Here is a 56813-nt window from a genome sequence, read left to right as displayed (position 1 = left end):
GACGCACGCCAAGGACCACCATGGTCGTCGCGGCCTTCTGCGCATGGTGAGCCGCCGTCGCAAGCTGTTGGACTACCTGAAGTCCAAGGACGCCGAACGTTACACCGCGCTGATCGCCAAGCTGGGTCTGCGCAAGTAAAACCGAATCGCATGAAAGAACGCCTGGGTTAGTCCGCTAGCTCAGGCGTTTTTTACTTCGCGAATCGTTTCTGGAGTGCCGAACAGAGCGAAGCTGTGTCATTCCAACGAAGTTCCGCCGAGCTTCTCTGGAATGGCATCGTGTTCTGAAAAGCGCTCCGTCCCTGCGGCGACCCGTGACCATCACCCGTCGATCCGCCGATAAAAACAGGAGCTAAACATGAGCCTCTTCAACAAAGTCACCAAGTCCTTCCAGTGGGGCGGCAAGACCGTCGTCATGGAAACTGGCGAGATCGCTCGCCAGGCTACCGGCGCCGTCACTGTAGACATCGAAGGCACCGTCGTTCTCGCAACTGTGGTTGCATCGAAATCGGCCAAGCCTGGCCAGGACTTCTTCCCCCTGACCGTCGATTACATCGAGAAAACCTACGCAGCCGGCAAGATCCCCGGCAGCTTCTTCAAGCGGGAAGCCAAGCCCAGCGAGCACGAAACGCTCACTTCGCGCCTGATCGATCGCCCCATTCGTCCGCTGTTTCCCGAAGGGTTCCTGAACGAAGTGCACGTGGTGATCCACACGCTCTCGCTCAACCCCGAAGTCGACGCCGACATCGCTGCCATGGTCGCTGTGAGCGCCGCTCTGTCGGTCTCCGGTATCCCTTTCAGCGGCCCCATCGGCGCCGCACGTGTGGGCTATATCAATGGCCAGTACGTGCTCAACCCCGGCCAGACCGCGCGCAAGGATTCGCAGATGGATCTGGTCGTCGCCGGAACTGAAGCGGCCGTGCTCATGGTCGAATCCGAAGCCCTGCAACTGAGCGAAGAAGTGATGCTCGGCGGTGTGGTGTTCGGCCACGAACAAGCCAACATCGCGATCAACGCGATCCATGAGCTCGTGCGCGACGCCGGTAAGCCCGTGTGGGACTGGCAGCCGCCTGCTGAAGACGAAGGCTTCGTCGCCAAGGTCAAGGGCCTGGCTGAAGAAAAACTCCGCGCCGTCTACCAGATCCGCAGCAAGCAAGCCCGCACGCAAGCACTGCGCGAGGCCAACGCCAGTGTCATGGACGCACTCAAGCAAAGCGGTGAGCCTTTCGATGCCGGCAAGGTCAACGACCTGCTGTTCAGCATCGAATCGAAGATCGTGCGCGGCCAGATCCTCGCTGGCGAACCCCGCATCGACGGTCGCGATACGCGAACCGTGCGCCCGATCGAGATCCGCAACAGCGTGCTGCCGCGCACGCACGGTTCTGCGCTGTTCACCCGTGGCGAGACCCAGGCGCTGGTCGTGACCACTCTTGGAACCGAGCGTGACGCGCAGCGCATCGACGCCCTGGCTGGCGAATACGAAGACCGCTTCCTGTTCCACTACAACATGCCTCCCTTCGCAACTGGCGAAGTTGGTCGCATGGGCTCGACAAAGCGCCGCGAAATCGGCCATGGCCGACTTGCGAAGCGCGCACTGGTTGCGTGCCTCCCCAGCAAGGAAGAGTTCCCCTACACGGTTCGGGTCGTTTCGGAGATTACCGAGTCCAACGGTTCTTCATCGATGGCTTCAGTCTGCGGCGGCTGCCTCTCGATGATGGATGCAGGCGTGCCCATGAAGGCGCACGTGGCCGGCATTGCCATGGGCCTGATCAAGGAAGACAACCGATTTGCCGTGCTGACCGATATCCTGGGCGATGAAGATCACCTGGGTGACATGGACTTCAAGGTTGCCGGCACGACCAACGGCATCACCGCACTTCAGATGGACATCAAGATCCAGGGCATCACCAAGGAAATCATGCAGGTCGCTTTGGCGCAAGCCAAGGAAGCCCGCATGCACATCCTCGGCAAGATGCAGGAAGCGATGGGCGAGGCCAAGGCGGAGGTGTCCAGCTTTGCGCCGCGCCTCTTCACGATGAAGATTAATCCCGAAAAGATCCGCGACGTGATCGGCAAGGGCGGCTCCGTGATCCGCGCGCTGACCGAAGAGACCGGCACCCAAATCAATATCGACGAAGACGGCACGATCACCATCGCGTCGACGGATCCGGCGAAGGCCGAAGAGGCCAAGAAGCGCATCGAGCAGATCACTGCCGAGGTCGAAATCGGCAAGGTCTACGAAGGACCGGTCACGAAGATCCTGGACTTCGGCGCGTTGATCAACCTCCTGCCCGGCAAGGACGGCCTGCTGCACATCAGCCAGATCGCGCACGAGCGCGTGGAGAAGGTGACCGACTATTTGAGCGAAGGCCAGATCGTGAAGGTCAAGGTTCTCGAGACCGACGAAAAGGGCCGGGTCAAGCTGTCAATGAAGGCGCTGGCCGAGCGTCCGGCCGGCATGGAGTTCAGCGAGCGTCCCCCGCGTGAAGACCGTGGTGATCGCGGCGACCGCGGTGACCGCCGCGAGCGTTCGGATCGTGGCGATCGTCCGCCACGTGCAGATCGCGCGCCGCGCTTCGAGAACAACGAGCGTGCTGGCGAACAGGCTGAGCCAGTGGCCGAACAGGCCCCCGTGCAAGAGGCGAATCGCGGCGACAACCAAGCCTGATGAGGTGCGATGGCGGCACGAGCCGCTGTCGTGCTTCCTGATCATGCGCAGCCGGACGTTGGCTCGCACTCGTCGGAAAGACCATGAAAGCCATTGAGATCACATCGTTCGGAACCCCAGAGGTGCTTCGCATGGTGGAGCGTCCGGCGCCCGTAGCGGGCGAGGGCGAACTACTCATTCGCGTGGCCGCAAGCGGCGTGAATCGTCCGGACGTGCTGCAGCGAATGGGCCACTATCCGGTGCCTCCAGGTGCATCGGATCTGCCCGGGCTTGAAGTCGCCGGCGAAATCGTGGCCGGCGACCCAAGCGCTCTCGCAGACGCAGGCTTGAAGGTCGGCGATCACGTTTGCGCGCTGATCGCTGGCGGTGGCTATGCCGAGCTGTGCGTCGCTCCCGTGGCGCAATGCCTGCCCGTTCCCCGGGGCTGGACCGACATCGAAGCCGCCACCCTGCCGGAGACATTCTTCACCGTCTGGAGCAATGTGTTCGAGCGCGGCCGTCTGCAGAAGGGCGAAACCTTGCTGATTCAAGGCGGCTCGAGCGGCATTGGCGTCACGGCGATTCAACTTGGCAAGGCGCTGGGCGCCACGGTGATCGTGACGGCAGGCAGCGATGAGAAGTGCGATGCTTGCAGAAAGCTCGGCGCTGATCACGCGATCAACTACAAGACTGCAGACTTCGTTGAAGAGGCTAAGCGTCTCACGGGCGGCAAGGGCGTCGACGTGGTTCTCGATATGGTTGCCGGCAACTATGTGACGCGAGAAATCGAATGCCTGGCCGAAGACGGTCGCTTGGTCATCATTGCGGTGCAGGGGGGTGTAAATAGCGAGTTCAACGCCGGCCTGGTTTTGCGCAAGCGCCTCACCATCACTGGATCGACTCTTCGTCCCCGGCCAATCGCATTCAAGGGAGCGATTGCCAAAGCGCTGCGAGAGAAGGTGTGGCCTCTGCTTGAGGATGGCGCGGTCAAGCCGGTGATCCACAGTAGCTTCGCCGCCGATGGCGAGCCAAGCGGTGCCGCACAGGCGCACACTCTGATGGAATCCAACCAGCACATCGGCAAGATCGTGCTGACCTGGTGAGCAAGAGAGAAATGAAAAAGAGAAAGCTGATCGCGGGCAACTGGAAGATGAACGGCAGCCTTGCGGCCAACGAGGCGCTCGTGAAGGCATTGGTGCAGGGTCTCCATGCACCTGCATGCGATGTTGCAGTATGTGTGCCAGCGCCGTATCTGGCACAGGTTCAGTCGCTCGTTACCGGTTCGCCCTTGGCGTTGGGTGCGCAGGATGTGTCGGCGCAACCGCAGGGAGCCTTCACCGGCGAGCAGTCGGTTGCGATGTTGAAGGAATTCGGCGTCCGCTACGTCATCGTTGGACACTCGGAACGTCGTCAATATCACAGCGAGACGGATGAGTTGGTTGCTGCAAAAACGGCCATCGCGCTGGCGAATGGAGTCACTCCCGTCGTCTGCGTCGGTGAAACGCTTGCACAGCGCGAAGCAGGAGAGACCGAAGAAGTCGTCAAGCGTCAATTGGCCGCGGTGATTCATGTGAATGGCCATTGCATCAGCGAAATCGTGGTGGCTTACGAGCCCGTCTGGGCCATTGGCACAGGCAAGACAGCCACGCCGGAGCAGGCGCAGGCAGTGCATGCGCTGCTGCGCGCGCAACTCCACCATGCGGCGAGCGAACACGCGAGCGATATCCGGATCCTCTACGGAGGAAGCATGAACGCGGGCAACGCAGCCGAGTTGCTCGCGCAGCCCGACATCGACGGCGGCTTGATCGGCGGCGCGTCGCTCAAAGCCCCCGATTTTCTGCAGATCATCGCCGCCGCGTGATCGACGTGCGCCCAAACAATTAGGAGTTAAAACGAATGAATGTGGTCCTTAATATCTTGGTAGGCGTGCAGATGCTTACGGCCTTGGCGATGATTGGCCTGATCCTGGTCCAGCACGGCAAGGGCGCGGACATGGGCGCCGCGTTTGGCAGCGGAAGCGCTGGCAGCTTGTTCGGTGCGAGCGGCAGCGCGAACTTCCTGTCTCGGACGACCGCGGTGCTGGCGGTCGTATTCTTTGCATGCACGTTGCTGCTCGCGTATTTCGGTCATGCGCGCCCGGCGGGCGGCGGCAGCCTGCTCGAGCGCGCTGCGGTCGCACCCGCGCCAGCACCGGCTCCGGCTGCTCCCGCGTCGCCTGCGGAGATCCCGTCGGGCAGCGCGCCTGCTGCACCAGCGACCGGCGCCCCGCCAACGGCGCCAGCTGCACCTGCTTCAGGCGCCGCTCAGATCCCGAGCAAATAAAGCTGTTGTGATCTCTGTGCCGTTGGCTGAAAACGGTACTTTTTCAGGGTAAACTCTAAAGCTGTTCCGGAAAGCCAAAGCCTTTGGGTTCCTCATGCCATTCGGACAGACAAAACCGCGGTCGTGGTGAAATTGGTAGACACGCTATCTTGAGGGGGTAGTGGCGAAAGCTGTGCGAGTTCGAGTCTCGCCGACCGCACCAAATCTCACTGGCAAGGATCCTGCTCCTTGCCAGTGGCAAGCGGTGATAGAGCCCTGATGAACCTCGATTCCTACCTCCCCGTCCTGTTGTTCATTCTGGTCGGTGTCGGTGTCGGCGTCGCACCTCAGGTTCTGGGCTACATCCTCGGCCCGAACCGGCCTGATGCTCAAAAAAATTCCCCCTACGAATGCGGCTTTGAAGCTTTCGAAGACGCCCGGATGAAGTTCGACGTACGGTACTACCTCGTCGCCATTCTCTTCATCCTTTTTGATCTCGAAATTGCATTTCTCTTTCCATGGGCTATTGCGCTCAAGGAAATTGGTGCGGTCGGCTTCTGGGCGATGATGATATTTCTCTCCATCCTCGTCGTGGGATTCGCCTACGAGTGGAAAAAGGGTGCGCTCGACTGGGAATGACAAGGAATCCCGAAAATGGCCATTGAAGGCGTCATGAAGGAAGGCTTCGTCACCACGACATACGATTCCGTGGTGAACTGGGCCAAGACTGGATCTCTATGGCCCATGACCTTTGGTCTGGCCTGCTGTGCTGTTGAGATGATGCATGCGGGAGCTGCCCGCTATGACATCGACCGCTTTGGCATGTTGTTTCGCCCCAGCCCGCGCCAGTCCGACCTGATGATCGTGGCTGGTACGCTGTGCAACAAGATGGCGCCTGCGTTGCGGAAGGTCTACGACCAGATGCCGGAGCCGCGTTGGGTTCTCTCGATGGGTTCGTGCGCCAATGGCGGCGGCTACTACCACTACAGCTATTCGGTTGTGCGTGGATGTGACCGCATCGTGCCGGTAGATGTCTATGTTCCTGGTTGCCCGCCGACTGCCGAGGCTCTCTTGTACGGGGTGATTCAACTCCAGCAAAAGATTCGTCGTACCAACACCATTGCGCGCGCCTGAAGCGAAAGACGATGACTGATTTCGCCATCTCTCCCGAAGCGCTTCGCACCCAGATTTCCGAAACCCTTGGCTCCAAAGCAAAGAGCGTCACGCTCGCGCTTGGCGAGGTGACGGCCGTTGTGGATGCTGCTGATTACCTGGCTGTTGCGACTCTGCTTCGCGATGCACCCGGCTGTCGGTTCGAGCAACTCATGGATCTTTGCGGCATGGACTATTCCGGCTATCGCGATGGCGAATGGCAGGGCGAGCGTTTCTGCGTGGTATCCCATTTGCTTTCGGTCAGTCTCAATCAACGCGTCCGCCTCAAAGTGTTCGTGCCGAATGAAGACTTGCCTGTGGTCGATTCCCTGACGAGCGTCTGGAATGCTGCGGGTTGGTTCGAGCGCGAAGCCTTTGATCTTTACGGAATCGTCTTTGAAGGTCACGACGACCTGCGTCGACTTCTGACTGACTACGGTTTCATCGGGCATCCTTTCCGCAAGGATTTCCCTGTCTCCGGTCACGTCGAGATGCGCTACGACCCCGAGCAGAAGCGCGTGATCTATCAGCCGGTTTCGATCGAGCCGCGCGAAATCACGCCCAGGGTTATTCGCGAAGACAACTACGGCGGATTGCACTGATGGCCGAAATCAAGAACTACACGCTCAACTTCGGGCCCCAGCACCCCGCAGCGCACGGGGTATTGCGACTCGTGCTGGAGTTGGATGGCGAAGTCATTCAGCGCGCAGATCCGCATATCGGGCTTCTTCATCGCGCCACCGAAAAGCTCGCGGAGTCGCGCACGTTCATCCAGTCGTTGCCCTATATGGATCGTCTCGACTACGTGTCGATGATGAGCAACGAGCATGCGTACTGCCTTGCCATCGAGCGCCTGATGGGCCTCGAGGTGCCCATCCGCGCGCAATACATCCGCGTCATGTTCGCCGAGATCACGCGCCTGCTGAATCACTTGCTGTGGTTGGGCGCGCACGGGCTCGACTGCGGCGCGATGAACATGCTCATCTACTGCTTTCGCGAGCGGGAAGATTTGTTCGATTTGTACGAAGCTGTGTCGGGTGCACGCATGCATGCGGCTTACTTTCGTCCAGGCGGCGTCTATCGCGATTTGCCAGACTCGATGCCGCAGTACAAGGCGAGCAAGATCAAAAACGCGAAGGCCATCGAGCGGCTCAACGAAAACCGCCGCGGTTCGATGCTGGACTTCGTTGACGACTTCTGCAAGCGTTTTCCGAAGATGGTCGACGAGTACGAGACGCTGCTCACCGACAACCGGATCTGGAAGCAGCGCACCGTGGGTATCGGCGTGGTGTCGCCTGAGCGGGCTCTGAACCTCGGCTTTACGGGCCCGATGCTGCGCGGCTCCGGCATCGAATGGGACCTGCGCAAAAAGCAGCCCTACGACGTCTATGACCGAATGGAATTCGACGTGCCGGTCGGCAAGACCGGTGACTGCTACGACCGCTATCTTGTGCGGGTCGAAGAGATGCGCCAAGCCAACCGCATCATTCAGCAATGCTCGGCATGGCTGCGTGCGAACCCGGGCCCGGTGATCACCGACAACCACAAGGTTGCCGCGCCAGCGCGCGAATCGATGAAGGCGAACATGGAGGAGTTGATCCACCATTTCAAACTCTTCACCGAAGGCTTCCACGTTCCCGAAGGTGAGGCGTATGCCGCCGTCGAGCACCCGAAGGGCGAGTTCGGGATCTATCTCGTCAGTGACGGCGCGAACAAGCCGTATCGCCTCAAGATCCGTGCGCCGGGCTTCCCCCACCTCGCGGCTCTGGACGAAATGTCTCGTGGACACATGATTGCCGACGCGGTCGCCGTGATAGGCACGATGGACATCGTGTTCGGCGAAATCGACAGGTGAGTGCATTCATGACTTCCGACACCACTCAGATTCACCAGGCCCCGCTGTCCGCCGCGACGCTGGATCGCTTTGCGCGCGAGGTTGCCAAATACCCGCCCGCAGGCAAGCAGTCTGCCGTGATGGCCTGTCTTGCGATCGTGCAAGAGGATGAGGGCTACATCAGCGAAGCGCGCGAACGTGAGATCGCTGCCTATCTCGGCATGGCGCCCATCGCCGTGCACGAAGTGACGACGTTCTACAACATGTACAACCACCGGCCGGTGGGCAAGTTCAAGCTCAACGTCTGCACCAATCTCCCGTGCCAGTTGCGTGACGGCGCCGTCGCGCTTGCGCATCTCGAGAAGAAGCTCGGCATCCAGATGGGCGAGACAACCGCCGATGGCATGTTCACCCTGCAGCAAAGCGAATGCCTGGGGGCATGCGCAGATTCGCCGGTCATGCTCGTCAACGATCGCACCATGTGCAGCTTCATGAGCAACGAAAAGCTGGATCAACTGATCGACGGCCTGCGCAGCTCCACCACAAAGGGAACGCAATGATGTCGCCCGAACAAGTGCTGTCGCAGTTTCAGGCGACAGGCGTTCAGACCTGCTTTCATGATCGTCACATCGAGCCGCAGATCTACGCGGGCCTGAACGGCACCAACTGGCGGCTGGCGGACTACGAGGCGCGAGGCGGCTACAAGGCGCTGCGCAAAATCCTGAGCGAAGGCATGACGCCCGATCAGGTGATTGCCGAGGTGAAGGCGTCAGGTTTGCGCGGCCGCGGTGGTGCCGGTTTTCCGACGGGACTCAAGTGGAGCTTCATGCCCCGGCAGTTCCCGGGGCAGAAATATTTGGTCTGCAATTCCGATGAGGGTGAGCCAGGTACGTGCAAGGACCGCGACATCCTTCAGTACAACCCGCACATCGTCATCGAAGGCATGGCCATTGCCGCCTACGCCATGGGCATCAGCGTGGGTTACAACTACATCCACGGCGAGATCTTCCAGACCTATGAACGGTTCGAGGAGGCCCTCGAAGAAGCGCGTGCCGCCGGCTATCTCGGCGATGGCATCATGGGCAGCAGCTACAACTTCCAGCTCCATGCCGCTCACGGTTTTGGCGCCTATATCTGTGGTGAGGAAACCGCGCTCCTCGAGTCACTCGAAGGCAAGAAGGGGCAGCCGCGCTTCAAGCCGCCGTTCCCGGCGAGCTTCGGACTCTATGGCAAGCCGACGACGATCAACAACACCGAAACCTTCGCGGCGGTGCCCTGGATCATCAACAACGGCGGCCCCGCGTATCTGGAATGCGGCAAGCCCAACAATGGTGGCACCAAGATCTATTCAGTCAGCGGCGACGTCGAACTGCCCGGTAACTACGAAGTGCCGATGGGTACGCCGTTCGCAAAGTTGCTCGAATTGGCCGGCGGTGTGCGCAAGGGGCGTCAGCTCAAGGCGGTGATTCCTGGCGGTTCGTCGGCACCGGTGCTGCCTGCTTCGATCATGATGGAGTGCACGATGGACTACGACTCCATCGCGAAGGCAGGGTCGATGCTGGGCTCCGGTGCGGTCATCGTGATGGACGACAGCCGTTCGATGGTGGAATCCCTCAAGCGCCTGTCTTACTTCTATATGCATGAGTCCTGTGGGCAGTGCACGCCGTGTCGCGAGGGCACTGGCTGGCTCTGGCGCGTGGTCGACCGGATTCACAACGGCCACGGCAAGGCTTCGGACATGGACCTGCTGAATTCTGTCGCCGACAACATCCAGGGCCGCACAATTTGCGCGCTGGGCGATGCCGCCGCAATGCCCGTGCGGGCCATGATCAAGCACTTTCGCCATGAGTTCGAGGCCCTGATCCCGGGGTATGTCCCGAAGGCGCCTGTCAAGGCCTGAGCGCAAGAAGAACGCAACATATATGGTTGAAATCGAACTGGACGGCAAGAAGGTCGAAGTGACCGAAGGCAGCATGGTGATGCATGCGGCCGACAAGGCGGGCACATACATCCCGCACTTCTGCTATCACAAGAAGCTCAGCATTGCGGCCAACTGCCGGATGTGCCTAGTCGACGTCGAAAAGGCGCCGAAGCCGATGCCGGCCTGCGCCACGCCCGTGACGCAGGGGATGATCGTCCGCACAAAGAGCGACAAGGCCATCAAGGCTCAGCAGTCGGTGATGGAGTTCCTCCTCATCAACCACCCGCTGGATTGCCCGATCTGCGACCAGGGCGGCGAGTGTCAGCTCCAGGATCTGGCGGTGGGCTATGGTGGTTCTTCCTCGCGCTACGAGGAAGAAAAGCGCGTCGTGTTCCACAAGGATGTTGGTCCGCTCATCAGCATGGAAGAGATGACCCGCTGCATCCATTGCACGCGCTGCGTCCGCTTCGGCCAGGAAGTCGCCGGCGTGATGGAACTCGGCATGTCGAACCGCGGCGAACACGCGGAGATCGAGACCTTCCTTGGTGACTCGGTGGATTCTGAACTCTCGGGCAACATGATCGACATCTGCCCGGTTGGCGCGCTCACGAGCAAGCCCTTCCGGTACAGCGCACGTACATGGGAGCTCTCGCGCCGCAAATCCGTGAGCCCGCACGATTCCACCGGCGCCAACCTGATCGTTCAGGTCAAGAACAACCGGGTGATGCGCGTTGTCCCGCTCGAAAACGAGGACGTGAACGAATGCTGGATCGCCGACCGCGATCGGTTCTCGTATGAAGCGCTGAACGGCTCCGAGCGGCTCACGCAGCCCATGCTCAAGCAAGGCGGCCAATGGCAACAGGTTGACTGGCAGACTGCGCTGGAATACGTGGCCAATGGGTTGAAGCAGATCAAGGCCGATCATGGTGCGCAGAGCATCGGAACCCTGGTCAGCCCGCACAGCACACTCGAAGAGTTGCACCTGGCCAAGTTGCTGACGCAGGGGCTGGGCAGCGATAACATCGACTATCGCCTGCGCAATGCCGACTTCACGGCATTTGAAGGCGTACGCTGGCTCGGAACCTCGATCGCCTCGTTGTCGCTGCTGCAAGGCGTACTGGTGGTCGGCTCCAACCTGCGCAAGGACCACCCTCTGTTTGCACAGCGCATTCGACAGGCCGTGCGCAAAGGCGGTGCACTGAGTGCGGTCACGTCGTCGGACCTGTTCGCAGACGCCGACGCGTGGGCCATGCCCGTCGCCAACGTCATTCGCGTTGCCGCCAGCGGTTGGGTAGACGCGCTGACAGGAATTGCTGCCGCGATCGCCGAAAGCACGGGCGCAGCCGCGCCGGCCGGTACGAGCGGCGCCGCCAGCGATGCCGCCAAGTCCATTGCCGCCTCGTTGCTCAGTGGCGAGCGCAAGGCCGTTCTTCTTGGCAATGCAGTGGCACACCACGCGCAGGCAAGCACGTTGCTCGCGTTGGCGAACTGGATCGGCTCTCAGACTGGCGCAAGCGTCGGTTTCCTGACGGAGGCAGCCAACACAGTGGGCGCGCAACTGATTGGCGCCATGCCCAAGGCGGGAGGCCTGAATGCAGGCCAGATGCTGGCCGGTGGACTCAAGGCTGCGTTGTTGCTGAACACCGAGCCGGTATTCGACTCGGCCGCAGGTGCTGCAGCCGACGAGGGGCTTGCGCGCGCACAAATGGTTGTGACGCTGAGCCCCTTCAAGGCCAACCTCGAATTCAGCGACGTCCTTCTGCCGATCGCGCCGTTTACAGAAACGCCTGGTACTTTCGTGAATGCCGAGGGCCGGATTCAGAGCTTCCACGCAGTCGTGAAGCCATTGGGCGAAGCACGGCCGGCCTGGAAGGTGTTGCGCGTGCTGGCCAACCTTCTGGGCCTTCCGGGTTTCGCATTCGAATCCACAAACGAGGTGATGGCCGACATCGGTTTGTCGGGCCAGGTGCCCGCGGACAAGCTGAGCAACGCGACCTCCGCGCCAACGACGACGCCGGGCGAAGCGGCTGAGGCAGCCCCTGTCGTTGCAAGCATCTACCAGCTCGACTCCATTGTTCGCCGCGCGCCATCGCTGCAACTCACCGCCGATGCGCGCCTTGCGAAAGCGTCGACCGCTGAGGAGGCGCTCGCATGATCGACACGCTTCACGGTTTTGGCCTTGGGCTCGTGTCCGCAGGATGGTGGACGGGCCTTGCCTGGCCCGTGGTCTGGACTCTGATCAAGATCATCGTCGTCGTGGTGCCGCTCATGGGGGCGGTTGCCTATCTGACGCTGTGGGAGCGAAAGGCCATCGGCTTTACGCAAATCCGCATCGGCCCGAACCGTACGGGTCCGCTGGGCCTGCTGCAGCCGATTGCCGATGCGCTCAAGCTGCTCACGAAGGAAATCATTCTCCCGACGGTGGCAAACAAGGGCCTGTTCCTGCTCGGCCCGATCATGACGATCATGCCGGCGCTGGCGGCCTGGGCGGTCATTCCCTTCGGCCCTGAGGTTGCTCTTGCCAACATCAATGCCGGACTTCTGTTCGTCATGGCGATCACCTCGCTGGAAGTCTACGGCGTGATCATTGCGGGTTGGGCCTCGAATTCGAAGTACGCCTTTTTGGGTGCGCTCCGCGCGTCGGCGCAAATGGTTAGCTACGAAATCGCGATGGGCTTCTGCTTCGTGGTCGTGCTCATGGTGTCTGCGAGCCTCAACATGACCGACATCGTGACGGGGCAGGGCAGGGGGCATTTTGCTTCCATGGGCATCGGGTTCTTGTCGTGGAACTGGCTGTCCTTGCTCCCGATTTTTGTTGTGTACTTCATTTCGGGTCTGGCAGAGACCAATCGCCACCCTTTCGACGTCGTTGAAGGCGAATCCGAAATCGTTGCCGGCCACATGATCGAGTACTCGGGCATGAGCTTTGCCATGTTCTTCCTGGCCGAATACGCCAACATGTGGCTCGTCTCGATCCTGTGCGCGGTCCTGTTCCTGGGCGGCTGGCTGCCCCCGTTCGACTTCCTGTCGTTTATTCCAGGCTGGATCTGGCTCGGCATCAAGACCTTCTGCGTGGTCACCATGTTCCTTTGGGTTCGTTCGACGTTCCCGCGCTTCCGCTATGACCAGATCATGCGGCTCGGTTGGAAGATTTTCATTCCCGTCACTCTGGTGTGGCTGGTGGTGGTCGGCGCGTGGATGCAGACCCCATTCAACATCTGGAAGTAATCGCCATGTCTGCGCAAAATACCAGCGCGCTTGCGCGCTCATCATCGAATGCGGCCCAGCCGTTCTCGCTCAAGGACTTCTTGCGCAGCTTCATGCTGTTCGAGTTGTTCAAGGGCCTTGCGATCACTGGCAAGTACGCTTTCAGCCGCAAGATCACGGTGCAGTTCCCGGAAGAAAAGACGCCCCTGTCTCCGCGTTTCCGTGGGCTGCATGCGCTTCGTCGCTATGAAAACGGCGAAGAACGCTGCATTGCCTGCAAGCTTTGCGAAGCGGTTTGCCCCGCATTGGCGATCACCATCGAATCCGACGTACGCGACGATGGCTCCCGCCGCACGACGCGTTACGACATCGACCTGACGAAGTGCATCTTCTGTGGCTTCTGCGAAGAAAGCTGCCCTGTCGACTCGATCGTCGAGACCCACATCCTCGAATACCACGGCGAAAAGCGCGGCGACCTGTACTTCACCAAGGACATGTTGTTGGCTGTGGGCGACCGCTACGAAAAAGAAATTGCTGCCAACAAGGCAGCCGACGCCAAATACCGCTAAGCGGTCTGGCCCGAACCTCGCAACGAATTCGATCCATGGACGTCAAGACCGGTCTGTTCTATCTATTTGCCGCGGTGCTGCTGTTTGCATCGTTCCGCGTCATCACCGCACGCAATCCCGTGTATGCCGCGCTGTACCTGGTGCTGGCCTTTTTCCAGGCATCGGCGATCTGGCTCCTGCTGCGAGCCGAGTTCCTTGCGATCACGCTCGTGCTTGTCTATGTGGGGGCGGTGATGGTGCTGTTCCTGTTCGTGGTCATGATGCTGGACATCAACGTCGACGGTCTTCGCGAGGGATTCTGGAAGCATTTCCCGCTTGCTGCGGGCGCGGGGGCGCTCATTGCGCTGGAGATGGCGGCGGTGCTTATGGGCGGTTTCCGCCTGAGTGCCCCAAAAAGCCCGATGGCCACGGGGCCCGACACTTCCAACACGCTCGAGCTTGGCAAACTTCTGTATAGCAGCTACCTCTATCCGCTGGAGATCGCTGCCGTGATCCTGCTTGTCGCCATCGTTGCGGCCATCGCGCTCACGCTGCGAGCCCGCAAGGACAGCAAGTATGTGAACCCCGCCGACCAGGTCCGAGTGAAGGCACGTGATCGGGTTCGCATCGTCCAGATGCCGGTCACTCGCGCGGCGCAACCTGTTGCCGAAGAACCTGCGGCCGCAGCGGAGACCAAGGCATGACCCTCACGCTCGGACATTTCCTCTCGCTGGGCGCAATGCTATTTGCGCTTTCCGTGATCGGCATCTTCCTGAATCGGAAGAACCTGATCGTTCTCTTGATGTGCATCGAGCTCATGCTGCTTGCCGTCAACATGAACTTCGTCGCCTTCTCGTATTTCCTCGGCGACATGCACGGTCAGATCTTCGTGTTCTTCATCCTGACGGTTGCCGCGGCGGAATCGGCAATCGGGCTGGCGCTGCTGGTTTTGTTGTTCCGCAACAAGTCGAACATCAACGTCGACGAGCTCAACGCGCTCAAGGGTTAAGGGTCTTCTCATGAGCGCAACACTTTCTGCATCCACTCTCCTTGTCGTTCCGCTGGCGCCTCTGGTGGGCGCCCTCGTGGCCGGCCTGTTCGGTACCCAATTCGGTGGCAATCACATCGGTCGCCGCGTCACGCACTCCTTGACGATTCTCGGCGTGCTGGTCTCCTTCATCATTTCGGCCATGACGCTCAACAGCGTGGTGTCCGACGGCGCGCATTTCAACGCGACGATCTATGAATGGATGACGGTCGGCGGCCTGAAGATGGAGATTGGCTTCCTCGTGGACGGCCTCACCGCCATGATGATGTGCGTCGTGACGTTCGTGTCGCTGATGGTGCACGTCTACACGATCGGCTACATGCAGGATGACGACGGCTACAACCGTTTCTTCTCCTACATCTCGCTTTTCACGTTTTCGATGCTGATGCTCGTGATGAGCAACAACATGCTGCAGCTGTTCTTCGGCTGGGAGGCCGTGGGCTTGGTGTCCTACCTGCTGATCGGCTTCTGGTTCAACAGACCGACGGCGATCTTCGCGAACATGAAGGCCTTCCTCGTCAATCGGGTCGGCGACTTCGGCTTTATTCTCGGGATCGGCCTTATCGCTGCGTATACCGGCTCCTTGAACTACGGAGACGCGTTTGCGCAAGCGGACCAGCTGGCCAAGATTACCTTCCCCGGCACCGAGTGGATGCTGATCACGGTGATCTGCATCTGCCTGTTCATTGGTGCCATGGGCAAGAGCGCGCAGTTTCCGTTGCACGTCTGGTTGCCCGATTCGATGGAAGGTCCGACACCCATCTCGGCGCTGATCCACGCCGCAACCATGGTGACGGCCGGTATCTTCATGGTGGCGCGGATGTCGCCCCTGTTCGAGCTGAGCGACACGGCCCTGAGCTTCGTGCTCGTGATCGGGGGAATCACCGCGCTTTTCATGGGCTTCCTCGGCGTCATCCAGAACGACATCAAACGGGTCGTGGCTTATTCGACGCTGTCGCAGCTCGGCTACATGACCGTCGCGCTCGGTGCGTCCGCCTATTCTGCGGCCGTGTTCCACCTGATGACGCACGCGTTCTTCAAGGCGCTGTTGTTCCTCGGCGCGGGCTCCGTGATCATCGGCATGCACCATAACCAGGACATCCGCTGGATGGGTGGTGTGCGCAAGTACATGCCCATCACCTGGATTACCTCACTGGTGGGTTCTCTCGCTTTGATCGGAACGCCGTTCTTTGCGGGCTTCTATTCGAAGGACACGATCATCGAAGCGGTCCACGAAAGCCATCTCTGGGGCTCGGGCTTCGCGTACTTCTCGGTGCTGGCCGGCGTGTTCATCACGGCGTTCTATTCATTCCGCATGTACTTCCTCGTCTTCCACGGCAAGGAACGTTTCGACCAGAACCCTGACGCGCATCACGACGATGGACATGGTCACCATGACGATCACCACGAGCCACACGAGTCGCCATGGGTCGTCTGGGTTCCGCTGGTGCTGCTGGCGATCCCTTCCGTCGTGATTGGATTCATGACGATTCAGCCGATGCTTTTCGGCGACTTCTTCAAGGGCGCGATCTTCATTGACGAAGGCAAGCACCAGGCCATGAAGGAACTGGCCGAGGCGTTCCATGGCCCCATGGAGATGGGCCTGCACGGGTTCACCGCCTTGCCGTTCTGGCTCGCGCTCTCAGCCGTGGTGCTGACCTGGTACATGTACCTGATCAATCCGGCCGTGCCTGCTGCGATCAAACGTTCGTTCGGACCCATTTACCGGTTGCTCGAGAACAAGTACTACATGGACTGGTTCAACGAGAACGTCATCGCCCGCGGGACGCGCGCATTGGGCGTCGGCCTCTGGAAGGGCGGCGACCAGGGGATCATCGATGGGGCCATCGTGAACGGTTCCTGGAAGCTGGTGGGTCGCGTCGCAGGCGCAGTGCGCTGGATCCAGTCGGGCTACATCTATCACTATGCATTCGGAATGCTGCTGGGCATCTTTGTCCTCATGTCGTATTTCGTCTGGTTCAAACGGTAACCGGCTCACGCTGGAGAAAAACAAAAATGGGTCTGTTGAGCCTTGCCATCTGGATGCCGATTGCCTTCGGCGTAGTGTTGCTGGCTTTCGGTCGGGACAGTCAGGCGACTGTCGTGCGCTGGATTGCGCTGGTCGGTTCGGYTGCGAGTTTCCTTGTCACTCTGCCGCTCTATTCCAATTTCAAGACCGGAACTGCGGAGATGCAGTTCGTGGAGAAGGCAAGTTGGATCGAGCGCTTCAACGTCAACTATCACGTCGGCCTCGACGGCATTTCGTTCTGGCTCGTGCTGTTGACGGCGTTCATCACGGTCATCGTGGTGATTTCAGCCTGGGAAGTGATCACTGAACGCGTGAACCAGTACATGGGTGCGTTCCTGATCCTGTCCGGTCTCATGATCGGCACCTTTTCCGCGCTCGACGGCATCCTGTTCTACGTCTTCTTCGAAGCCACGCTGATCCCGATGTATCTGATCATCGGCATCTGGGGCGGTCCGAACAAGATCTATGCGGCTTTCAAGTTCTTCATCTACACGCTGCTCGGCTCGCTGTTGATGCTGGTCGCGTTGATCTATCTGTACAACACGTCGGGCGGGAGCTTCGACATCCTGACCTGGCACAAGCTGCCACTCGGCGCGAGCGCCCAGACATTCCTGTTCTTTGCGTTCTTTGCTGCGTTCGCGGTCAAGGTTCCAATGTGGCCAGTCCATACGTGGTTGCCTGACGTGCACGTCGAAGCGCCTACCGGCGGCTCCGCGGTGCTGGCTGCGATCATGCTGAAACTGGGTGCCTACGGCTTCCTTCGTTTTTCGATGCCCATCGCACCGGACGCTTCGCACGAATGGGCCTGGTTGATGATCGCGCTGTCCTTGATTGCCGTGATCTATGTGGGCCTGGTTGCGCTGGTCCAGCAGGACATGAAGAAGCTGGTCGCGTACTCGTCGGTGGCTCATATGGGTTTCGTGACATTGGGCTTCTTCATCTTCAACGAGATCGGCGTGGCCGGCGGCATCGTGCAGATGATCTCGCACGGGTTTGTTTCGGGTGCGATGTTCCTTTGCATCGGCGTGCTCTATGACCGCGTTCATTCGCGCCAGATTGCCGACTACGGCGGCGTGGTGAACACGATGCCCAAGTTCGCCGCCTTTGCACTTCTTTTTGCGATGGCCAACTGCGGGCTTCCGGGTACGGCTGGATTCGTTGGCGAATGGATGGTGATCCTCGGCGCCGTCAAGGCGAACTTCTGGCTCGGCCTGGGCGCGGCAACGGCCCTGATCTTTGGCGCGGCCTACACGCTCTGGATGTACAAGCGCGTTTACCTGGGCGTCCCTGGCAACGACCACGTCAAGGAACTCAGCGATATTGGCGCGCGAGAATTTCTCATGCTGGCGCTGCTCGCTATCGCAGTGCTGTGGATGGGTATCTATCCGAAGCCTTTCACCGATGTCATGGACTCGTCAGTGACCGAATTGCTCCGGCACGTGGCCATTTCAAAGCTGCCCTAATTCCACGCTGAACAAGAGAACGAGATGATTGACAAACTCAGCTGGATGACGATCTACCCCGAGGTGGTGCTGCTGATCATGGCGTGCGTCATCGCGCTGCTGGATCTGTCAACCACCAGCCCGCGGCGTACCGCGACTTATATCTTGACGCTGCTCACGCTGGCAGTGGTCGCCGTGCTCACTGGCTTCAACGCGGCCGAAGGCAAGACGATCTATGGCTTTGCCGGCATGGTTGTCAGTGATCCGATGGGTAACTGGCTCAAGTGTTTCTCGACCTTGGCATTGATGGTCACACTCGTATACGGCCGGCCTTATTCAGCCGACCGCGGCATGCTCCGCGGCGGCGAGTTGTTCACCATCAGCATGTTCGCGTTGCTGGGCATGTTCGTGATGATTTCCGGCAGCAATTTTCTGTTGCTCTATCTCGGCCTCGAACTGTTGACGCTATCGAGCTACGCCCTGGTGGCCTTGCGCCGCGACAACGCGATCGCAAGCGAAGCGGCCATGAAATATTTCGTGCTTGGCGCGATGGCAAGTGGCTTCTTGCTCTACGGCCTGTCGATGATGTATGGCGCGACCGGTTCGCTCGACATCAACGAAGTGTTCAAGGCCATCGCGAGCCGGAAGGTGAACCATCAGGTGCTGGTCTTCGGCTTGGTCTTCATCGTCGCCGGGCTTGCCTTCAAGATCGGTGCGGCCCCTTTCCACATGTGGGTGCCCGACGTCTACCAGGGCGCTCCGACTTCCGTCACTCTGTTGATCGGCGCCGCTCCGGAGCTTGCCGCTTTTGCGATCATCATGCGTTTGCTGGTGGAAGGACTGCTTCCGCTCGCGATCGATTGGCAGCAGATGCTCGCATTGCTCTCGATTGCGTCACTGTTGGTCGGCAACCTCGCTGCGATCGCGCAGACGAATCTCAAGCGAATGCTTGCCTATTCGACCATTGGACAGATGGGCTTCATGCTGCTCGGCCTGGTCGCGGGTGTTGTCAACGGAAATACGTACAACGCGCAATTCGCATACAGCGCGTCGATGTTCTACATGATCACCTACGTGCTCACGACGCTCGCGAGCTTCGGCATCATCCTGCTGCTGGCGCGTGAGGGGTTCGAGAGCGAAGAGATCACGGACTTGGCGGGCTTGAACCAGCGCAGCCCCCTGTACGCAGGCGTGATGGCGGTCGCGATGTTCTCCCTGGCGGGGGTGCCTCCGCTGGTTGGCTTCTATGCCAAGCTTGCTGTATTGCAGGCGCTGATCGCTTCGGGTCAGGCGATGTACATCGCGCTCGCTGTGTTCGCCGTGGTGATGTCCTTGATTGGAGCCTTCTACTATCTGCGCGTGGTCAAGGTGATGTACTTCGACGCACCTTTGACGGCGACCACGGTTTCCGCACCCTTCGACGTACGTACGGTGCTAACGCTCAACGGCGCCTTGATCCTGCTGCTCGGCATCTTGCCCGGTGGGCTCATGACGCTGTGCGCACGCGCGATCGTGGCCACGCTGGCGACCTGATCGAGCGCTGTGTCGCAAAGCGCGTCGGTCTGGCTGGTCTTGCTGGTGGCGTTGTCGGCGGCCAACCTCCCGTTCCTCACTGAGCGCGTGCTCGGGTTGGTGCCACTGACCCGCCGCGTGAAGTCGCTGGCCATCAGGCTCGGCGAGCTGGTGGTACTCTATTTCGTCGCAGGCGGGGTCGGACTCCTGTTCGAGCGTCGCGTGGGCCAGATTGCGCCGCAAGGCTGGGAGTTCTATGCCGTTACCGGCGCACTCTTCATCGTGCTGGCATTTCCAGGCTTCACGTGGCGCTATCTCATGAAGCACCGCTGAAGGATCTCGCATGACCAAGACGACCTCGACGCAAGCCGACGCACATCTTCGGGAAGAATGCACGGCAAGCGAGCTGCTCTTTCAAGGCAACTTCCTGCGCGCCAAGCGCGACACGGTTCGGCTTCCGGACGGTCACACGGCAACACGCGAATATGTGGTGCATCCTGGCGCGGTCGTGGTGGTTCCGCTTTTGGACGACGGGCGATTGGTCCTCGAGCGGCAATACCGCTATCCCGTGGCTCACGTGATGACCGAGTTTCCTGCCGGCAAGCTCGATGCAGGGGAGGATCCGCTTGTTTGCGGGCAGCGTGAGCTGCTGGAGGAAACCGGTTATACCGCGCGTGAATGGGCCCGAGCCGGGGTCATGCACCTTGCGGTCGCCTACTCCACCGAGATCATCCATATCTACTTTGCCCGCGGGCTGTCGCTCGGAGCGAGACAACTCGACCACGGCGAATTTCTCGACGTGATCACCGCCACGCCAGAAGAGGTACTGGAGTGGTGCCGCGACGGCACCGTGACAGACGCAAAATCGCAGACGTGCGCGCTTTGGATGGAAAACGTCCTCTCCGGCGCATGGTCGCTCGACTGGCAAAGCTTTGCTCCCGCGGACGCCGGCGGATAATCTGCCGATGAAGGTCCTTAACCTCCAATGCACGCACGGACATGGCTTCGAAGGGTGGTTCGCCTCGCAGGAAGCCTTTGACGCGCAGCTCGCGGCTGGTCTCGTCGAATGCCCCGTTTGCGGCAGCACGGCAATCACCAAGCTGCTGACTGCGCCTCGGCTGAACCTGGGTAGCTCCAAGCCGCCTGCCGAGGTGCAAGCTGCGCAGCCCGCGACCGGAGAATCTCCGGAAGGGCGATTGTTGCGGGCAATGCGTGAGGTCATCGCGCAGACCGAGGACGTCGGCGATCGGTTTGCGGAGGAGGCTCGCAAGATGCACTACGGCGAGGTCGAAGAGCGCGGCATTCGCGGCCAGACCACGCGCGAGCAGGCCCAAACTCTCGTTGAAGAGGGGATTCCCGTCTTTTCATTGCCGCTGCCGCCGGCACTCAAGGAAACACTGCAGTAACGCTGCGGTGCCGGCGCGGGATTAGGCTGCGAACTGCAGTGCCGCCAAGCGCGCATAGACGCCGTTCTGCGCAACGAGCGCCGAATGCGTTCCTTGTTCGATGATGCCGCCGTGGTCCAGCACGACGATTCGATCTGCCTTTTGCACCGTTGCCAGCCGATGCGCGATCACGATCGTGGTGCGGCCCGTCATTGCGGATTCAAGTGCGGCCTGGACCATGCGTTCGCTCTCGGCGTCAAGCGCACTCGTCGCCTCATCGAGCAGGAGCAACGGCGGGTTCTTGAGCATGGCGCGTGCGATGGCGATGCGCTGGCGCTGGCCGCCCGACAGGCGCACGCCGCGCTCGCCCAGGAAGGTGTCATACCCCTCTGGCAGTGCACGAAGAAAGCCGTCGGCGAATGCAGCCTTTGCTGCAGCGTGGACCTCTTCGACGCTTGCTTCGGGCCGGCCGTAGCGGATGTTTTCGAGTGCGCTGGTCGAGAAGATCACCGCGTCCTGTGGTACCAGGCCGATGCGATTGCGTAGCTCGCCAAGCGAAAGGGCCGAAAGCGATGCACCGTCCAACACGATGCGCCCCGCCTGCGGATCGTAATAACGCAGCAGGAGCTGGAAGACTGTGCTCTTGCCCGCGCCGCTCGAGCCGACGAGCGCCACAGTTTCGCCGGGGGCCACACTCAGGCTGAAGTCGCGCAAGGCAGGGGCGTCGGGCCGGGAGGGGTAGTGAAAGCTCACGCTCTCGAAGCTGACGGCGCTGCCGGCGACCGGAACGATTGCCTGAGCGGGATGGGCAGGCGAGAGGATCACCGGCTTCGCGTGGAGCAGTTCCATGAGGCGTTCCGTCGCGCCGGCTGCACGCAGCAAGTCACCGTAGACCTCCCCGAGCACGGCAGCGGCACTCGCGAGGATGATCACGTACACCACAGTCTGCCCGAGGTGGCCTGCCGTGATCTCCCCGTGAAGGACCGCTTGCGTGCCCTGGTACAGACCCCACAGCAAAGCGGCCGAGGTGGCGATGATGATGAAAGCCACGAGGACGGAGCGCGCCTTGGTACGGCGCACCGCGGTGTGGAAGGCGCTGTCGGTCGATGCGTCGAAACGAGCGGCTTCGCGCGCTTCCGCCGTGTAGCTCTGGACGACAGGAATGGCATTGAGCACTTCGGCGGCGATCGCGCTCGAGTCCGCGACGCGATCCTGGCTAGCGCGCGACAGCTTGCGAACGCGCCGCCCGAACCACATGCTGGGCAGCACCACCAGCACCAGGACGCCGAGCACCTGCACCATGACGTAAGGATTCGTCCAGATCAGGATGGCGAGAGCGCCGATCCCCATCACCGCATTGCGCAGTCCCATGCTCAGCGAAGAGCCCACCACGGTCTGCACGAGGGTGGTGTCGGCGGTCAGCCGCGAAAGCACTTCGCCGGTCTGGGTGGTTTCGAAAAAGGCCGGGCTTTGCCGGAGCACGTGCGAATAGACCGCATTGCGCAGGTCCGCGGTCACGCGTTCGCCGAGCCAACTGACGGTATAGAAACGCGCTGCGGAAAAGAGGCCGAGGGCAACGGCGACGGCGAAAAGCGCAACGAAGTGGTTGCGCAGGGCCATCGTCTGGGCACCCTTGTCGCTGGAAACCAGGCCGCCATCGATGAGGCTTCGCAAGGCCAGGGGAAAGACCAGGGTGGTCGCCGCCGCGAGGACGAGAAAAACGCCGGCAAAGCCGATCTGGACGCGATACGGGCGGAGGAACGGAGCCAGCCCGGACAGCGATTTGGGAGAGCCTTTGGCTGCTGGCGCGGGGGAAGCGGATGAGGCCATCGCGAGATTCTATCTAACGCTGCCCCTGCAAAGGTCGCCTTGACAGTAATTGTCGCGGCAACTAATATTCAGACATGTCCGATTCCAAGAGTCACGAAACCAAGTCCCAGGTTTCCCCGGCTGGAAAACCGCTACCGGTCAAAGCCTTCTACAAGGCCGAGAACTACCGGTCGGAAGAGAGCATTGGCTACCTCATGCGCCGCATCATGACGGCGGTCGGCCAAGCTGTCGAAGTCCGCATGTGTGAGCCCGGCAGCCCGACCTATCCGCAGTGGGTGCCGTTGCACAAGCTGCATATGGGGCACGCAACGACGGTGGCTGAGTTGGCGCGCGAGTGCGAGCTCGACACGGGCGCCATGACCCGGCTGCTCGACCGCCTCGAAGCAAAGGGTCTTTGCCGACGCGTACGCTCGATCGCCGACCGGCGTGTGGTCAACATCGAACTCACTGATGAAGGCCGTGCCGCCGCCGAACAAGTACCGCATTTGCTGAGCCGCGTGCAGAACGAGCATCTTGCCGGCTTCACGAATGAGGAATGGGAACAGCTCAAGAGCTATTTGCGCCGCATCCTTGATAACGCACAGGCCCTGTCGGCCCGTGGAGAAAAAAATGATTCATCTTCTTCCTGAGGGCGCTCTGCGTCGAACGACCGCCGTGGCGGCAGCCGTGACCGCAGTCGCCGCAGTCGCGCTTGCCGGCTGTGCCGACATGGGCAGCATGTCGTCGCCCGCCAAGATGCGCGATGCGGATTCCCTCGGCCTGACGGCGCCCGCTTCGACGCAGACGGCCGCCGCAGTCGCTTCGCCCAAGATCGACAGTCAGTGGTGGCTCGCCTTCGGTGACCCGCAACTGAACGCGCTGGTCGACCAGGCACTCGAGGGCAATCCCAACCTGCAAGTGGCTCGTTCGCGTCTCGCGCGCGCACAGGCCGCAGTCTCGGTCGCCGAATCGACGGACAAGCCGCGCGTAGACGGCGCGCTGGACCTCACCCGGCAGAAGTTCTCGGGCAACTACATCTATCCGGCGCCGCTGGGCGGCTCAGTGCAGCCCTCCGGCAACTTGCAGCTCAACGCAGGCTGGGAAATTGACTTCTTCGGCAAGAACCGTACGGCGCTCGAAAGCGCGATCGGCTCTGCCAACGCCGCCGCTGCAGACGCGGATGCCGCGCGCGTGCTGCTTGCCAGCAACGTTGCGCGTGGCTACATCCAATGGGCCCGCCTGCATGATCGCCTGGCGGTAGCCGAGCGTACGCTTGCCCAGCGGGAAGAGCTCTTCAAGCTGGTTCGCGACCGAGTATCGGCCGGGCTCGATACGCGGCTCCAGTTGAAGCAGAGTGAAGCCAGCATCCCCGAGGCGCGCCAGGAGATTGAGGCGCTGAACGAGCAGATTGCGATTTCCCAGCATGCGCTGGACGCGCTCGTCGCCAAGCCGAGCGCGACACAGGCGCTCGCTGCGCCCAGCCTCGAAGGTCTGAAGCCGATTGCGCTGCAGTCGGCCATCCCCGCCGATCTGCTCGGCCTGCGCGCCGACATTGCCGCCGCACGCTTCCGCGTGGAATCGGCGAGCAGCGACGTGAAGAATGCCAAGACCCAGTTCTATCCCAACGTCAATCTCGTGGCGTTCGCGGGTTTCCAGAGCATCGGCTTCGGCAATCTGCTCAAGGCGGACAGCCAGCAGTGGGGCGTCGGGCCCGCGATTCGCCTGCCGATCTTCGAAGGTGGCCGGTTGCGCGCGAACCTGCGAGGGAAGGCGGCCGACCTGGACAGCGCGATCGACACCTACAACTCGGCCGTCCTTGACGCCGTCCGCGACGTCGCCGACCAGATCACCAGCGTGCAATCCGTCGCGCGCCAGCGGGTGCAGCAGCGCGAAGGCCAGGATGCTGCGGAAGCGGCCTACGACATCGCCGTGCAGCGCTACAGCGCGGGCCTCGGCAACTATCTCGATGTGCTGTCCGCCGAAGTCACCGTGCTGGGGCAGCGCCGCGAAAACGTTGACCTCGCCGCTCGCGCATATGACACCCAGGTCGGACTGATCCGCGCACTCGGCGGCGGTTGGCAGCCGGACGCCCGGACTGCCGTCGCCGACTCCAAAACCGCACACCCCTGAACACGTTCTGAACCCGAAAGACATCGCCATGGAAAACAACAATGCCGCCAATCCCGCAGCACCGGCCGAGTCCGCTGCTGACGCGCCGGCTCCGAACAACAAGCGCCGCCGCGCATTGACCGCGCTCGCAACCGTCGTCGTGCTTGCAGGCGCTGGATGGGGTGTGTACGAGTGGTTGGTCGCCAGCCACTACGAGTCCACCGACAACGCTTATGTGCAGGGCAACGTGATCCAGATCACACCGCAGATCGCCGGCACGGTGATGGCGATCAATGCCGACGACACCGACTTCGTCAAGGCCGGGCAGCCGTTGGTTCAGCTCGATCCGTCCGACGCAAAGGTGGCGCTTGACCAGGCGGAAGCCGCGCTTGCCCAAGCGGTGCGGCAGGCGCGCACGCTGTATGTCAACAACGCATCGCTGGCCGCGCAAGTCTCGCTTCGCCAGGCCGATATCGTCAGGGCGCAGAGCGATATCGCACGCGCGCAGGACGACCTGAAGCGTCGCCAGGCGCTGGCCGGCAACGGCGCAGTGTCGAAAGAAGAGCTCAACCACTCCGAAACCGCGCTCGCCAATGCGAAGAGCGCGCTGGCGGCTGCACAAGCCAATCTGCTCGCGGCGCGCGAACAGCTGGCGAGCAACCAGTCGCTGACCGAAGGTACGAAGGTCGAGCAGCATCCCAGCGTGCAGGCCGCCGCTGCCAAGGTGCGCGAAGCCTATCTCGCGACCCAGCGCGTCGGGATGCCGGCGCCAGTGGATGGCTACGTCGCCAAGCGGACGGTGCAACTCGGCCAGCGCGTGACGGCCGGCACGCCCATGATGTCGATCGTTCCGCTCAACCAGCTCTGGGTCGATGCCAACTTCAAGGAAGTGCAGTTGCGCAACATCCGTATCGGCCAGCCCGTCAAGCTGACGGCTGACCTCTACGGAAAGAAGGTCGAGTACGACGGGCACGTGGCCGGTCTCGGCGTCGGCACCGGTGCAGCCTTTGCGCTGCTGCCGGCGCAGAATGCCACGGGCAACTGGATCAAGGTCGTGCAGCGCGTGCCCGTTCGCATCGGGCTCGATGCCGAGCAGCTCAAGGCCAACCCCCTGCGCGTGGGGCTCTCGATGGACGCCGAAATCGACGTGAGGGACAAGAACGGCAAGATGCTGGCCGATGCACCTCGCGAAGCCGCGGCAAGCCAGACGGAGGTCTACAGTAGGCTGGAACACGGCGCTGACGCCGAAGTGCAGCGCATCATCGCCGCGAACCTCGGCCGCGAGTTGCCCGGCAAGACGCCGACGCAGAGCGGCGGCACCAACTCCAGCATCCCGGCGGGCACGCAGGGACAGCCCGGCTGATCGATCGGGCTCGCGCGATGTCCAACGCCCCCGCTTCCCAGCCCTTGCCCCCACTCGAGGGCTCTGCCCGCCTGTGGGGCACCATCGCGCTGTCTGCCGCGACCTTCATGAACGTGCTGGACACGTCGATCGCGAACGTTTCGCTGCCCGCGATCGCTGGCGACCTGGGTGTCAGTTCGACGCAAGGTACCTGGGTCATCACGAGCTTCGCGGTGGCCAACGCCATCGCGGTTCCGCTCACCGGCTGGCTGACGCAGCGCTTTGGCCAAGTGCGCCTGTTCATGGCGAGCGTGCTGCTTTTCATCATCAGCTCATGGCTGTGCGGCCTCGCGCCCAACATGACCATGCTGATCGCGTTCCGCGCCATTCAAGGCTTTGTCGCGGGGCCCATGATTCCGCTGTCGCAGACCTTGCTCCTGTCGAGCTATCCGCGCGCCAAGGCCGGCCTCGCGATGGCAATGTGGTCAATGACCACGCTCGTCGCGCCCGTCATGGGTCCCCTGCTCGGCGGATGGATCACTGACAACATCTCGTGGCCATGGATCTTCTACATCAACATCCCCGTGGGCCTGCTGGCTGCGGGCATCACGTGGACCATCTATCGCAAGCGCGAAAGTGGCACGCGCAAGGTGCCCATCGACAGCATTGGGCTTGCACTGCTGGTTCTATGGGTCGGGTCGCTCCAGCTCATGCTGGACAAGGGCAAGGAACTGGACTGGTTCCATTCGGGCCAGATCGTGGCGCTCGCCATCGTGGCGACGGTTGGCTTCGCTTTCTTCCTCGTGTGGGAACTCACCGACAAACATCCCGTGGTCGACCTGTCACTGTTCAAGCGGCGCAACTTCTGGTCAGGGGCATTCGCGACGGCCGTGGCGTACGGATTGTTCTTCGGCAACGTGGTGCTGCTGCCGCTGTGGCTGCAGCAGTTCATGGGTTATACGGCCACGCAGGCCGGGATGATCATGGCGCCTGTGGGGATGCTGGCGATCTTCTTCTCGCCAATCGTCGGCCTCACCGTCGCGAAGGTCGATCCGCGCCGCTACGCGACCTTCTCGTTCCTCGTGTTCGCGCTGGTGTTGTGGATGCGTTCGAACTTCAACACCCAGGCCGACTTCTGGACGATCATGATCCCGACGATCATCCAGGGCGTTGCGATGGCGTTCTTCTTCATTCCGCTGGTCACGATCACCTTGTCAGGCCTGACACCCGACCGAATCCCCGCAGCCTCGGGCCTGTCGAACTTCCTCCGGATCACCGCCGGCGCCATTGGCACTTCGACCGCGACCACGCTGTGGGAGAACCGCGCGGCCTTGCATCACGCGCAACTGGTTGAATCCGTCACTCAAGGCAACTCGGCCGCAAGCAGCGCAATCGCGGGTCTCGGCAGCAGCGGCTTCAGCCCCGAACAGGTCCTCGGCCAACTCAACCGCCTGGTCGACCAGCAAGCCTTCATGCTCGCGTCCTCCGACGTCTTCTACGGCTCGGCCATCCTTTTCCTCCTGCTGATCCCGCTGGTCTGGCTGGCCAAGCCCGCCCGAGGCCCCGGCGCCTCCGACGCCGCCGCTGGAGCGCACTAGCCTGTTGCTCGCCCCCAGGCTACGCGCACTTTGTGTCGCTTCGCCTACCCCCTACCGGGGGCAACACCAGCGGCCTGGCAAAGCCAGTTCCGCGGTGTTCACCAACAACGGGCCACGCTCCGCTGGCCGCGGTTCACCAGATGGCGTGGTTGTGGTTCAGGCGCGACGCTATTCCAGAGCCGCCGCGGAACCGGCTTCGCCGGGCCGCTGGCGGCGCCCCCGGTAGGGGGTAGGCGAAGCGACACAAAGTGCGCGAAGCCTGGGGGGAGCCGGGGTTACCCCGGTAGGCAAGTTTCGTTACGGCTGCAAACAATGCGGTCGGCGCGGCTCATGGTGAGAACGCGCGGACTGATCGCATGAACGAAACTTTTTTTGAGTACGAGGGTGAACGCGCGAGATGACGGACATCATTCTCGAAACGCGCCAGCTCACCAAGGAATTCAAGGGCTTTACCGCGGTCAGCAAGGTTGACCTGTCGGTGGTGCGCGGTTCCATCCACGCGCTAATTGGGCCCAATGGCGCAGGCAAGACGACCTGCTTCAATCTGCTGACGAAGTTCCTGGAGCCGACTTCCGGAACGATCCTGTTCAACGGACAGGACATCACCAGCGAACGCCCCGCCGAAATTGCGCGGCGCGGCATCATTCGCTCGTTTCAGATCTCTGCGGTGTTTCCGCACCTGACCTTGCTCGAGAACGTGCGCCTGGGGCTGCAACGGGCGCTGGGCACTTCGTACCACTTCTGGAAGAGCGAAAAATCCCTGACGCCGCTCAACGCGCGGGCGCGGCAGCTCCTGGCCGAAGTGGGTCTCGAGGACCTGGCCGACGAACTGACGGTGAACCTTCCCTACGGCCGCAAACGCGCGCTCGAAATCGCGACCACGCTCGCCATGGAGCCGGAACTGATGCTGCTGGACGAGCCGACCCAGGGCATGGGCCACGAAGATGTGCATCGCGTGGCCGAACTCATCAAGCGCGTCTCCGCCGGCCGCACGATCCTGATGGTGGAGCACAACATGAGCGTGGTGTCGACCATCGCCGACACGATCACGGTCCTGCAGCGCGGCGCTGTGCTGGCCGAAGGGCCGTACGCCGAGGTTTCGCGCAACCCACAGGTGATGGAAGCCTACATGGGCACCACCGACGGTCAACTGCAGGGAGCCCACTGATGGCAGCCCCCGCACTCGAAATCAGTGGTCTGCAGGCTTGGTATGGCGAATCGCACGTGCTGCATGGCGTCGACATGACCGTGCAGCAGGGAGAAGTGGTCACGCTGCTCGGACGCAATGGGGCAGGGCGCACCACGACGATGCGCGCCATCCTGGGGCTCACCGGTGCGCGCAAGGGCAGCATCAAGGTGAACGGCACCGAGACCATCGACATGGCGACGCACAAGATCGCGCACTATGGCATCGGCTACTGCCCGGAGGAACGCGGCATCTTCGCGAGCCTCTCGTGCGAGGAAAACCTGCTGCTGCCTCCGGTGCTGAAAGGTGCCGGACCAGGCATGTCGGTGGACGAGATCTACGCCATGTTCCCCAATCTTGCCGAGCGCCGAAACAGCCAGGGCACGCGGCTTTCGGGTGGTGAACAGCAGATGCTGGCAGTCGGGCGCATTTTGCGCACGGGCGCCAAGCTGCTGCTGCTCGACGAAATCTCCGAGGGGCTCGCCCCGGTCATCGTGCAGGCGCTCGCCCGCATGATCCATACCTTGCGCGGCAAGGGCTACACGGTGGTCATGGTCGAGCAGAACTTCCGCTTTGCAGCGCCGCTTGCGGACCGGTTCTACGTCATGGAACACGGTCGCATCGTGGAGAAATTCGGCGCGTCCGAACTCGAAGCAAAGATGCCGGTGCTCAACGAGCTGCTCGGCGTCTGATCCCTATCAACCTTTCAATTCGATTGGAGTCCTGTATGAAGAACGCACTCTCTGCTCTCTCGCTGGCCGTTGCTGCGCTGGCAATGGCTTCCGGTCCCGCGCACGCGCAGGAGAAGGTGAAGATCGGCTTCGTCACCGACATGTCGAGCCTGTATGCGGACATCGAAGGAAAGAACGGTGCGCTGGCGATCCAGATGGCGATCGATGACTTCGGCGGCAAGGCGCTCGGGCAGCCAATCGAGCTGCTCACGGCGGACCACCAGAACAAGGCCGACATCGCAGCCTCGAAGGCGCGCGAATGGATCGACACCGACGGCGTGACCATGGTCTTCGGCGGCACCAACTCTGGCACGGCGCTCGCGACGGCCAAGGTGGCGGAGGAAAAGAAGCGCGTGTACTTCAACAACGGCGCCGCTGCCTCCGCACTCACGAACGAGCAGTGCAGCCCCTACACGGTGCACTACGCGTATGACACGGCGGCGCTCGCCAAGGGCACCGGCGGCGCAGTGGTCGATCGCGGCGGCAAGACCTGGTTCTTCCTGACCGCCGACTACGCTTTCGGCCACGCACTTGAAGCCGACACGACCGCCGTCATCAAGGCCAAAGGCGGCTCGGTGCTGGGTTCGGTGCGGCATCCGCTCAATGCCTCGGACTTCTCTTCCTTCCTGCTGCAGGCGCAGAACTCCAAGGCGCAGATCCTGGGTCTTGCCAATGCGGGCGGCGACACCATCAACTCGATCAAGGCAGCCAAGGAATTCGGCATCACGAAGTCGATGAAGCTCGCGGGCTTGCTGATCTTTTTGAGTGACATCCACAGCTTGGGTCTGAAGAACACCGAAGGCCTGCTGAATACCACCAGTTGGTATTGGGACCTCAACGACGACACGCGCAAGTTTGCGAAGCGCTTCTTCGACAAGACCAAGCGCATGCCGACGGACGTGCAGGCTGCGGACTACTCCGCCACGATGACCTACCTCAAGGCCGTTGAGGCCGCGAAGACGACCAATTCGGACAAGGTCATGGCGCAGCTCAAGAGCATGAAGATCGATGATTTCTACGGCAAGGGCCAGATCCGCGCCGATGGCCGCTATGTACACGACATGTACCTGGTCGAAGTCAAATCGCCCGCCGAATCGAAGCAACCCTGGGACTACCTCAAGGTTGTTGCCAAGCTGCCGGGTGATCAGGTCTTCACGACCAAGGCGGATTCCAAATGCGCGTTGTGGAAATAGAGCTCGCCCCCAGGCTGCGCGCACTGCGTGTCGCTTCGCCTACCCCCTGTCGGGGGCAACACCAGCGGCCTGGCGAAGCCAGTTCCGCGGTGTTTCTGGTGTTCGGGCGGTAGGCCTCGGGCGGCCAGGCGCGGCGGCCCTCACGACATTCCGTTTTCTCTCAATCATCTGCAACCATGAATAAAACCATTGCGCTTTCTACTGTTTCCATTGCCGTCGCTCTCGCAGCTGGCGCAGCCCACGCCGAGGACAAGGTCAAGATCGGGTTCATTACCGACATGTCCAGTCTCTATGCAGACGTCGAAGGCAAGGGCGGTGCGACGGCGATCCAGATGGCGATCGACGATTTCGGTGGCAAGGTCAACGGCTTGCCGATCGAACTGGTGACGGCCGACCACCAGAACAAGGCGGACATTGCAGCGTCGAAGGCGCGCGAGTGGATCGACACCGACAACCTCACGATGCTGTTCGGTGGAACGAACTCAGGCACCGGGCTCGCGATGGCGAAGGTGGCTCAGGAGAAGAAGCGCGTCTTCGTGGTCAACGGCGCCGGCGCATCGCAGCTCACCAATGAGCAATGCAGCCCCTACACCGTGCATTACGCTTATGACACCGTGGCGCTCGCCAAGGGCACCGGCGGTGCGGTGGTGGCGAACGGCGGCAAGAGCTGGTTCTTCCTGACCGCCGACTACGCGTTCGGTGCGGCGCTCGAAGCGGACACGGCCAAGGTAGTCAAGGAGAAGGGCGGCACGGTGGTCGGCAGCGTCAGGCATCCGCTCAACGCGTCTGACTTCTCGTCGTTCCTGCTGCAGGCGCAAAACTCAAAGGCTCAGATTCTTGGCCTGGCGAACGCGGGCGGCGACACCATCAACGCGATCAAGGCCGCCAAGGAATTCGGCGTCACCAAGACCATGAAGATGGCGGGCCTGCTGGTGTTCATCAACGACATTCACAGCCTGGGCCTGAAGAACACCGAAGGGCTGCTGCTCACCACGAGCTGGGACTGGAACCTGAACGAGCAGACCCGCGCCTTCGGCAAGCGGTTCTTCGACAAGACCAAGCGCATGCCGAACGATATCCAGGCCGCCGACTACTCGGCCACCATGACTTACCTGAAGGCCGTGCAGAACGCCAAGAGCACCGATGCCGACAAGGTCATGGCCGAACTCAAGAAGATGCCGATCAACGACTTCTACGCCAAGGGCCAGATTCGCGCCGACGGCCGCTTCGTGCATGACATGTACCTGATGCAGGTGAAGTCCCCGGCTGAATCGACGCAACCGTGGGACTATTACAAGGTGGTTGCCAAGCTCCCGGGCGAAGAGGTCTTCACGACCAAGGCCGAGAGCAAGTGCAATCTCTGGAAGTAACCAGCCCCTGGCATTGACCCCTGTGCGACTGTTGAACCGTTCATGACCATTTCGCTTCCCGGCTTGCTGAGCCAGCTCCTCCTTGGGCTGGTCAACGGGTCGTTCTATGCCATCCTGAGCCTCGGGCTCGCGGTGATCTTCGGCCTGCTCAACGTGATCAACTTCGCCCATGGCGCGCTGTTCATGATGGGCGCAGTGTCGACGTGGATGGCGATGAACTACTTCAACGTCAACTACTGGGTCATGCTGGTGCTGGCGCCGTTGATCGTCGGCGTCTTCGGCGTGCTCATCGAGCGGCTTCTGCTGCGCTGGATCTACAAGCTCGACCATCTGTACGGCCTGCTGCTCACGCTCGGGCTGACGCTGCTGATCGAAGGCGTGTTCCGCTCGATCTACGGTGTTTCTGGGCTTGCCTACGACACGCCCGATGCCCTGGCGAGCGCGACCGATCTCGGCTTCATGATCCTGCCCAACTACCGCGCATGGGTGGTGCTGGCGTCGCTGGTCGTGTGTTTCTCGACCTGGTTTGTGATCGAGAAGACTCGCCTCGGTGCGTACCTGCGCGCCGGCACCGAGAATCCCCGCCTGGTCGAAGCGTTCGGCGTCAATGTGCCGCTGATGATCACGCTGACCTACGCATTCGGCGCTGCGCTGGCTGCGTTTGCGGGTGTGCTCGCCGCGCCGGTGATTCAGGTCACGCCGCTGATGGGGCAAAACCTGATCATCGTGGTGTTCGCGGTGGTCGTGATCGGCGGCATGGGCTCCATCATGGGCGCCATCCTGACCGGGCTGGGCCTCGGCGTCATCGAAGGTCTGACCAAGGTCTTCTATCCCGAGGCTTCGTCCACAGTCGTCTTCGTCATCATGGTCATCGTGCTGTTGATTCGCCCCGCCGGCCTGTTCGGCAAAGAAAAATAAGACGGCAGCCGAATGAAGAAACTCTCAACTGTCATCTATCTGCTGCTGCTCGTCGCGCTGATCGTGGCGCCCTTCGTCGGGGCGTATCCCGTGTTCGTGATGAAGCTCATGTGCTTCGCGCTGTTCGCTTCGGCGTTCAATCTGCTGCTTGGCTATACGGGCTTGCTGTCCTTCGGCCATGCAGCTTTTCTGGGCGGYTCGGCGTATGTCGCGGGCCATGCCATGAAGGTCTGGGGACTGACGCCGGAACTCGGCCTCATCGCGGGCACGGCTACCGGCGCACTGCTGGGTTGGCTCTTCGGGGTGCTGGCGATTCGCAGGCAGGGCATCTATTTCGCGATGATCACCCTGGCGCTCGCGCAGATGGTGTTCTTCGTCGCGCTGCAGGCCAGATTCACCGGAGGCGAAGACGGCCTCCAGGGCGTTCCACGCGGCAAGCTCTTCGGCGTGCTCGACCTGCAGAGCGATCTCACCATGTACTACGTGACGCTGGTGATCGTCGTCGCTGCTTTCCTGCTGATCGTTCGCACCATCCATTCGCCCTTCGGCCAGGTGCTCAAGGGCATCAAGGAAAACGAGCCTCGCGCACTGTCGCTGGGCTATGACGTGAGCCGCTTCAAGCTGCTGGCTTTCGTGATTTCGGCTGCGTTGTCGGGACTTGCGGGTTCGCTCAAGACACTGGTGCTGGGTTTTGCGACGCTGTCGGACGTGCACTGGAGCGCTTCAGGCCAAGTCATTTTGATGACGCTGGTCGGCGGCCTGGGCACGCTGTCTGGCCCGCTGGTCGGTTCGGCCGTGGTGGTGCTGCTCGAAAACAAGATCGGCGAATTCGGGCATCTGCTCGCGCGCATCACTTCTGTGGATTGGTTCAACACGCTCGGTGAATCCGTCACCATCGTGACCGGCTTGATCTTCGTGATTTGCGTGCTGGCATTCAGGCGCGGGATCATGGGCGAGATCATTGCGCTCATCGACCGCCGGCGCGGAGTCCGAAAGGCTTGAGGCGAGTCCGGGGGCCTCAGAACTTCAGCGCTTGCGCGTAGCCTGTCAGTTCGAGGTAGCCGCGGCCGACTGCGCGGCCTTGCGAGTCTCGCAGTTCGCTCAGGCCTTCCCAGTACACGGCGCCGGTCGAACCACGGCTATCGAGTTCCTGGTCTTCGAGCAGCGGATGCACGCTGAAGGTGCCTGCAGGCGTCTGGATGCGCCAGCCGATCGGATAGTCCGCGCGCGTCCTCGGGCTGACCCAACGGCTCGTCGCCTCGAAGTGCAAATCATCAGGACCGAACACGCGCATGCGGCCGTCAGGGGTGCGCATCGAGCCTCCCGCCCATAGCGCGGAGCCGTCGCGGCGCCGAATGCGAAACGCCATCAACGCGCTGCCATCGAAGAGATTCATGCCGATCCAGTCCCAGCCCGCGGCATCTGGATGCAGATAGGCGTTGCTCCATTCGTGGTCGAGCCACGCGGTGCCCTGCACGTCGAAGCTTCGAGCCTGAAGCGTGAGGCGCCCCTGCGCCGCGAGTTGCGGTTCGCTGTAGTAGTAGCTTGCTTGTTCGACGTCCGGGCCTTTGCGCGAGAGTCCGGCATCGCCTTGCAGCATCACCGGCTGGGTAGGCGCGAAGCGAAGGTCGAGTACGAATCCCTCGGCTGGCAACCGTGCGACATAGGCTTTGCCGTCGCGCTGGAGTGTCCAGTTGCGCAGCCGCACATCCGTGTCCTCTTCCGAAGCCGATGCGATGCCGAAGCCCGCCCGGGCGATGCGCTGGTCGTGCCACAGCTTGCGGCCTTGAAGATCGGTCACAGCCGCGTGCGCAAAGATCACCTGCCGTGCTGCGAAATCGGACCGCATCGACTGCGTCTCGGCAATTCTTGACCGAAAAAAAGTCACCTGAAATCCGAACTCGCGAGAGCCCTCATGGGCCTTGGCTTGGCCGGTGATGTACCACCACTCGGTGTTCAGATCGGGATGGCTGCCGAAGTCGCGCGGGAACTGCATCGGCCGTGGCGGCAGCGCCCATGCGGCCGGGACTGCGACCATGCCCAGCAGCAACATGCGTCGGGACAAGCCTCGCGCGGACATGCTCAAGCCATGGCTACGGCATCGATGAGCCGCTGCGCTTCGCTTAGGTCGCCGAACGACTCTCGCACCCATTGCGCGTCGTGGTAGCTCGGCAGATAACGCTCGCCTGCATCGCACAACAGCGAGAGGACGGAACCCTGCTGCCCGGCAGTGCGCATCTCTTGCGCCACTGCCAGCATGCCGATGAAGTTGGTGCCAGTCGACGGACCAACCTTGCGGCCGAGCAGTGCCGAGAGCGCGCGCATGGCGGCGATCGAATCGACGTTCGGCACCTCAATGATCCGATCGACGAGCGTGCGAACGAAACTGGCCTCCACGCGCGGCCGGCCGATGCCTTCGATGCGCGAACCTGGGGCCGTCAATGTGGCATCACCTGTCGCGTGATAGGCCGTGAATACCGAACCTTCCGGGTCGGCCACGCAGAGCAGGGTGTCGTGCCCTCGATAGCGCACGTAGCGGCCAATGGTCGCGCTTGTGCCGCCGGTTCCGGCGCCGACCACGATCCAGGCCGGTATCGGATGCCTTTCGCGCTTCATCTGCTCAAAGATGCTTTCCGCGATGTTGTTGTTGCCGCGCCAGTCGGTCGCGCGCTCGGCATACGTGAATTGGTCCATGTAGTGCCCGCCTGTTCGCTCCGCCAGCGTGCGCGCCTCGTCATAGACCTGGCCCGCATGCTCGACGAAGTGGCAACTGCCGCCGTAGAAGGCGATCTGCGCGATCTTCTCCGGAGACGTGCTGCGTGGCATCACCGCAATGAAAGGCAGGCCGAGCAGGCGTGCGAAATAGGCCTCGCTCACGGCGGTCGACCCGCTGGAAGCTTCGACGATCGTCGTGCCTTCCGCGATCCAGCCGTTGCACAGCGCATACAGAAAAAGCGATCTTGCAAGCCGATGCTTGAGGCTGCCGGTCGGGTGCGTCGACTCGTCCTTCAGGTAGAGGTCGATGCCCGCCGACGCGAAGCCGGGAAGCGGCAGTGGAATCAGGTGCGTATCGGCGCTGCGCTGGTAGTCGGCCTCGATGCGGAGGATTGCGCTACCCAGCCAGTTGTCGCCGGAAGAGGGGACGTTCATTCGTGCATTCTCAGCCATCCGCCGGTCACCAGTCTTCCTTCACTGCCATCACGGCATCGTGCCCCGCTGCCGCACGGCCAGCGAGCCAGGCGGTGATCGTGCCGGCTGCCAGCACAGCAGCGCACAGCGCGATGAGCCGGCCCCACGGCACCAGGAGGTCCATGGTCCAGTGGAAGCTCTGCGGGTTGACCACGTGCACCAGCACCACCGACACGGCCAAGCCGAGCAGAAGGCCGGCGACCGCGCCGATCGCTGTCCATGCGGCACCTTCGCCCGCGACCACCGCGAGCACCTGTGGGCGTGTGAATCCCAGGTGCGCCAGCAATCCGAACTCCTTGCGGCGCGCGAGCACCTGTGCGCTGAAGCTCGCCGCGATCCCGAACAGGCCAATGCCGATCGCGACGGCCTGCAGCCAATAGGTCACGGCAAAGCTGCGGTCGAAGATGCGCAGCGAAGTCGCGCGAATCTGGCTCACCGAAGCGATCTCGATTGGCTCACTGGCACCGAGTTCACGTGCTGCCAAGTCGCGCACCGACTGCTCGACGCTGCTCGACACTGCGCCGGGCGCAAGCCAGAGCGCGACATCGCTGACGCTCCGGTCGCCCGTCAGCCGTTCGAAGTCGCGCGCATCCATGGTGATCGCACCGAACTGGCGCACGTAGTCGCGCCATACGCCCGCGACGAAGAACACCGGCGGGCGAAGTCCCTCGGCCATGGGAGGCCACGCACGGGCGAGCGGCTCGAACACTGCGCCAGGCTTGGCGCCGTAGAGCTCGACCATCGCCTCGCTCACGTAGATGCCGATCTGGCCGGGCGGCACATCGAGGGCAGGGCCCTGCAGCGGGAGGCTCCGGGAGGCGTCGTCTTCCAGGCTCCGCGAGATCAGCGTGACTGGCGGCCGCGCCGCATCGAGCAGCAACGCCCGCGTCCGCAGCGTGCCGCTGCGCGCCACGCCAGGCAGTTGCGCCATCGCTTGCACCAATGCGGGCGAAAACGAAGCCTGCTCGCTGGTCGAACTTCCGCCGCTGGCGCTCCGCACGTAAAGATCGGCGGGCAGAACGACGTCCAACCAGCGGGTGACCGAATCGCGAAAGCTCGCGACCATCACGGTCAGCGCCACGGCCAGACTCAGGCTCGCCACCACGCCGCTCACGGCCACTGCTGCCGTGCCTCGCATGCGTCGCGCGCGCTCGATCGCGAGCAGCGGCAGCAGTCGCTGCGCGAAGAATGGAGCAATGCGGTCATAGAGCAGCGCGATCAGCCAAGGCAATGCGGTGATGCCGCCGACGAGCAGAAAGCCGACTGACAGATAGGCAGCGATGGGGATGCCGAAAATCGCCGGTGCCATCGCCAGAGCGGCGCCGGCCACGATCAACAACAGTGCGACAAGATGCGCGCCATTCCGCGCTGGCGCGGCGCCGAGGCCCTTCAATGTCTGCGCCTCGGGAAGCGCCTGCGCTGCACGCGCGGGCCACCAGCCGCCCACCAGGGCAGCCAGCACGCCCAAGCCGCCATAGAGCAGTGCCGAAGCCCAACTCCAGCGCAGGGTTGGCGCGACACCCTCGAAATAGCCGCCGCCCAGATCGCCGCCCAAGACCTGCAATGCGAACTCGGCCAACGACGTGCCGAGCGCGATACCGGCCACACTGCCGATCAGCCCGAGAACGAGCGATTCGGCCAGCACCAGTCGAAGCCGCTCGCGGGGCGTGAGGCCGAGCACGCCGAGCAACGCAAACTGCTGCGCCCGTTTGGCGACGCTGAGCGCGAGGACGGAGAACACGAGGAACGCGCCCGTAAACAGTGCCACCAGCGCAAGCACCGTGAGATTGACGCGGTAGGCCCGCGACAGGTTGCTCACCCGCTCCGCCGCATCGCCCGGCTCTGCAGGCTCGATGCTCGACGGCCATCCAGGCAACGCTCGCAGCGATCGGATGAACGCCGCGTGGTCAGTGCCGGGCGCGAGCCGCAGGTCGATGCGGCTGAGTTGTCCGCCGCGAGCGAACTGGTCCTGCGCCGCGCCAATATCCATGACCGCGATCGCGGCACCGCTGGCAGCGACTTGTCCGGCAATGCGGAGCGTGTGCGTGTGCGCGCCCACGCGCAATTGAAGCGTTGTGGCGCTATCGCCCACCGCCTTGCGGGCGGCTGCATTGAGGAAGACGTTGCCCGGCGTGAGCACCGCCATGCGGTCGGCGCCCTCGTTCGGCCGAGGCATCAGCCCCGGCGCGATCGTGGGCAGCACGAGCGCATCGATGCCGATCACGCGCATCGCCACCCGCTGATCGCCGGCGATCGCAATGCCTTGAAGCTCCAGCACCGGGCTTGCGAGTGTCACCTGCGGCTGCTGCGCCACCTGCGCGAAGACCGCTTCATCGAAGCTGCCCTGCATGGCGCGCAGTTCGAGGTCGGGCTGGCCGTTGACGGACCGGACCGCACTCGAGAACTCGTCGAGTGCCGAAGCGTTGATCAACTGCACCGAGAACGCCAGCGCCACCCCGAGCATCACCGCCACGATGGCTGCCGCGTTGCGCCAGGGATGATGGCGAAGTTCCTGCCATGAGAAGGTGCGGAGAAGCATGGGTGACGATCAGAGGCGCGCGGCTGCGCTCGCCAGATAGGCACGAACGGCGCCACTGGTGCTGAGGCCGGCTGCGCGCGCGTAGGCCTGTCTTGCTTCGGCCGCGTTGCCGGTCTGCCCGAGAAGATAGGCTCGGGCCGCCCAATAGGGCTGGTAGTTGGCGACATCACCTTGCGCGAAAGCATCGAGTGCGCGCAGGCCGTCCGCAGGCCCCGCCGCATTGGCGACCGCGCAGGCGTGGCTGACATGCGCGCCGATGCTCGGACGCAATGCGAGGAGGCCTTCGTACAGCGCCACGAGCGCCTCAGGGGGCACCTGCGCACCCAGGCGGCGTGCGCAGTGCGCGGACTGGATGGCGGCCTCCATCTGGAATGCACCCGGCGCGTTCATGGATGCCGCAGCGCGGAGCGCTTGCTCCGCCTGTTTGCGCAGCGCGTGATTCCAGCGTGTCGTATCTTGCTCATCCAGCGGCACGTAGTCGCCTGCAATGCTGCGACGTGCCGCGGCACGGCTTTCGCAGAAAAGCATCAGCGCGAGCAAGCCCAGAGGCTCGGGCTCACGCGGCATCAAGCCGCACAGGATGCGGCAGAGATCGATGGCCTCCGCCGTGAGGCCACGCTGCGTGGCTTCTGCGCCATCGATATCGTCCCAGCCGGTGCCGTAGGTGGCGTAAATGCCGTCGAGCACATCCTGCAGGCGCTGCGGCAAGTCGTCCGCACGCGGATATTCGAAGGGAATGCCGGCTGCCCTGATCCGCGCCTTGGCACGCACCAGCCGCTGGCCGAGCGTGGCAGGCGCCGTCAGAAAGGCGCCGGCAATGCGCGCCGCTTCGAGCCCGAGCACCGTCTGCAGCATCAAGGGCGCGCGTGCCGCTGCGTCGATGGCCGGATGCGCGCACACGAAGAGCAGACGCAGCCGCTCGTCCGGCACGGCGTCGCTGCCCGGTGTGTCGAGCCCGACTTCATCGGCCAGCAGCGCCAGTGTCTGGGAAGCGTCGTCATGCACGCGAGTGTGCCGCCAGGCGTCCAAGGTGCGGTTGCGCGCGACCGTCAACAGCCACGCTTCGGGCTGCGCGGGTACGCCGTCGACAGGCCAGCGTTCGAGCGCGCGCGCGAAGGCGTCGGCCAATGCGTCTTCGGAGGCGGCGATGTCCCGCGTGCGCGCCGAGAGAATCGCCACCAGTCGCCCATACGACTGGCGCGCGGCCTTTTCTGCGGCCGCGCGCGCTTCGTGGACGGCGAGCTCCGTCACGCCGCGTTCGGCTGACTGAACACGGGCCTCACCTCGACACCGGCGGTAGCGGCGCAGGGTGCGCGCGCCGCCCATTCGAGCGCCGTATCGAGGTCGGCGACGTCGATGATGAAGTAGCCGCCCAGTTGCTCCTTGGTGTCGGCAAAGGGGCCGTCCTGCACCTGGCGCTTGTCGCCGCGGATACGCAGCGTGGTGCCGGTCATCGGCGGGTGCAGGCCATGGCCGTGCAGCGCCACGCCGGACTCGCGGATGGCGCCCACATAGTCCATCCAGCCTGCGCGATAAGCCTGGGCCGCCTCTTCGCTGCGCTGGTCGAAATCGGACTCGGGTTGATAGAACATCAGCATGTATTGCATGGAAACCTCGCGTGAAGACTACATCGAGCAGGATCGCTCGTGTAATGACGGCGCGCAAGGTGCCATTTCGACACGGCGCGGTCAAGCCGTGCGCTTTGTTCGGGTCTTATCTTCTGCTGCCAGGCGTGGAATAGTCGTATCGCGGCCCTGGACCCACTGCGATGGGCGGCCCCGGATCACCGCTTGGCACCGACGAGGGGGCGCTCGCTTCCGAGCGCACCTCATAGCCGTATCGCGGACCCGGACCGATGGCCACGGGCGGCCCCGGATCGTCGGCGACCCGCTGCGAAGGCCGCACCCAGCTGTACTGCGGGCCAGGTCCTGGGGCGATAGGCGGACCGGGATCGGGATAAGTCCTCGGCTGCGGCGAGGGCAGCTGATAGGCAAGAGAGTCGTCCGGCTCCTCGTCCCGCTGGGCCCGCCTGGAGCGCTGGGACGTGCGCTTCTCCGGGCTTGCGCTCTTGCTCGACGGATTGATCACGGACGCGGTCTGGGTCTTCGGCGGCAATCCCGATCCCAATCCCAGACCCAAGGCTGTCGCCGGGGATGCCAGTGCTGCGGTGCTCGAGGCGGCAGATGGCGCAGCCACTGTCGCGGTCGAGGATGCGGGTGCGGGTGCGGGTGTAGGTACAGGTGCAGCAGGCGCAACAGGAGCCACTGTCGAGGCAGGTGCAACCGTCTTCGCGATGGGCTCCGCCTGCCTTGCCGCCGGCGTGGAAGCAAACATGCGCTCGATCTGGGCCCATGGCGCCGTGCCGTGGTGCAGCACGTACACGCACCACGCAACGAAGGCGATGATCATCGTCAGGCTCACCAGCCCCAGGTTCAGCCAGAACGACGTGATGGCGCCCTCCGCAGACGGCGCCTCCGATGGCACGCCCCGTCGCGTTTCGGGTGCCCGCGTGCCCGCCGCAAAGCTGGGCTCCAGGACGGGGGGCAGAACGGCTTGCGAAGCAGTCCGACCCGGCCGATTCACTTCCTGCTGCAGCGCGGCGGCTCCGGATGGCGCGAAGCCGGGCAGGCGGCCCGCGCAGCCGATGCAGAACTTTGCATTGGACCGGTTCTCGCTTCCGCAATTTCCGCAGACGATCGGCATGGGCTTTCAGCCTCCCCTGAATGGACACATCCTGGTACTTTGCCAGTGTGCGAGCGGCTGTCTGTCAGTGTGGTCCGACAGCGTTGTCTCTGACGATCCACAGGCGCCCGCCAATCTTTGATTTGGGGTCGGATTAAGCTCCGGGTATGCACACACTTCCCGATTACGACGATGTCGTCGCTGCCGCCGCGCGGCTCGAAGGCCATGCCCACCGCACGCCGGTGATGCGCTCTCGCACCGCGGACGCGCGTTGGGGCGCTCAGTTCTTCTTCAAATGCGAGAACTTCCAGCGCATGGGAGCCTTCAAGTTTCGCGGCGCATTCAATGCGCTGTCGAAGTTCGACGCTGTGCAGCGCAAGGCCGGCGTGATCGCCTTTTCATCGGGAAATCATGCGCAGGCCATCGCGCTCGCTGCACGGATTCTCGGCATGCCTTCGGTGATCGTCATGCCGACGGACGCGCCCGCAGCCAAGCTGGCGGCCACCCGAGGCTACGGCGCCGAAGTGGTGCTTTACGACCGCTTCGCGGAAGACCGCGAGGCGCTCACACGGCGGCTTGCTGAAGAACGCGGCATGACGTTGATTCCGCCCTATGACCATCCTGACGTGATCGCGGGGCAGGGCACGGCTGTCAAGGAACTGATCGAGGATGCGGGTCCGCTCGACATTCTTTACGTGTGCCTCGGCGGCGGCGGATTGACCAGCGGATCGGCGCTCTCCGCGCGCGCGCTCGCGCCGGCCTGCAAGATCTACGGCGTCGAGCCTGAAGCAGGCAACGATGGCCAGCAATCGCTGCGCGCCGGGCGCATCGTGCACATCGACACGCCCAAGACCATCGCCGATGGTGCACAAACGCAGCACCTGGGCGAATACACCTTCGGCATCATCCGTCGCGACGTGGACGACATCGTCACAGTGAGCGATGGGCAACTGGTCGAAGGCATGCGGTTCTTCGCCGAGCGCATGAAGATGGTGGTCGAGCCGACCGGCTGCCTTGCATTCGCGGGCGCGTGTGCCGCGGGGGAAGCGATCCGTGGTGCGCGGGTCGGCGTCGTCATCAGCGGCGGCAACGTCGATCTTGGGCGCTTTGCGGCCCTGCTGGCGGACCAAGGCGAGCACGCCTGCGGCTAGCGGATTCCGGTCGCGCTCAGGTGCAGCACCCGATCGGCGCGCGCAGCCGCCGCTTCAGAATGCGTGACCAGCACCAATGATGCGCCGTGCTCCCGCGTCTGCGCCAGCAGCACGTCCATTACGCGCGCCGCGGTTGCGGGGTCGAGGTTGCCTGTCGGCTCATCGGCCAGCAGCAGGGCAGGGCGATGCACCAGCGCCCGCGCGATGGCCACGCGCTGCAGCTGCCCACCGCTGAGCTGCTGCGGAAGGCGCTCGCCGAGTCCGGCCAACCCGACGGCTTCCAGAATTTTCGAGACGCGCACGTTCATGCCTGCGCCGCGCTCGCCGAGCAGCATCAGCGGCAGCGCGACGTTTTGCGCCACGTCCAGATGCGGCAAGACGTGGAAAGCCTGGAACACGAAGCCCACGTGACTGCGCCGCCAGAGCGCGCGCCCCTGCGCATCGAGCGCTCCGATGTCGATGCCGTCATGCACGATGGTCCCGGCATCCCAGGTGTCGAGCCCGGCCATGCAGTTGAGCAGCGTCGATTTGCCAACGCCCGATTCGCCGACGATCGCCACGAACTCGCCGGCAGGGATATCGAGCGACACGTTCTCGAAGACGGGCACTTCGCCGTAGTGCTTGCCGAGATCCGTGATGCGCAGCGTCATGCGATGTCCGCGACCTGCCGGACCACTTGGGCGATGGCGTCGGACGCCTCGGCAGCAATCACGCGGCGTTGCGGCATGCTGCGCAGCCAGGTGATCTGACGCTTGGCGAGCTGTCGCGTGGCCGCGATGCCGCGTTCGCGCAATTCAACGATTGGCCAGGCGCCATCCAGCGCCTCCCACGCCTGCCGATAGCCTACGCAGCGCATCGAGGGCAGGTCGGCATCCAGATCACCGCGCGCGCGCAGTGCCTGCACTTCGGCGATGAATCCCGCCGCCAGCATCGCATCGAAACGCGCCGCAATGCGCTCGTGCAGCCAAGCGCGCTCCGTGGGCTCCAGCGAGAACATCGCAGCGGCAGCCCATCCACCGCCGGCCGCGCCTGCATTGCCGCCGCCATGAAAACTCGACAGAGGCTGCCCGCTGGTATGCCAGACCTCCAGGGCGCGCTGAATGCGCTGGCTGTCGTTGGGCGCGAGGCGTCCAGCCGTGACGGCATCGACCTGCGCGAGTCGCGCATGCATGGCGGGCCAGCCGATCGCGGCGGCATCGGCTTCGAGCCGCTTGCGAATCTCCGGGTCGGCCGCGGGCATTGCATCGATGCCCTCGGCCAGCGCCTTGAAATAAAGCATCGTGCCGCCCACCAGAAGCGGAAGCTTGCTCCGCGCCGATATCTCCACGATGAGCCGACGCGCGTCTTGCACGAATGCGGCTGCGCTGTAGGGGTCGCGCGGATCGCGGATGTCGATCAGGTGATGCGGCACCTCGGCGCGTTCGGCAAGCGTCGGCTTGGCGGTGCCGATGTCCATGCCGCGATAGACCAACGCTGAATCGACGCTGACGATCTCGACAGGTCGAACGCGCGCAATCGCCAAGGCCGCCGCGGTCTTGCCCGATGCAGTGGGGCCCGCCAAGGCCACATAGCGGGGCGCAGTGCGCGATGAATCCAGTTCCGAAGGCATGCGCCCAAGGGTAACAAAGCTGACCGGGAGGCGAGACCGCCGCTTGGAATGTCATGGGACGGACACATCGGCTGCCTATGCTTCAAAACGAAACCAAAACCGGGCCTCGGGCCCAACTACTACAGAGGTCCGAGCCAGCAGGCGACGACCGTTTCAAAGGGAAAGCTCCTTCATGTTCGAGATCTTCTCCAGCCATGGCTGGACGGTGCGCCGGGTTGCGTGCACGCTTGCCTCCATCGCCGCCGTCGCGGCGGTCGTCATCATCAGCGCATGCGGCGGCGGCGGCAGCAACAACGACGCTTTGGCCGCTCTTGCTCTCCAGCAGGCAGCAGCCGGAAACCAGCAGCAGCCCACGGCGCCTGCGACCCAACAGCCGACGGTGCCGCCGGTGACCCAGCAGTCCATCAAGCACGTGTTCGTGCTCACCATGGAAAACAAGAACTTCACCGATACCTTCGGCGCGAGCACGCAGGACCCATACCTCAAGGATCTCGCGAGCAAAGGCGCTTTGCTGAACCAGTATTTCGGCACGGGCCACGTCAGCCTGGACAACTACGTCGCGATGATGAGCGGTCAGCCGTCGACCAAGGAAACCGAGAGCGATTGCTTTCAGGGCTTCAACGACGCGGTCGCCGACGGTTGGGATTTCGCAAACCCCAAGGTGCTCAAGACCAAGGACGGCAAGGGCTGCGTCTATCCCAAGGAAGTGAAGACGCTCCCGAACCAGCTCGACACGATCGGCGTGAGCTGGAGAGGCTACATGGGCGACATGGGCAACGACCCGACGCGTGAATCCGCCACCTGCGGGCATCCGAAGATCGGCGCGATCGACAACACGCAATCGGCGCAGGCACCTACTGCCGATGTGCCGATGGGCGACCAGTACGCCGCTCGCCACAACCCCTTCGTCTACTTCCATTCCATCATCGACGACCAAGCCTATTGCGACAAGCACGTGGTCAACCTCGAAAACAATCTGGAAAGCGACCTCAAGTCGATCGACACCACGCCCAACTTCGTGTTCATCACGCCCAACTTGTGCGACGACGGCCATGACGGCGACGGCACCGGCACTGCGGGCAAGGGTTGCGTGAACGGCGCCGCGGGTGGATTGACCTCGATCGATGCGTTCCTGAAGAAGTGGGTGCCAATCATCCAGGCTTCGCCTGCCTACCAGAAGGACGGGCTCATCGTCATCAACTTCGACGAGTCGGCCGATACGCAACTGGCCGGACAAACCGTCGCGAACGGCGTGACGACGTACATCGCAAATCTGCCGGGTGCCGCGTGCTGCGGCCAGCAGACGGGGCCGAACGTGACGCGTCCGGATGACCAGTTCATTCCGCTATCAGCGACCACGCGCTATCAGCTGCACTACATCGGCGTCGGCGGCGATCGCACGGGTGCGGTGGTCCTGTCGAAGTGGATCAAACCGGGCACTGTGAGCGACGTGCAGTACAACCACTACTCGCTGCTCAAGAGCCTGGAGGACATCTTCCAGACCAAGGAATACCTGGGCTACGCAGACGACAAGAACCTCGTGCCTTTCGGCAGCGACATCTTCACGAATCTGCAGTGAGGATGCCTGGGAGCAAGGCGGCGCTGGCCGCCGTTTTCGTGGCGATCATGCTTGGCGTTGTCGCCTGCAGCCGCGGCCCCGAACCCGGGGCCGTTGCCATTGCGCCGTCCAACAAGGACATGGCCGAAATCGGCAAGGTCGCTTTTTTCGATCCTTCACTGTCAGCCTCGGGGCGCATGTCGTGCGCGACTTGCCACAGCCCCGACCACGCCTACGCACCGCCCAATTCGCTCGCGGTCCAATTGGGCGGCGTCGACATGAAGGATGCGGGCACACGGGCGGTTCCGTCGCTGCGCTATCTGCGACGAACACCGATGTGGAGCCATAGCTACATCGGCAACCCGCGCGAACGCATGACCGAGACCGACCACGTGCCGGTCGGCGGATTCACCTGGGACGGACGCTTCGACACGATGGCTGCGCAAGCTGCCTTTCCGCTGCTGGCCTCCAATGAAATGGCCAATGCAGACGCCGCCGCGGTTGCCGAACGCATCGCCAGGAGCAGCTTTGCAAAGCGCTTTCGCCAGGTGTTCGGCGACGACATTCTTTCGCGCCCAGATACAGCGCTTGCGGCGCTCGGCCAAGCCCTGCAGCGCTTTCAGCTCGACGACGCGAGCTTTCAGCCTTACGACAGCAAATTCGATCTGTATCTGGATGGCAAGGTCGATCTGAGCGAACAGGAAACGCGAGGGCTGAAGCTGTTCAAGGACCGCGAGGGCGGCAACTGCGTGGCCTGCCACCTGATCGAGCCCGGCGCCAATGGGGCACATCCGCTGCTCACCGACTTCAGCTTCGAGGCGCTCGGTGTGCCGCGCAATCCGGAAATCCCGGCGAACGCCAACGCCGAGTATTACGACCTCGGCCTGTGCGGACCGGTGCGCACCAACCAGGGCGCGGAAAAGAAGTACTGCGGGTTGTTCAAGACGCCCACGCTGCGCAATGTGGCCACTCGCGGCGCGTTCTTTCATAACGGGCGTTTTCATAGCCTGGAAGAGGCCGTGCGCTTCTATGTCGAGCGCGACGCCGAACCGGAGAAGTGGTATCCCCACCCCGGTGGCAATCAGCAATTCGACGACATGCCCCTCGCGCTGCAGGACAACGTGGATCACATCGACCCGCCACTCACGCAGAAGAAGGGTGACAAGCCGGTCTGGTCGGACGACGACATTCAGGACGTCGTCGTGTTCCTGAAGACGCTGAACGACGGCTACGTGTTGCCGTCGGATCCAAAAACGCCCTGACCAAGCGGCCGATCAGATCGATGGCGCGGCGGCCAGGTTGTGATGGTGAACCACCGTCCGCGGCGGCGACACGGGCGTCGGCGTCGGCGCCAGCACGGTCGGGGCAGTGTCTTCGTCCGAAGCCAGATCCGACGGCGGCTCTTTCATGCGAAACAACTGCGTAAGGGCCGACCGGTATTGCGCCTGTCCGATCGAATTCGCGTTGTGATGCGATCCGCCTTCGACCAGCACAAACATCTTGGAGCCGGTCGCCGCGTCATAAAGTTTGCGGCCGAGCGTGGGGTTGATGAGGCTGTCGGCCGCGCCGTGCACGACCAGCAGCGGCGCACCAATGTTCTTGACTTTGCTGATGGCCTCGAAGCGCTGCGTGATGAAAGGTCCGAACGGCAACCATCCCCACTTGAAGCTGCTCACGACGTCGGCGATGGATGTAAAGGTGCTTTCGACGATCACGCCTTTTTCATCTTTCACGCGGGAGGCGAGGTCGATGCCGATGGCGCCGCCGAGTGAGTGGCCGAAGATGTAGCGTGGTTGCTTGGCATGATGCGCCGCGAGCCATTGCCATGCTTCCAGCGCGTCTTCGCGGGCGGAGTCTTCCGAAGGCAACGCCTTCGAGCTCTTGCCGAAGCCGCGATAGTCGATGGCGAGCACCGAGAAACCCAAATCGTGCATCCGGCGCATCCGTGGTGCGGAGCCCGCCACGTTGTAGCGCGCGCCGTGCAGGTAAAGCATGACGGGTTTGTCGGGCGATTCAGGCGGATTGCCCAGCCAGAGCCCATGCAGACGCACAGGTTCGCCGGTGAGTGTGGACTTGAAATCGATCCAGACGTCGTCCATGCCCTGGCTCATGGCTTCCGAGTCACCCCAACTGCGGTCGCTCGGCTGGAAAATCCATTCGCGCTGATGTTCGTCAAGGGACGAACAGCCCGCCGCCAGCAGGGCGACCACGGTGGTGGCGGATGCAAACAGGGACCAGGATTTCATGAATGCTGAAAGACAGGCAGTCGACCAGAAAGTTCAACGAAAGACCTCATGCAACGCGCGTGCCCGGTCGTCGGCTGACACTGGTAAACCCTAGCTCAGCGCCCGCGCATGAAGAGAGCGTCCAGTTCCCGCACCGACAACTGCCGCCACGTCGGCCGGCCGTGATTGCACTGGTCCGAACGCTCGGTCGCTTCCATTTGCCGGAGCAGTCCGTTCATTTCGTCAATCGTCAGCTTGCGATTGGCGCGCACAGCGCCATGGCAGGCCATGGTGGACAACAGCTCGTTCTGGGCACGCTGCACGACTGTGCTTGCGTCGTGATTGGACAGTTCGGCCAATACGCTGCGGGCCAGTTCGACCGGATCGCCATCGGCCAGCGTGCTCGGCACGGCGCGCACGGCGAGCGTGCGGGGCGAAAAAGGTGTGATTTCGAGGCCTAGCGAGGGCAGCACTTCGGCGCAGGCCTCGGCAGTGGCCACTTCCTGCGGTGTGGCGGCGAAGCTGGCCGGAATCAGCAGCGGCTGACTGGCGATGGCGGCGCCGTCGAGCTGCGTCTTCAGGCGCTCATAGACGATGCGTTCGTGCGCTGCATGCATGTCCACGATCACGAGGCCCTGGCTGTTTTCGGCAAGGATGTAAATGCCCTGCAATTGGGCCAATGCTCGGCCGAGTGGCCAGGTTTGCACTTCGGCCGGTTTTTCAAGGCCGGTGGGTGACCCGAAGTCGCGCACTTGCGGGGGCGCAACGTCCATCAGCGATGGCGACTGCGACTGCGACTGCGGTTGCGGTTGCGGTTGCGGTTGTTGTCGTTGCATCGGCCACATCGCGGCGGCATCGCCCAGTCCCCGCTCTGAGGCGAACGGGATTCCGGGTTGCACCCACGACGCGGAGGCCGGCACTGCGCGCGGCTTGAAGAAAGGCTCTGCAGAAGCAACTGTGGCGTCGCCCGCCCGCGGTGCGGCGAGGGCATCTTCGATCGCGTGGCGCACCGCCTGGTGTACCTCGCGCCCATCGCGAAAGCGCACTTCGATCTTCGTCGGATGCACATTGACGTCGACCCGCGCCGGGTCGATCTCAAGATAAAGCGCATACACCGGCTGACGCTGGCCGTGCAGCACGTCTTCATACGCACTGCGCACGGCATGGCCGAGCACCTTGTCGCGCACGAAGCGGCCGTTGACATAGAAGAACTGCTGATCCGCGCGCGAGCGAGCGGCATCGGGGATGCCAGCGCGGCCGGTGACCCGCACGGCGCCCGCAATGCGGTCCACTGCGACGCTCTGCGCGACGAAATCATCGCTGAGCGTGTCCGCCAGCCGCTGGTCGCGCGAAGCGGCCGCGCGCCATTGCTCGACCAGCCGGCCTTCATGCCAGATGGAGAAGCCGACGTCGGGCCGCGCGAGCGCATGGCGTCTCACCGCCTCGATGCAATGCGCCAGTTCGGTAGCGTCCGTCTTCAGGAACTTGCGGCGCGCGGGTGTCGCGAAAAAGAGCTCGCGCACTTCGACAGTCGTGCCGTCCGCGCGTGCGACAGGGCGCAGCTCGCCAGTGCGCCCATCGAGCGCGAAGGCGCCATCTGCACCGGCGAAGCGGGAAAGGATGGTGAGCTCGGCAATCGCGTTGATGGCGGCCAGCGCTTCGCCACGAAAGCCCATGGTGCCGACGGTTTCGAGATCGCCGAGGCTCGCGATCTTGCTGGTGGCATGGCGGCGCAAAGCCAGCGGCAATTCATCGCGCGGCAAGCCCAGACCGTCGTCCTCGATCGAAATGAGCCGAACGCCGCCGGCCGAGAGTCGCACCGTGATCTGGCGCGCACCCGCGTCGAGCGCGTTGTCGAGCAGCTCGCGCACCACGGAGGCGGGACGCTCGACCACTTCGCCAGCCGCAATCTGGCTGATGAGCTCGTCGGGAAGCTCTCGGATCGGTCGGCGCGCGGGCGCGGCCGTGGACGTGGGGAGTGCACTCACGGGGACATTCTAGAAGGGCGTCGCGCGGGCTCGTGATAATGCGGGCCATGGAAATCATCACCTTTCTCGTCGATTTCATCCTGCATATCGACAGACACCTCCAGGACTTCGTCATCGCCTACGGCCCTTGGGTGTATGGGCTTTTGTTCCTCATCGTTTTCGTCGAGACAGGCCTCGTGGTGATGCCATTTCTTCCGGGCGATTCGCTGCTTTTCATCGTGGGCGCGCTCGCCGGTGCCGGGCTCATGAGCTATGGCGTGGCGGTGCCAATTCTGCTGGCCGCGGCCATCCTGGGCGATCAGTGCAACTTCAGCATCGGACGCTATTTCGGGCCGAAGGTATTCAAGTGGGAGAGTTCGCGCTTCTTCAACCGAAGAGCCTTCGATCAGGCCCATGCCTTCTACGAGCGCTATGGCGGCGTGACCATCATCCTCGCGCGCTTCATGCCTTTCATTCGCACCTTCGCGCCTTTCGTGGCGGGCGTGGCCGACATGACGCGCGGCAAATTCACGCTCTTCAACATCATCGGTGCGCTGCTGTGGGTGCTTGGCATCTGCACTGCGGGTTACTTCTTCGGAAACATTCCGGTGGTGAAGGAAAACCTCGAGAAGATCATCTGGGCGCTGATCTTGATCCCAGGCCTCGTCGCAATCTTTGGCGCCTGGCGAGCGCGAGGCGCGTCCGCGGCGCGCTGAAGCTCAAGCGTTCTATGGCCGTTCGCGCGGCGGCACGCGAGCGGACAAAGGCTTTGGCGCATACGCCGGATCGAAATGGCAGCCTTGGCCGAATCGCGCTTCATAGTCCTTGCAGCGCATCGCGATTTCAGCGGGCGTGGGCTTGTGCCCGTTGTCGATCCAGTCGAGCAGCGCCGCGAGCAGCGTCGGGTATTCGGCATCGCTCAGGTAGCTGTGCTCCGATTCGCGGCTGAATGTCTGGACCAGCAAATCCGCAGTGCCGGCGCGCTCGCGGATTTGGCGATAGCTCGATTCCAGCTCGACAAAGGCTGTCGGATCATTGATGGCGTGCAGGCCGAGCGTGGGCACATTGACCTGCCCTGTCGGATCGCTGTCGGCAGCGAGCTTTGCCACAGCCGCTGGATCGGCGCGATAGCGCATCACGCCAGCGTTGAGTGCAGCGTCGTCCGACGAACCTGCATAGACGACGCCGATGTTGCCGAACGGGTTCTTTCCGTCGAGCCGTTCTTGCACGAGATCGCGGAAGAGGAAGGTCGCCCAGTTCATGTTGCCGACCAGCGATCGCTCGGGGATGTGAATCACGTTCAAGATGTTTGCGAGGTTTTGGCGCTGCTGCGGTGTCCGTTCCGCAGCCGGCTTGCGAATGCCGGTGCAGTCATCGACGCGCCGCGCCAGTTGGGCTGCGGTGAGCTTCGATTCGCGCGGAAGGCCTTGCCAGAGCGGATAGGGCGTTTCACTCGGCAGCGGATGGTTGCGGCAAAAATACTGATAGACCACGCGAAGGTCCAGGCGATAGTCGTAAGCCTGCGTGCCGCCGCCGAGCACACCGCTGGTCAGGAGAACGCCGTCGTACGGTCCCTTTCGACCATCGTCTGTCGCGTACAGCTCTGCGGTTTTTGCTGCCACGCCCGCGCCGTAGCTCTGTCCGTGCAGGATGGTGCGCCGCGGCAAGCCGAAGTTCTGCACGAACCAGGCGCGCAGGCGTTCGGTGTCCTCGGCGGCCATCGTCACGCCGTAGCCGCCGCGCCGGTAGGTCGAGCCGGCCCATGCATATCCCGCTTTTACGGTGACTTTCCATCGCCCTAGGTCCTCGGTGGCGCGCGCCAAAGACGGTGCTCCGATTTCGGGGCCGCCGTGCGCGTGCATCACGAGTACATGGTTCCAGTCGGCCGGAATGGCGACCCAGAAAAAGGCGCCCATGCTGTCTTGCCCGGTGTAGCAACGCGTGCCGGCGGGAAGGTCTTTCGGGCACTGAGAGGTGAGGGGCGTTGTTGCTGTCGCTGTTGCTGTTGCTGTAGGGGTTTTGCTTGAAGGTGTCGAAGTGCAGGCGCCCAACAGCAATAGCCCTGCGGCGGCAATCATCGTCGTGATCGTGATCAGCAAGCGTTGTCTCATGGCGTCTTTATACGTGCAGCCGCAGATCAAAAAGCCAAAAAAAAGCGCGCTCAATCCGGCGCGCCTTCGATCGAATGCCCTGCCTGCTTAGTAGCGAGGCCCGTTGTTAGGGTAGTAGGTGTTGCCAGGGTAGTAGGGTTGCTGGTTGTTGTAGTTGCGCTGGTCGGAACTTCGTCCAACCTGGTTGCCGATCAGCCCTCCAACGGCCGCGCCGCCAACAGTTGCTGCGGTGTTGTGACCAATGGCCTGGCCGACCAATGCGCCGCCGACCGCACCGCCCGCCGTCCCCAATTGCTCATTGGGTCCCGCGGCACATCCGGCCAGTGCCATGATCGACGTCGCAGCCGCAGCGGTGATCCAGAGTCTTGTGTTCATGATGTCCACCTTTCATTTGTTGGTGAAATCATTCTGAAGATGCCTGCAACCAGATGTGTAGGAGACGGCCCCGGCGTGTTGACCGAATGCACTATCTTGGCGCGCGCGCCGTTGGCTCGCAATCAAGTCCCCTCTCCGGTTCACGCCACGCGCCGCATCACGGCGCGTGGATTCCCCTTGCGTGTGTAGCGAAACAGGTCCTTCGGATCGTCGGCCCACGGCACGAGTTCGACCTCGGTGCCGAGATTGCGCTTCGTCGCCTGTTCGAGCACGTAGCGCAATGTCGAATAGTCTTCGAGCGCAAAGCCGACGGAATCGAAAACCGTAACCTGCGAGGCGCTTTGTCTGCCCTGCTCGATGCCTGCAAGAACACGCCAAAGGTCGACCACCGGAAAGTCCTTCGGCAACTGCTGGATGTCGCCCTCGATGCGCGTCTGCGGTTCGTATTCGACGAACACGCGAGCGACGCGCAAGACGTCGGCATGCAGTTCGGTCTTGCCGGGGCAATCGCCGCCGATGGCGTTGATGTGCATGCCGGGCTCGATCATGTCGGGCGTGAGGATGGTGGCGTAGGCCTTGTCCGCAGTGACCGTGGTCACGATGTCTGCACCGCGCACGGCTTCGGCGGTTGAAGCGGCGCGAACGATCTTCAGCGCCGGGAAGATCGAGAGGTTGCGAATCAGCTTCTCAGTGGCGCGCGGGTCCACGTCGTAGACCGCGATTTCCTCGATGCCGAGATGCGCATGAAACGCCACAGCCTGGAACTCACTTTGCGCGCCATTGCCGATGAGCGCCATGCGGCGAGCGTCGGGCCGCGCCAGCGCGCGTGCCGCCATCAGCGACGTTGCGCACGTGCGCAGTGCGGTCGCCACCGTGAGCTCCGACAGCAGCACCGGATAGCCGGTGTCGACTTCCGCCAGCACGCCGAACGCCATGACCGTGTAGAGGCCCTTTGCCGTATTGCGCGGATGACCATTGACGTACTTGAAGGCATAGGTCTTGGCGCTCGATACTGGCATCAGTTCGATGACGCCGATGTCCGAATGGCTTGCCAGGCGCGCTGTCTTCTCGAAGTCCGCCCAGCTCACGAAATCCTGCTCGACGAATTCCGCCAACCGGCCGACGAGCGGAATCACGCCGACATCCTGAATGAGGCGGGACATGGCCGGAACATCGATGAAACGCGTCATGGGTATCTCCGCTGCGGAGGGAGCCGCAGTGATCTCTCATGCGTCCATTGTTCCTCTCAAGGGTGCCAGATTGAACCCTTCAACTTGTCAAATCCGGCTTGGAAGCTTGCATGTTGCTCATCTCACATAGCACAATGCCAGCAACACGCCAGGTATGGACGACATCGACCGCCAACTCATCGCCCTCATGCGGGACAACGCCCGGATGTCCGTGGTGGCGCTCGCGCAGAAGCTGCGCGTCGCGCGCGCCACGGTGCAGAACCGCATCAGCAAGCTGGAAGACGACGGAACCATCGTGGGCTACACCGTGCGGCTGCGGCCTGATGCGGAATCGCATCGAATCAGGGCCATGATGAGCATCGAGGTCGTCGGCTCCCAGGGCGACGCCGTGCGGCGTTCGCTCAGGGGTCATCCCAACGTCATGGCCCTGCATTCGACCAACGGGCGATGGGACCTCCTGGCCGAACTGCGCGCCGACACGCTGGAGGCTTTCGATAAGGTGCTCACCGACATCCGCTCGATCCCGGGGATCTCGAACAGCGAGACGAGCATCCTGCTGTCGACCTACAAGTTGTAGTCGGCCCGAGGCTGCGCAGCATCGGGGCGCAACGCCAGAGCGCCAGCCAACGCGCACGCGGCCAGCGTCCACACGATGACTGCGCCCGAGGGAAGGTCGAACACCGCCGAAAGCGCGAGCCCCAGCGCATAGCCCGCCACACCCATCGCATAGGCCACCTTGAGGCGCCGCGCTCCGCGCAATCCGCGCGTGCCGAGTGCCGGGATGATCAGGCTCGAGAACACCAGGTACACGCCAACGAGCTGCACCGACGCAGTCACCGCGAGCGCGAACGCGGCGTAGAAGCCGAACCGGCCCAGCCGCCCGATCCACCCCATCGACAGTGCAAGCAGAAGCGCGGCCGAGATGCCGCCCAGCCACAGCAATTGCGCCGTGTTGACCCACAGGATCTGCCCGACAAGCAGGTCCTTCAGGTGCTCGCCGCCGTGCGGATTGCTCGACAGCAGCAGGATGCCGGCGCATGCGGCGAGGATGAACATCACCCCGATCAATGCCTCCTGCTGTTGGGGGGCGCGGCGTTCGGTCCACGTGAGCAGCCATGCGCCGAGCAATGCGGCGGACACGGCGGCGAACTGCACGGCCACGCCGCCTTCAGGCATGCCGAGCGCATCGGCTGCAATCACACCAAGACCTGCGATCTGCGCGATGGCCAGGTCGATGAACACGATTCCGCGGTCGAGCACCTGCATGCCCAGCGGCACGTGCGTCGCGAGCACCAGCAGGCCGGCGATCAGCGCTGGGCCGAGGATGCCCCAGTCGAGCGCGCTCCAGTTCACGACTTGCCTCCCGCACTGAGCAATCGCGTCAGTGTGTCGTCGAAGAGCCCGAAGAGATCCTTCGCGCCGTCGGTGCCGCCCACGGTGAACGGGAGCTTCACTGCAGGCGTGCCCGCGTTCTTGCTGAGCCAATCCGAAGGCCGCGAATCTTGATACGCCGCATAGATCACCATCTTTGCCGGCGACCCTTTGAGCGTGGCCTGCACCTCCTGCAGATGCGAGGCGGTCGGCTCGACGCCCGGCTTGGGCTCGAGCACGGCGACCTCCTTCATCCCAAGCCAGTCATAGAGATAGACGAAGGCGTTGTGCTGCGACACCACCGGCGCGCCCTTGAGCGGCGCTGCCTGCGCTGACCAGCGCGTCATCGCCTGTTGCCAGCGCTGCGTGAAGTCGGCCTGGCGCTTGGCGTATTCGGCTGCGTTCGACGGGTCGACTTCCTGCAGGCGCTTGCCGAGCGCCGCGGCGACGAGCGCGATGTTGCGCGGGTCGGTCTGGATGTGCGGATTGCCGGCCGCATGCACATCGCCTTGCGAGCGATCGACCTGCGTCGGCACTTCGAGCTTGCGCACGAAATCAGCCGCCGCGAAATTGCCGGGCTGACCTTGCTGAACCTTCGCATTGCCCGATTGCTGCAGCAGCACGGGCAGCCATCCGATCTCCAGCTCGGCACCGGTGCAGACAACGAGGTCGGCACTGCGCGCGCGGGAGATCAGGCTCGGCTTGGCCTGGATCTGGTGCGGATCCTGCAGCGCATTGGTCGCCACGGAGACATCGACCAGACTACCGCCGAGCTCCTGTGTCAGCGCGCCCCATTCGGGCTCGCAGGCGAAGACGCGTAGCGCCGCGTGAGAGGGCAGCGCCAGCAGCATCAGTGGCACGGCGAGCAGCGCGAAAAGAGAAGAGTGAGAGGCGCGAGAAGAGTGGATCTTCATGATGTGTTCCTTTGATGCCTTTACATGGAAAGCGGCACGGCCGAGGCCAGAAACCCCGCGGAACCGGCTTTGCCGGGCCGCAGGGGTTGCCCCCGGAGAGGGGGGTGGTGGCCACACGAAGTGGGCAAGCCTGGGGGAGAGCCTCATTTCAGTAGCTGTGCGCACCATGCGCGCCGAGGCTCATCTGGTATTGCAGGAAGATCTGGTTGTCGGTGCGACCCTGCGCCGCGCGGTCTTGCGCAAATTGCAATCGGATGCGCGAGAACTCGCTCGGGTTGAAGTCCAGCATTACCGAGTTCTTGCGCGGCTTGTAGCTGCTGAAGAGCAACGGCGACGCGAACCCGAAGTCCGGCGTGCCGGGGTCCAATGCCTCCGTGCGAACGCCGATGCGCCAGCGCGGCATGAACTGGTACACGCCCTGCACATACCAGCCTGATTGCGCAACCCGGTAGTTGCCGAAGGCGTCGAGGTTGCCCACGTCGTAAAGCAGGTTGCCGCTGCGCGTGCTGTGCAGGTATTCGCCTTGCAGCTTGAAGTTGGTGCGCGTGGCGTTTCCGTTGGGCGCCCACTTCCAGACGCCGTCGAGCACCCAGACGCGCGTATTGCCGTTGAAGATGTCGTTCACCGAGGCGCCGGCTGCGTCGGTTGCG

General features: G+C 62.9%; 55 protein-coding genes and 1 tRNA gene (2 of these 56 running past the window's edge). 40 read left to right on the top strand and 16 right to left on the bottom strand.

Annotated features, from left to right (window positions below):
* From rpsO to AC1DSF_RS05770, 23 genes are all read left to right on the top strand, one after another.
* Nucleotides 1-139: the 3' portion of a 30S ribosomal protein S15 gene (gene rpsO / locus AC1DSF_RS05880; protein ID WP_056579564.1), read on the top strand. The gene continues 128 nt to the left of window position 1, outside the view; the window shows 139 of its 267 coding nt (coding positions 129-267); the start codon falls outside the window, past its left edge; it ends in the stop codon at nt 137-139.
* A 219-nt stretch (nt 140-358) separates the two neighbouring features.
* Entirely contained in the window at nt 359-2668 is a 2310-nt protein-coding gene (gene pnp, locus AC1DSF_RS05875; RefSeq protein WP_478123917.1) for a polyribonucleotide nucleotidyltransferase, read from the top strand.
* Nucleotides 2669-2751: 83 nt separating this feature from the next.
* Entirely contained in the window at nt 2752-3750 is a 999-nt protein-coding gene (locus AC1DSF_RS05870; protein ID WP_478123916.1) for an NAD(P)H-quinone oxidoreductase, read from the top strand.
* An 11-nt stretch (nt 3751-3761) separates the two neighbouring features.
* Nucleotides 3762-4508, top strand: coding sequence for a triose-phosphate isomerase (tpiA, locus tag AC1DSF_RS05865; protein ID WP_478123915.1), 747 nt, complete (start codon nt 3762-3764; stop codon nt 4506-4508).
* Between the two features lie 35 nt (nt 4509-4543).
* On the top strand, nt 4544-4969 hold the full coding sequence (gene secG / locus AC1DSF_RS05860) for a preprotein translocase subunit SecG (RefSeq protein ID WP_478123914.1): 426 nt from the start codon (nt 4544-4546) through the stop codon (nt 4967-4969).
* Between the two features lie 117 nt (nt 4970-5086).
* A tRNA-Leu gene (locus AC1DSF_RS05855) sits at nt 5087-5171 on the top strand.
* Nucleotides 5172-5227: 56 nt separating this feature from the next.
* Nucleotides 5228-5587, top strand: a complete 360-nt coding sequence (locus tag AC1DSF_RS05850) for an NADH-quinone oxidoreductase subunit A (RefSeq protein ID WP_478123913.1) — start codon at nt 5228-5230, stop codon at nt 5585-5587.
* Between the two features lie 15 nt (nt 5588-5602).
* Nucleotides 5603-6082, top strand: a complete 480-nt coding sequence (locus AC1DSF_RS05845) for a NuoB/complex I 20 kDa subunit family protein (protein WP_012748606.1) — start codon at nt 5603-5605, stop codon at nt 6080-6082.
* Nucleotides 6083-6093: 11 nt separating this feature from the next.
* Nucleotides 6094-6702, top strand: a complete 609-nt coding sequence (locus AC1DSF_RS05840; RefSeq protein WP_478123998.1) for an NADH-quinone oxidoreductase subunit C — start codon at nt 6094-6096, stop codon at nt 6700-6702.
* Nucleotides 6702-7955, top strand: a complete 1254-nt coding sequence (locus AC1DSF_RS05835) for an NADH-quinone oxidoreductase subunit D (RefSeq protein WP_478123912.1) — start codon at nt 6702-6704, stop codon at nt 7953-7955. Before AC1DSF_RS05840 ends, AC1DSF_RS05835 begins: the two co-directional genes overlap by 1 nt.
* An 8-nt stretch (nt 7956-7963) precedes the next feature.
* Nucleotides 7964-8494 (top strand): NADH-quinone oxidoreductase subunit NuoE family protein, encoded by a 531-nt coding sequence (locus tag AC1DSF_RS05830; RefSeq protein ID WP_478123911.1) that lies wholly within the window; start codon nt 7964-7966, stop codon nt 8492-8494.
* The gene (gene nuoF, locus AC1DSF_RS05825) at nt 8494-9834 is read left to right on the top strand and encodes an NADH-quinone oxidoreductase subunit NuoF (protein WP_478123910.1); all 1341 of its coding nucleotides are present in this window, start codon (nt 8494-8496) and stop codon (nt 9832-9834) included. Before AC1DSF_RS05830 ends, nuoF begins: the two co-directional genes overlap by 1 nt.
* A 22-nt stretch (nt 9835-9856) precedes the next feature.
* Entirely contained in the window at nt 9857-12010 is a 2154-nt protein-coding gene (gene nuoG, locus AC1DSF_RS05820; protein ID WP_478123909.1) for an NADH-quinone oxidoreductase subunit NuoG, read from the top strand.
* Complete coding sequence (gene nuoH / locus AC1DSF_RS05815) at nt 12007-13083, top strand: NADH-quinone oxidoreductase subunit NuoH (protein ID WP_478123908.1); 1077 nt, start codon at nt 12007-12009, stop codon at nt 13081-13083. The genes nuoG and nuoH overlap by 4 nt, the downstream gene beginning before the upstream one ends.
* Nucleotides 13084-13088: 5 nt before the next feature.
* Complete coding sequence (nuoI, locus tag AC1DSF_RS05810; RefSeq protein ID WP_478123907.1) at nt 13089-13631, top strand: NADH-quinone oxidoreductase subunit NuoI; 543 nt, start codon at nt 13089-13091, stop codon at nt 13629-13631.
* 35 nt (nt 13632-13666) lie between these two features.
* Nucleotides 13667-14314 (top strand): NADH-quinone oxidoreductase subunit J, encoded by a 648-nt coding sequence (locus AC1DSF_RS05805; RefSeq protein WP_478123906.1) that lies wholly within the window; start codon nt 13667-13669, stop codon nt 14312-14314.
* Nucleotides 14311-14619 carry an NADH-quinone oxidoreductase subunit NuoK gene (gene nuoK, locus AC1DSF_RS05800; protein ID WP_028248920.1) on the top strand — a complete coding sequence of 103 codons (309 nt, stop codon included), beginning with the start codon at nt 14311-14313 and terminating at the stop codon, nt 14617-14619. Before AC1DSF_RS05805 ends, nuoK begins: the two co-directional genes overlap by 4 nt.
* A gap of 10 nt (nt 14620-14629) precedes the next feature.
* Nucleotides 14630-16648, top strand: a complete 2019-nt coding sequence (gene nuoL, locus AC1DSF_RS05795) for an NADH-quinone oxidoreductase subunit L (protein ID WP_478123905.1) — start codon at nt 14630-14632, stop codon at nt 16646-16648.
* A gap of 26 nt (nt 16649-16674) precedes the next feature.
* Nucleotides 16675-18150 carry an NADH-quinone oxidoreductase subunit M gene (locus AC1DSF_RS05790; RefSeq protein WP_478182450.1) on the top strand — a complete coding sequence of 492 codons (1476 nt, stop codon included), beginning with the start codon at nt 16675-16677 and terminating at the stop codon, nt 18148-18150.
* Between the two features lie 24 nt (nt 18151-18174).
* Nucleotides 18175-19662, top strand: a complete 1488-nt coding sequence (nuoN, locus tag AC1DSF_RS05785; RefSeq protein ID WP_478123903.1) for an NADH-quinone oxidoreductase subunit NuoN — start codon at nt 18175-18177, stop codon at nt 19660-19662.
* A 9-nt stretch (nt 19663-19671) separates the two neighbouring features.
* The gene (locus tag AC1DSF_RS05780; RefSeq protein WP_478123902.1) at nt 19672-19974 is read left to right on the top strand and encodes a DUF2818 family protein; all 303 of its coding nucleotides are present in this window, start codon (nt 19672-19674) and stop codon (nt 19972-19974) included.
* Nucleotides 19975-19984: 10 nt separating this feature from the next.
* The gene (locus AC1DSF_RS05775; protein WP_478123901.1) at nt 19985-20599 is read left to right on the top strand and encodes an NUDIX domain-containing protein; all 615 of its coding nucleotides are present in this window, start codon (nt 19985-19987) and stop codon (nt 20597-20599) included.
* A 7-nt stretch (nt 20600-20606) separates the two neighbouring features.
* Nucleotides 20607-21047: a DUF1178 family protein gene (locus AC1DSF_RS05770; protein WP_478123900.1), complete on the top strand. Its 441-nt coding sequence runs from the start codon at nt 20607-20609 to the stop codon at nt 21045-21047.
* Between the two features lie 21 nt (nt 21048-21068).
* On the opposite strand, the gene AC1DSF_RS05765 is transcribed toward AC1DSF_RS05770, so the two are convergent.
* The gene (locus AC1DSF_RS05765; protein WP_478123899.1) at nt 21069-22856 is read right to left on the bottom strand and encodes an ABC transporter transmembrane domain-containing protein; all 1788 of its coding nucleotides are present in this window, start codon (nt 22854-22856) and stop codon (nt 21069-21071) included.
* A 74-nt stretch (nt 22857-22930) separates the two neighbouring features.
* Between AC1DSF_RS05765 and AC1DSF_RS05760 the strand changes: the two genes are divergently transcribed.
* The 10 genes from AC1DSF_RS05760 (at nt 22931) to AC1DSF_RS05715 (ending at nt 34284) form a co-directional block, all read left to right on the top strand.
* Nucleotides 22931-23485, top strand: a complete 555-nt coding sequence (locus tag AC1DSF_RS05760; RefSeq protein WP_478123898.1) for a MarR family winged helix-turn-helix transcriptional regulator — start codon at nt 22931-22933, stop codon at nt 23483-23485.
* Nucleotides 23466-24965: an efflux transporter outer membrane subunit gene (locus AC1DSF_RS05755; RefSeq protein ID WP_478123897.1), complete on the top strand. Its 1500-nt coding sequence runs from the start codon at nt 23466-23468 to the stop codon at nt 24963-24965. Before AC1DSF_RS05760 ends, AC1DSF_RS05755 begins: the two co-directional genes overlap by 20 nt.
* Before the next feature lie 28 nt (nt 24966-24993).
* Nucleotides 24994-26307, top strand: coding sequence for an EmrA/EmrK family multidrug efflux transporter periplasmic adaptor subunit (locus AC1DSF_RS05750; protein WP_478123896.1), 1314 nt, complete (start codon nt 24994-24996; stop codon nt 26305-26307).
* The gene (locus AC1DSF_RS05745) at nt 26307-27884 is read left to right on the top strand and encodes a DHA2 family efflux MFS transporter permease subunit (RefSeq protein WP_478123997.1); all 1578 of its coding nucleotides are present in this window, start codon (nt 26307-26309) and stop codon (nt 27882-27884) included. The genes AC1DSF_RS05750 and AC1DSF_RS05745 overlap by 1 nt, the downstream gene beginning before the upstream one ends.
* 397 nt (nt 27885-28281) lie before the next feature.
* A complete protein-coding gene (locus AC1DSF_RS05740; RefSeq protein WP_478123895.1) occupies nt 28282-29052 on the top strand; it encodes an ABC transporter ATP-binding protein in 771 nt (256 codons plus the stop codon).
* Nucleotides 29052-29762, top strand: coding sequence for an ABC transporter ATP-binding protein (locus tag AC1DSF_RS05735; protein WP_478123894.1), 711 nt, complete (start codon nt 29052-29054; stop codon nt 29760-29762). The genes AC1DSF_RS05740 and AC1DSF_RS05735 overlap by 1 nt, the downstream gene beginning before the upstream one ends.
* Nucleotides 29763-29797: 35 nt before the next feature.
* A complete protein-coding gene (locus AC1DSF_RS05730) occupies nt 29798-30994 on the top strand; it encodes an ABC transporter substrate-binding protein (RefSeq protein ID WP_478123893.1) in 1197 nt (398 codons plus the stop codon).
* A 176-nt stretch (nt 30995-31170) separates the two neighbouring features.
* Entirely contained in the window at nt 31171-32364 is a 1194-nt protein-coding gene (locus AC1DSF_RS05725; protein WP_478123892.1) for an ABC transporter substrate-binding protein, read from the top strand.
* A 42-nt stretch (nt 32365-32406) separates the two neighbouring features.
* Complete coding sequence (locus AC1DSF_RS05720) at nt 32407-33282, top strand: branched-chain amino acid ABC transporter permease (RefSeq protein ID WP_478123891.1); 876 nt, start codon at nt 32407-32409, stop codon at nt 33280-33282.
* A gap of 12 nt (nt 33283-33294) precedes the next feature.
* A complete protein-coding gene (locus AC1DSF_RS05715) occupies nt 33295-34284 on the top strand; it encodes a branched-chain amino acid ABC transporter permease (RefSeq protein ID WP_478123890.1) in 990 nt (329 codons plus the stop codon).
* A 16-nt stretch (nt 34285-34300) separates the two neighbouring features.
* Here AC1DSF_RS05715 and AC1DSF_RS05710 read toward each other — a convergent pair whose 3' ends face one another.
* The 5 genes from AC1DSF_RS05710 to AC1DSF_RS05690 are packed head-to-tail and all read right to left on the bottom strand — an operon-like array spanning nt 34301 to nt 40617.
* On the bottom strand, nt 34301-35362 hold the full coding sequence (locus tag AC1DSF_RS05710) for a lipocalin-like domain-containing protein (RefSeq protein WP_478182449.1): 1062 nt from the start codon (nt 35360-35362) through the stop codon (nt 34301-34303).
* 2 nt (nt 35363-35364) lie between these two features.
* Nucleotides 35365-36432 carry a PLP-dependent cysteine synthase family protein gene (locus tag AC1DSF_RS05705; RefSeq protein ID WP_478182448.1) on the bottom strand — a complete coding sequence of 356 codons (1068 nt, stop codon included), beginning with the start codon at nt 36430-36432 and terminating at the stop codon, nt 35365-35367.
* 25 nt (nt 36433-36457) lie between these two features.
* Nucleotides 36458-39010, bottom strand: a complete 2553-nt coding sequence (locus tag AC1DSF_RS05700) for an FtsX-like permease family protein (protein WP_478144356.1) — start codon at nt 39008-39010, stop codon at nt 36458-36460.
* Between the two features lie 9 nt (nt 39011-39019).
* The gene (locus tag AC1DSF_RS05695; RefSeq protein ID WP_478144357.1) at nt 39020-40261 is read right to left on the bottom strand and encodes an RNA polymerase sigma factor; all 1242 of its coding nucleotides are present in this window, start codon (nt 40259-40261) and stop codon (nt 39020-39022) included.
* A complete protein-coding gene (locus AC1DSF_RS05690) occupies nt 40258-40617 on the bottom strand; it encodes a YciI family protein (protein ID WP_478144358.1) in 360 nt (119 codons plus the stop codon). Before AC1DSF_RS05690 ends, AC1DSF_RS05695 begins: the two co-directional genes overlap by 4 nt.
* Nucleotides 40618-41054: 437 nt before the next feature.
* Between AC1DSF_RS05690 and AC1DSF_RS05685 the strand changes: the two genes are divergently transcribed.
* Together AC1DSF_RS05685 and AC1DSF_RS05680 are read left to right on the top strand one after the other, a co-directional pair.
* A complete protein-coding gene (locus AC1DSF_RS05685; RefSeq protein WP_478144359.1) occupies nt 41055-41834 on the top strand; it encodes a hypothetical protein in 780 nt (259 codons plus the stop codon).
* Nucleotides 41835-41859: 25 nt separating this feature from the next.
* Entirely contained in the window at nt 41860-42843 is a 984-nt protein-coding gene (locus AC1DSF_RS05680; protein ID WP_478182447.1) for a threo-3-hydroxy-L-aspartate ammonia-lyase, read from the top strand.
* Here AC1DSF_RS05680 and AC1DSF_RS05675 read toward each other — a convergent pair.
* Both AC1DSF_RS05675 and miaA read right to left on the bottom strand, forming a co-directional pair.
* Nucleotides 42840-43493 (bottom strand): ABC transporter ATP-binding protein, encoded by a 654-nt coding sequence (locus AC1DSF_RS05675; protein WP_478123882.1) that lies wholly within the window; start codon nt 43491-43493, stop codon nt 42840-42842. The two genes, AC1DSF_RS05680 and AC1DSF_RS05675, sit on opposite strands and share 4 nt — an antisense overlap.
* Complete coding sequence (gene miaA, locus AC1DSF_RS05670; RefSeq protein WP_478123881.1) at nt 43490-44452, bottom strand: tRNA (adenosine(37)-N6)-dimethylallyltransferase MiaA; 963 nt, start codon at nt 44450-44452, stop codon at nt 43490-43492. The genes AC1DSF_RS05675 and miaA overlap by 4 nt, the downstream gene beginning before the upstream one ends.
* 172 nt (nt 44453-44624) lie before the next feature.
* Between miaA and AC1DSF_RS05665 the strand changes: the two genes are divergently transcribed.
* Both AC1DSF_RS05665 and AC1DSF_RS05660 read left to right on the top strand, forming a co-directional pair.
* A complete protein-coding gene (locus AC1DSF_RS05665) occupies nt 44625-46031 on the top strand; it encodes an alkaline phosphatase family protein (RefSeq protein ID WP_478182446.1) in 1407 nt (468 codons plus the stop codon).
* Nucleotides 46032-46033: 2 nt separating this feature from the next.
* On the top strand, nt 46034-47272 hold the full coding sequence (locus tag AC1DSF_RS05660; protein WP_478182445.1) for a cytochrome-c peroxidase: 1239 nt from the start codon (nt 46034-46036) through the stop codon (nt 47270-47272).
* A 12-nt stretch (nt 47273-47284) separates the two neighbouring features.
* Here the strand turns inward: AC1DSF_RS05660 and AC1DSF_RS05655 are convergent, their stop codons facing one another.
* The gene (locus tag AC1DSF_RS05655; RefSeq protein WP_478123878.1) at nt 47285-48256 is read right to left on the bottom strand and encodes an alpha/beta hydrolase; all 972 of its coding nucleotides are present in this window, start codon (nt 48254-48256) and stop codon (nt 47285-47287) included.
* Between the two features lie 95 nt (nt 48257-48351).
* The gene (gene mutL, locus AC1DSF_RS05650; protein WP_478144365.1) at nt 48352-50223 is read right to left on the bottom strand and encodes a DNA mismatch repair endonuclease MutL; all 1872 of its coding nucleotides are present in this window, start codon (nt 50221-50223) and stop codon (nt 48352-48354) included.
* A 47-nt stretch (nt 50224-50270) separates the two neighbouring features.
* Here mutL and AC1DSF_RS05645 point away from each other — a divergent pair, with 47 nt between their 5' ends.
* Complete coding sequence (locus tag AC1DSF_RS05645) at nt 50271-50918, top strand: DedA family protein (RefSeq protein ID WP_478123876.1); 648 nt, start codon at nt 50271-50273, stop codon at nt 50916-50918.
* A gap of 12 nt (nt 50919-50930) precedes the next feature.
* On the opposite strand, the gene AC1DSF_RS05640 is transcribed toward AC1DSF_RS05645, so the two are convergent.
* Nucleotides 50931-52118 carry an alpha/beta hydrolase gene (locus AC1DSF_RS05640; RefSeq protein WP_478123875.1) on the bottom strand — a complete coding sequence of 396 codons (1188 nt, stop codon included), beginning with the start codon at nt 52116-52118 and terminating at the stop codon, nt 50931-50933.
* 58 nt (nt 52119-52176) lie between these two features.
* On the opposite strand from AC1DSF_RS05640, the gene AC1DSF_RS05635 reads away from it, so the two are divergent.
* Nucleotides 52177-52404 (top strand): hypothetical protein, encoded by a 228-nt coding sequence (locus AC1DSF_RS05635; protein ID WP_478182444.1) that lies wholly within the window; start codon nt 52177-52179, stop codon nt 52402-52404.
* Here the strand turns inward: AC1DSF_RS05635 and AC1DSF_RS05630 are convergent.
* Both AC1DSF_RS05630 and AC1DSF_RS05625 read right to left on the bottom strand, forming a co-directional pair.
* Entirely contained in the window at nt 52401-52688 is a 288-nt protein-coding gene (locus tag AC1DSF_RS05630; RefSeq protein ID WP_478123873.1) for a glycine zipper 2TM domain-containing protein, read from the bottom strand. The two genes, AC1DSF_RS05635 and AC1DSF_RS05630, sit on opposite strands and share 4 nt — an antisense overlap.
* Nucleotides 52689-52828: 140 nt before the next feature.
* The gene (locus AC1DSF_RS05625; RefSeq protein ID WP_478123872.1) at nt 52829-53878 is read right to left on the bottom strand and encodes an ornithine cyclodeaminase; all 1050 of its coding nucleotides are present in this window, start codon (nt 53876-53878) and stop codon (nt 52829-52831) included.
* 154 nt (nt 53879-54032) lie between these two features.
* Here AC1DSF_RS05625 and AC1DSF_RS05620 point away from each other — a divergent pair, with 154 nt between their 5' ends.
* Nucleotides 54033-54455 (top strand): Lrp/AsnC family transcriptional regulator, encoded by a 423-nt coding sequence (locus AC1DSF_RS05620; RefSeq protein WP_478123871.1) that lies wholly within the window; start codon nt 54033-54035, stop codon nt 54453-54455.
* On the opposite strand, the gene AC1DSF_RS05615 is transcribed toward AC1DSF_RS05620, so the two are convergent.
* The 3 genes from AC1DSF_RS05615 to AC1DSF_RS05605 form a co-directional block, all read right to left on the bottom strand.
* Nucleotides 54443-55231: a metal ABC transporter permease gene (locus AC1DSF_RS05615; protein WP_478123870.1), complete on the bottom strand. Its 789-nt coding sequence runs from the start codon at nt 55229-55231 to the stop codon at nt 54443-54445. The two genes, AC1DSF_RS05620 and AC1DSF_RS05615, sit on opposite strands and share 13 nt — an antisense overlap.
* Complete coding sequence (locus AC1DSF_RS05610; RefSeq protein ID WP_478144368.1) at nt 55228-56163, bottom strand: metal ABC transporter substrate-binding protein; 936 nt, start codon at nt 56161-56163, stop codon at nt 55228-55230. Before AC1DSF_RS05610 ends, AC1DSF_RS05615 begins: the two co-directional genes overlap by 4 nt.
* Before the next feature lie 148 nt (nt 56164-56311).
* Nucleotides 56312-56813 carry the 3' portion of a hypothetical protein gene (locus AC1DSF_RS05605; RefSeq protein ID WP_478182443.1) on the bottom strand. It continues 914 nt past the right edge of the window, so 502 of the gene's 1416 nt are visible here — the last part of the coding sequence; its start codon lies off the right edge, out of view; its stop codon occupies nt 56312-56314.

The sequence above is a fragment of the Variovorax sp. 01N429 genome (assembly GCF_056399425.1).
The sequence above is the reverse complement of the archived record's forward strand: the minus strand, read 5'-3'. Positions and strand labels throughout refer to the sequence as shown.

Coding starts and splice junctions, on each gene's coding strand:
- pnp (WP_478123917.1), top strand. CDS start 359: ATGAGCCTCTTCAACAAAGTCACCAAGTCCTTCCAGTGGGGCGGCAAG.
- AC1DSF_RS05870 (WP_478123916.1), top strand. CDS start 2,752: ATGAAAGCCATTGAGATCACATCGTTCGGAACCCCAGAGGTGCTTCGC.
- tpiA (WP_478123915.1), top strand. CDS start 3,762: ATGAAAAAGAGAAAGCTGATCGCGGGCAACTGGAAGATGAACGGCAGC.
- secG (WP_478123914.1), top strand. CDS start 4,544: ATGAATGTGGTCCTTAATATCTTGGTAGGCGTGCAGATGCTTACGGCC.
- AC1DSF_RS05850 (WP_478123913.1), top strand. CDS start 5,228: ATGAACCTCGATTCCTACCTCCCCGTCCTGTTGTTCATTCTGGTCGGT.
- AC1DSF_RS05845 (WP_012748606.1), top strand. CDS start 5,603: ATGGCCATTGAAGGCGTCATGAAGGAAGGCTTCGTCACCACGACATAC.
- AC1DSF_RS05840 (WP_478123998.1), top strand. CDS start 6,094: ATGACTGATTTCGCCATCTCTCCCGAAGCGCTTCGCACCCAGATTTCC.
- AC1DSF_RS05835 (WP_478123912.1), top strand. CDS start 6,702: ATGGCCGAAATCAAGAACTACACGCTCAACTTCGGGCCCCAGCACCCC.
- AC1DSF_RS05830 (WP_478123911.1), top strand. CDS start 7,964: ATGACTTCCGACACCACTCAGATTCACCAGGCCCCGCTGTCCGCCGCG.
- nuoF (WP_478123910.1), top strand. CDS start 8,494: ATGTCGCCCGAACAAGTGCTGTCGCAGTTTCAGGCGACAGGCGTTCAG.
- nuoG (WP_478123909.1), top strand. CDS start 9,857: ATGGTTGAAATCGAACTGGACGGCAAGAAGGTCGAAGTGACCGAAGGC.
- nuoH (WP_478123908.1), top strand. CDS start 12,007: ATGATCGACACGCTTCACGGTTTTGGCCTTGGGCTCGTGTCCGCAGGA.
- nuoI (WP_478123907.1), top strand. CDS start 13,089: ATGTCTGCGCAAAATACCAGCGCGCTTGCGCGCTCATCATCGAATGCG.
- AC1DSF_RS05805 (WP_478123906.1), top strand. CDS start 13,667: ATGGACGTCAAGACCGGTCTGTTCTATCTATTTGCCGCGGTGCTGCTG.
- nuoK (WP_028248920.1), top strand. CDS start 14,311: ATGACCCTCACGCTCGGACATTTCCTCTCGCTGGGCGCAATGCTATTT.
- nuoL (WP_478123905.1), top strand. CDS start 14,630: ATGAGCGCAACACTTTCTGCATCCACTCTCCTTGTCGTTCCGCTGGCG.
- nuoN (WP_478123903.1), top strand. CDS start 18,175: ATGATTGACAAACTCAGCTGGATGACGATCTACCCCGAGGTGGTGCTG.
- AC1DSF_RS05775 (WP_478123901.1), top strand. CDS start 19,985: ATGACCAAGACGACCTCGACGCAAGCCGACGCACATCTTCGGGAAGAA.
- AC1DSF_RS05770 (WP_478123900.1), top strand. CDS start 20,607: ATGAAGGTCCTTAACCTCCAATGCACGCACGGACATGGCTTCGAAGGG.
- AC1DSF_RS05765 (WP_478123899.1), bottom strand. CDS start 22,856: ATGGCCTCATCCGCTTCCCCCGCGCCAGCAGCCAAAGGCTCTCCCAAA.
- AC1DSF_RS05760 (WP_478123898.1), top strand. CDS start 22,931: ATGTCCGATTCCAAGAGTCACGAAACCAAGTCCCAGGTTTCCCCGGCT.
- AC1DSF_RS05755 (WP_478123897.1), top strand. CDS start 23,466: ATGATTCATCTTCTTCCTGAGGGCGCTCTGCGTCGAACGACCGCCGTG.
- AC1DSF_RS05750 (WP_478123896.1), top strand. CDS start 24,994: ATGGAAAACAACAATGCCGCCAATCCCGCAGCACCGGCCGAGTCCGCT.
- AC1DSF_RS05740 (WP_478123895.1), top strand. CDS start 28,282: ATGACGGACATCATTCTCGAAACGCGCCAGCTCACCAAGGAATTCAAG.
- AC1DSF_RS05735 (WP_478123894.1), top strand. CDS start 29,052: ATGGCAGCCCCCGCACTCGAAATCAGTGGTCTGCAGGCTTGGTATGGC.
- AC1DSF_RS05730 (WP_478123893.1), top strand. CDS start 29,798: ATGAAGAACGCACTCTCTGCTCTCTCGCTGGCCGTTGCTGCGCTGGCA.
- AC1DSF_RS05725 (WP_478123892.1), top strand. CDS start 31,171: ATGAATAAAACCATTGCGCTTTCTACTGTTTCCATTGCCGTCGCTCTC.
- AC1DSF_RS05720 (WP_478123891.1), top strand. CDS start 32,407: ATGACCATTTCGCTTCCCGGCTTGCTGAGCCAGCTCCTCCTTGGGCTG.
- AC1DSF_RS05710 (WP_478182449.1), bottom strand. CDS start 35,362: ATGTCCGCGCGAGGCTTGTCCCGACGCATGTTGCTGCTGGGCATGGTC.
- AC1DSF_RS05705 (WP_478182448.1), bottom strand. CDS start 36,432: ATGAACGTCCCCTCTTCCGGCGACAACTGGCTGGGTAGCGCAATCCTC.
- AC1DSF_RS05700 (WP_478144356.1), bottom strand. CDS start 39,010: ATGCTTCTCCGCACCTTCTCATGGCAGGAACTTCGCCATCATCCCTGG.
- AC1DSF_RS05690 (WP_478144358.1), bottom strand. CDS start 40,617: ATGCAATACATGCTGATGTTCTATCAACCCGAGTCCGATTTCGACCAG.
- AC1DSF_RS05680 (WP_478182447.1), top strand. CDS start 41,860: ATGCACACACTTCCCGATTACGACGATGTCGTCGCTGCCGCCGCGCGG.
- AC1DSF_RS05675 (WP_478123882.1), bottom strand. CDS start 43,493: ATGACGCTGCGCATCACGGATCTCGGCAAGCACTACGGCGAAGTGCCC.
- miaA (WP_478123881.1), bottom strand. CDS start 44,452: ATGCCTTCGGAACTGGATTCATCGCGCACTGCGCCCCGCTATGTGGCC.
- AC1DSF_RS05665 (WP_478182446.1), top strand. CDS start 44,625: ATGTTCGAGATCTTCTCCAGCCATGGCTGGACGGTGCGCCGGGTTGCG.
- AC1DSF_RS05660 (WP_478182445.1), top strand. CDS start 46,034: ATGCCTGGGAGCAAGGCGGCGCTGGCCGCCGTTTTCGTGGCGATCATG.
- AC1DSF_RS05655 (WP_478123878.1), bottom strand. CDS start 48,256: ATGAAATCCTGGTCCCTGTTTGCATCCGCCACCACCGTGGTCGCCCTG.
- AC1DSF_RS05645 (WP_478123876.1), top strand. CDS start 50,271: ATGGAAATCATCACCTTTCTCGTCGATTTCATCCTGCATATCGACAGA.
- AC1DSF_RS05640 (WP_478123875.1), bottom strand. CDS start 52,118: ATGGGCGCCTTTTTCTGGGTCGCCATTCCGGCCGACTGGAACCATGTA.
- AC1DSF_RS05630 (WP_478123873.1), bottom strand. CDS start 52,688: ATGAACACAAGACTCTGGATCACCGCTGCGGCTGCGACGTCGATCATG.
- AC1DSF_RS05625 (WP_478123872.1), bottom strand. CDS start 53,878: ATGACGCGTTTCATCGATGTTCCGGCCATGTCCCGCCTCATTCAGGAT.
- AC1DSF_RS05620 (WP_478123871.1), top strand. CDS start 54,033: ATGGACGACATCGACCGCCAACTCATCGCCCTCATGCGGGACAACGCC.
- AC1DSF_RS05610 (WP_478144368.1), bottom strand. CDS start 56,163: ATGAAGATCCACTCTTCTCGCGCCTCTCACTCTTCTCTTTTCGCGCTG.